The sequence below is a fragment of the Delftia tsuruhatensis NBRC 16741 genome (assembly GCF_001571325.1).
Taxonomy (GTDB): Bacteria; Pseudomonadota; Gammaproteobacteria; order Burkholderiales; family Burkholderiaceae_C; genus Comamonas; species Comamonas tsuruhatensis.
Genome location: NZ_BCTO01000026.1, coordinates 56,788 through 113,460, shown reverse-complemented (window position 1 = coordinate 113,460; position 56,673 = coordinate 56,788). Strand labels below are relative to the sequence as shown.

Genomic DNA, 56,673 nt, shown 5'->3' with positions numbered 1-56,673 from the left:
ATTCGCTCCATCCCGTCATCTGGCAGAAGGCGGCGTTCACGTAGGTGATGCGGCCTTGCAGGTCCAGCGCGCGCATGCCGGTGAGCACCGAGTTCTCCATGGCGCGGCGGAAATTGGTTTCGGCAACCAGGGCTTCCTGCGCGCGCTGGCGGCGTCGCGTGTGGCGCCAGGTGGCCAGCAGCAGCCATGCCGTCATCGCGCTGAGCGTGCCCACCAGCCAGAACAGGCCGCTGCCCACCACGCCCAGCGAGGTGCGGTAGGCCTGTGCGCGCAGCACCAGACTGTTGCCCACGGGGGCGACCGGAGCCTCGTCCTCATTGGCCACCGTGCGCCAGCGCAGCAGGTCTGTGGCATTTTGCTTGCGCGGCGTCAGCGGTGTGCCGGCCAGAACCTGGCCCCGGCTGTCGAGCATGGTCATGGCATAGCGGGCCATGATTTCGGTGGGCGTGCCGTAGCGCAGCAGGCTGTCCACGGAATACTCGCCCAGCAGCTCGCCGATGTAGCGGCCGTCCTGCGCCAGCGGCACATGCAGCTGCAGCAGCGGCGCGGCCTCGCCCTTGTGGGCCAGGCCTTGCACATAGATGGGCTGCTGCATCTCGCGCGCGAGCTGGTAGGCCTCCAGGGCGTCACCGGCGCGCAGTACCTCGCGGGGGATGCGCAACTGGTCGCTGCTCACGGTGGGGGCGGACTGGCTGGCCAGAATGCGGCGTTGGGAGTCGATCCAGGTGATGGACTGCAGTTCGGGATACTGGCTGATGAGCGCTTCGGCGCGGCTGGCGAAATCGGACTCGGCCAGATCGTGGTTGCTGATGTCGCGCGCCATGCGCATCAGTTGCTCCTGGCGCTCCAGCAGGCGCAGGCGCACGCGCTGCTGGGCATATTCCACGTCGCGGTGCAACGCTTCCTTCTCGCGGTCGATCTCCTCCATGCGCAGATACCAGAACGACGCGACGATGGCGGCCATGAACATCAGTACGGCGGCCAGCGGGGCGAGTGCCGCAAAGCGGTCCTGGCGCGTGGGGGAAAAACTGCGCCACCAGCTGCGCCACCAGCGCACTGGCGCGGCCACGCCCGCCATGGGGGCAGGGCTGTGCGTGCCGTGCTCGGAAGGGGAGGATTGCATGCGCCCAGTGTAGGGGAGAGTCTGACTGTTTTTAAGGAGTATTGGAGTCGCCACGCAGGCGCTTCGGCGACGTTCTTTGGGGTCTTCACTGTATGTGCGTTTGCAGCAAAATTTCAAATTATGAAATCAAAAAGCACCATTTGAAATTCGAAAAAAGTATGCGACACTCGCCGAGCATTGAGGCAGTGAATCGGTATCTTCAAGTTCGCCAGACAGGGTCTGTGCCGCGCAAGGCGTGGTGAACTACCCGCCTGCGATGGCGCGCTGCGCCGCTCACTGGTTCGACCCCAAGACGCTACCTTCTGCAAGGAGACATTCCCATGACAGCTCAGACTGACCCGCAAGGCAATGCAGGCGTTCCCGCCGGCCTGGACCAACAAGAATCGCGCGAATGGATGGACGCACTGTCGGCCGTCATCGACCGTGAAGGCGCCGAATATGCGCACAAGCTGATCGAGGACCTGCTCGAACATGCACGCCAGAACAGCGTGGACATGCCCTTCTCGGCCAACACCGGCTACGTGAACACCATCGAGGCCTCGCAGGAAGCGCGCTGTCCCGGCAACCTGGAAATCGAAGGCCGCCTGCGCGCCTACATGCGCTGGAACGCCATGGCCATGGTGGTCAAGGCCAACCGCCTGCACCCACCCGAAGGCGGTGACCTGGGTGGCCACATCGGCTCCTTCGCTTCGCTGGCCAACATGTTTGCGGCCGGCTTCAACCACTTCTGGCACGCCGAAAACGAAAACCACGGTGGCGACTGCCTGTACATCCAGGGCCACGTCTCGCCCGGCATCTATGCCCGCGCCTATCTGGAAGGCCGCATCTCCGAAGAGCAGCTGCTGAACTTCCGCCAGGAAGTGGACGGCAAGGGCCTGTCCAGCTACCCGCACCCCAAGCTGATGCCCGAGTTCTGGCAGTTCCCCACGGTGTCCATGGGCCTGGGCCCGCTGATGGCCATCTACCAGGCGCGCTTCCTCAAGTACCTGCACGCCCGCGGCATTGCCGACACCGAAAACCGCAAGGTCTGGGTCTTCTGCGGCGACGGGGAAATGGACGAGGTCGAGTCGCTGGGCGCGATCTCCCTGGCCGCCCGCGAAAAGCTGGACAACCTGATCTTCGTGATCAACTGCAACCTGCAGCGCCTGGACGGTCCGGTGCGCGGCAACGGCAAGATCATCCAGGAACTCGAGGGCGAGTTCCGCGGCTCCGGCTGGAACGTCATCAAGCTGCTGTGGGGCAAGGGCTGGGACGAGCTGCTGGCCAAGGACAAGGACGGCGTGCTCAAGAAGATCATGGCCGAGTGCAACGACGGTGACTACCAGTCGTTCAAGGCCAATGACGGCGCCTACGTGCGCAAGAACTTCTTCGGCCGCGATCCGCGCGCGCTGAAGATGGTCGAGCACATGAGCGACGACGAGATCTGGAACCTGCGCCGCGGCGGCCACGATTCGCAGAAGGTCTATGCGGCCTTCCATGCGGCCAACTCGCACAAGGGCCAGCCCACCGTGCTGCTGGTCAAGACCGTCAAGGGCTTCGGCATGGGCAAGATCGGTGAAGGCAAGAACACCGTTCACCAGACCAAGAAGCTGGGCGACGAGGACATCAAGGCCTTCCGCGACCGCTTCAACATCCCGATTCCCGACAGCCAGATCGCCGACCTGCCTTTCTACAAGCCGGCTGACGACACGCCGGAAATGCGCTACCTGCACGAGCGCCGCAAGGCCCTGGGCGGCTACCTGCCGCACCGCCGCGTCAAGGCCAGCGAGCAGTTCACGGCGCCTGCGCTGGACACCTTCAAGGCCATCCTCGAAGCCACGCCCGAAGGCCGTGAGATCTCGACCACGCAGGCCTATGTGCGATTCCTGACGCAGCTGCTGCGCGACAAGGAAATCGGCCCGCGCGTCGTGCCCATCCTGGTGGACGAGGCACGTACCTTCGGCATGGAAGGCCTGTTCCGCCAGATCGGCATCTACAACCCCGCTGGACAGCAGTACACCCCGGTCGACAAGGACCAGGTGATGTACTACCGCGAGGACAAGGCCGGCCAGATCCTGCAGGAAGGCATCAACGAAGCCGGCGGCATGAGCAGCTGGATCGCGGCAGCCACGAGCTACAGCACGAGCAACCGGATCATGATCCCGTTCTACGTGTACTACTCGATGTTCGGCTTCCAGCGCATCGGTGACCTGGCCTGGGCGGCCGGCGACATGCAGGCGCGCGGCTTCCTGCTGGGCGGCACCTCGGGCCGCACCACGCTGAACGGCGAAGGCCTGCAGCACGAAGACGGCCACAGCCACATCCTGGCCAACACCATTCCCAACTGCGTGAGCTACGACCCGACCTTCGCCCACGAAGTCGCCGTGATCATGCAGGACGGCCTGCGCCGCATGGTGCAGGAGCAGGAAAACGTCTTCTACTACATCACGCTGCTCAACGAGAACTACGCCATGCCCGGCCTCACGCCCGGCACCGAGCAGCAGATCATCAAGGGCATGTACCTGTGCAAGCCCGGCCAGAAGGTGCCGGAAAGCGGCCTGCGCGTGCAGCTGCTGGGATCGGGCACCATCCTGCGCGAATCCTTCTTCGCCCAGGAACTGCTGCTGGCCGACTGGGGCATTGCCGCCGACGTGTGGAGCTGCCCCAGCTTCAACGAACTCACCCGCGACGGCCAGGAAGCCGACCGCTGGAACCTGCTGCATCCGCTGGAAACGCAGAAGGTGCCATTCGTCACGCAGCAGCTGCAGTCGCACAATGGTCCGGTGATCGCATCCACCGACTACATGAAGGCCTACGCCGAGCAGATCCGCCCCTACATGCCCAAGGGCCGCACCTACAAGGTGCTGGGCACCGACGGCTTCGGCCGTTCGGACTTCCGCCGCAAGCTGCGCGAGCACTTCGAGGTGGACCGCCACTACATCGTGGTCGCCGCACTGCGCGCGCTGGCCGAAGAAGGCAAGATCAACGCCACCACCGTGGCCGAGGCGATCGCCAAGTACGGCATCAAGGCCGACAAGATCAACCCGCTGCACGCCTGAGTAAGAACGGGAGACACCTATGGCATTGGTAGACATTCAAGTTCCGGACATCGGCGATTTCGATGAAGTCGGTGTGATCGAAGTGCTGGTCAAGGCCGGCGACCAGATCAAGGCCGAGCAATCGCTGATCACCGTCGAGTCCGACAAGGCATCGATGGAGATTCCGTCCAGCCACGCCGGCGTGCTCAAGGAGCTGCGCGTGAACCTGGGCGACAAGGTCAGGCAAGGCAGCATCATTGCCGTGATCGAGACCGCAGACGCTGCGGCACCGGCACCGGCAGCTGCTGCCCCGGCTCCCGTGGCTGCGCCTGCATCTGCTGCGCCTGCATCTGCGCCGGCCGCTGCTCCCGCTGCCGCGCCTGCGGCCTCGGGCGCCGCCACGCAGATCGATATCAAGATTCCCGACATCGGCGACTTCAAGGACGTGGCCGTGATCGAGATGCTGGTCAAGGTCGGCGACACCGTGACGGCAGAGCAATCGCTGTTCACTGTCGAATCCGACAAGGCCTCGATGGAGATCCCCTCGCCCGCAGCGGGCACCATCACGGCGCTGACGCTCAAGATCGGCGACACGGTCAATGTGGGCGACGTGGTCGGCCAGATGAGCGTGCAGGGCGCTGCCGCGCCTGCAGCCCAGGCTGCGGCCCCGGCACCTGCTGCTGCAGCCCCTGCACCGGCAACTGCTGCCCCGGCCGCTGCAGCTCCGGTGGCTGCCGCTGCAGCATCGGCTCCTGCCGCTGCACCTGCACACAACCCCACCGTGGCGCCCACCGGCAAGCTGCCCCATGCATCGCCCTCCGTGCGCAAGTTCGCCCGCGAACTGGGTGTGCCGCTGGACGAGGTCAAGGGCTCGGGCAACAAGGGCCGCATCACGGCCGACGACATCCAGGCTTTCACCAAGTCCGTCATGGCCGGTGCCGTGCAGACCAAGGCCCAGGCTGCGGCGGCTCCCAAGGGCGGCTCCGGCGGCGGCGCCGGCCTGGACCTGCTGCCCTGGCCCAAGGTGGACTTCGCCAAGTTCGGCCCGGTCGAGCGCAAGGACCTGTCGCGCATCAAGAAGATCAGCGGCGCCAACCTGTCGCGCAACTGGGTCATGATCCCCCACGTCACCAACAACGACGAGGCCGACATCACCGACCTGGAAGCTTTCCGCGTCTCCACCAACAAGGAGAACGAGAAGAGCGGCGTCAAGGTGACCATGCTGGCCTTCGTGATCAAGGCGGTGGTCGCGGCGCTCAAGAAGTTCCCGGAGTTCAACGCCTCGCTGGACGGCGACACCCTGGTCTACAAGCAGTACTTCCACATCGGCTTCGCGGCAGACACGCCCAATGGCCTGGTGGTGCCCGTGCTGCGCGATGCCGACAAGAAGGGCATCCTGCAGATCAGCCAGGAAATGGGCGAGCTGGCCAAGAAGGCCCGCGACGGCAAGCTCGGCGCTGCCGACATGCAGGGCGGCTGCTTCTCGATCTCGTCGCTGGGCGGCATCGGCGGCACGAACTTCACCCCCATCATCAACGCCCCGGAAGTGGCCATCCTCGGCCTGTCCAAGGGCCAGATGAAGCCCGTGTGGGACGGCAAGCAGTTCGTGCCGCGCCTGACGCTGCCGCTGTCGCTGTCCTATGACCACCGCGTCATCGACGGTGCCTCGGCCGCGCGCTTCAACGCCTACCTGGGTCAGGTGCTGGCGGACTACCGCCGCATCCTGCTGTAAACGGAGGCCCGACACATGGCAATCATCGACATCAAGGTGCCCGACATCGGCGACTTCGCCGAAGTGGGCGTGATCGAACTGCTGGTCCAGCCCGGTGACACCGTCGCCAAGGATCAGTCTCTGATCACCGTGGAGTCCGACAAGGCCTCCATGGAGATTCCTTCCAGCCATGCCGGCGTGGTCAAGGAACTCAAGGTGCAGCTCGGCGACAAGGTCGCCGAGGGCTCCGTGGTCCTGACGCTGGAGGCTGCCGGCGAGGCGGCCACTGCGCCCCAGGCTGCCGCTGCGGCTCCTGCAGCCGCCAGCGCCGCGGCACCTGCCGTGCCGGCTCCAGCGGCCCCGGTCCCCGCTCCTGCGGCAGCCAGCTACGCTGGTGGCGCGGCCGACTATGACTGCGACGTGGTCGTGCTCGGCGGTGGCCCTGGCGGCTACTCTGCCGCCTTCCGCGCAGCCGACCTGGGCCTGAACGTGGTCATCGTCGAGCGCTACAAGACCCTCGGCGGCGTCTGCCTGAACGTGGGCTGCATTCCCTCGAAGGCGCTGCTGCACGTGGCGGCCGTCGTGGACGAGGTCAAGCACCTGGAAGTGGCAGGCGTCAAGTTCGGCGCGCCCGAGGTCAACATCGACCAGTTGCGCGGACACAAGGACAAGGTCATCGGCAAGCTGACCGGCGGCCTGGGCCAGATGGCCAAGATGCGCAAGGTCACCGTGGTGCGCGGCTACGGCAACTTCGTCGGTGCCAATCACCTTGAGGTGGAAGAGACCACGGGCGACGGCCAGGAAAAGACCGGCAGCAAGAAGATCGTGCAGTTCAAGCGCGCCATCATTGCCGCCGGCAGCCAGGCCGTGCACCTGCCCTTCATGCCCAAGGACCCGCGTGTGGTGGACTCCACCGGCGCGCTGGACCTGGCCAGCGTGCCCAAACGCATGCTGATCCTGGGTGGCGGCATCATCGGCCTGGAAATGGGCACCGTCTACTCCACGCTGGGCGCACGCCTGGACGTGGTGGAGATGATGGACGGCCTCATGCAGGGCGCCGACCGCGACCTGGTCAAGGTCTGGCAGAAGATGAACGCGCCGCGCTTCGACAACATCATGGTCAACACCAAGACCGTGGGTGCCGAAGCCACGCCCGAAGGCATCAAGGTCAGCTTCGCGCCCGCCAAGGACGGCATCACCGTGCCCGAGCCTCAGGTCTACGACCTGGTGCTGCAGGCCGTGGGCCGCACGCCCAACGGCAAGAAGATCGCCGCCGAGAAGGCCGGCGTGGCCGTCACGGACCGCGGTTTCATCGAAGTCGACATCCAGATGCGCACCAACGTGCCCCACATCTTCGCCATCGGCGACGTGGTGGGCCAGCCCATGCTGGCGCACAAGGCCGTGCACGAGGCCCATGTGGCCGCCGAAGTCATCGCCGGTGAACTGCAGGGCAACAAGGAGCTGGCCGCCAGCGCCTTCAATGCCCGCGTGATCCCCAGCGTGGCCTACACCGACCCGGAAGTGGCGTGGGTGGGCCTGACCGAGGACCAGGCCAAGGCCCAGGGCATCAAGGTCAAGAAGGGGGTCTTCCCCTGGACGGCATCGGGCCGCGCCATTGCCAATGGCCGCGACGAAGGCGTCACCAAGCTGCTGTTCGACGACAGCCCCGAGGCGCATGGCCATGGCCGCATCCTGGGCGGTGGCATCGTCGGCACGCATGCGGGCGACATGATCGGCGAGATCGCGCTGGCCATTGAAATGGGTGCCGACGCCGTGGACATCGGCAAGACCATCCATCCTCACCCCACGCTGGGCGAGAGCCTGGGCATGGCGGCCGAGGTGGCGCACGGCTCCTGCACGGACCTGCCGCCGCAGCGCAAGTAAGCGCAACGCCCGGCCTTCGGAACGGGCAAGGACACAAAGGCAGCTTCGGCTGCCTTTGTGCTTTGGGGGGTAGTACGGTTCGCAGGCCGGCTCAGGCCTGGGAGCGCAGCCACTGCAGTAACTGCGCGTGCACGCCATTCGGTGCAGGCGGGGCAGGGGACAGCAGGCAATAGCGCGATCCATCCTCCACAAAGCCCATGGGCGCCGCCAGCACGCCGCTGGCAATGTCGTCGCGCACCAGTTGCCAGGGGCCTATGGCCACGCCCATTCCGGCCACGGCAGCCTGGAGCGTGAAATAGAAATGTTCGAACTGCAGCTGCGGTCCCGAGGGCTGGGGCTGGCCGCTGTACTCGGCCCAGGTGGCCCAGGCGCCAGGGCGCGTGCGGCTTTGCAGCAAGGGCGCATCGGCGCGCAGCCTGGGCGTGTGCTCTTGCGCGTGGCGGTCGCACCATTGCGCCAGGCGATCGGGCCGGCAGACCGGGCCTATGCGCTCTGCGAACAGCGTTTCGGCATGGCAGCCTGCGGGAAGGGCGAAATCGTCGCGCCGTATGGCCAGGTCGATCCCGTCCGCAAACGAGAACGGGCCACCGCCGGCCACCAGGTGCAGTTGCAGCTCGGGATGCATTTGCTGGAACTGTGGCCAGCGCGGAATCAGCCAGCGCATCAGCAAGGTGGGTTCGCAGGACAGCACCCAGCGGCGCGCATGCCGCGCGCGTGCGCGCAACTCCTGCGTCGCCTGGCGCATGCGCTCCAGGCCTTCATGCACGGCCTGTGCGAGATGGCGCCCAGCGTCGGTCAGGAAGACGCGGCGGCTGCGGCGGTCAAACAGGGTCACGCCCAGATCGTCTTCCAGCAGGCGCACGGCCCGGCTGATGGCGCCGTGGGTCAGATGCAACTCTTCAGCCGCCTTGCTGAAGTTCTCCCGTCGGGCGGCTGCTTCGAAGCAGCGCAGGGCCTGCAACGACGGCAGCCGCTTGCTGGGAGTCTGTGAATTGAGTTCACTAACTGTGTCAGAAAACATCGTTATGTATTTTCATGGAAGGCCAATACTATCCCGCGTTGCACTGAGTCGAACGGAGAATGCATGACCGAATGGATAGCTGTAGTCACCATTACCTTGCTGGCCGTGATCAGCCCCGGGGCGGATTTCGCCATGGTCACGCGCAACAGCCTGCTGCGCTCGCGCCGCGCGGGCATGCTCACGGCGCTGGGCATAGGCCTGGGCGTGCTGGTCCATGTCGGCTATACCTTGCTTGGTGTGGGGTTGCTGATGCAGCAGTCCACCTGGCTGTTCGATGTGGTCAAGCTGCTGGGTGCAGCCTATCTGATCTATCTGGGCGTGACCATGCTGCGCAGCCGGCCGGACGGAGAAATGGCCAGCCAGCCGGCTGCCGTACTGTCCGACATGGCGGCGCTGCGCACGGGCTTTCTGACGAATGCGCTCAATCCCAAGACCACGGTGTTTGTGGTGAGCCTGTTCCTGCAGATCGTGGGGCAGGACACATCGCTGGCCACGCAACTGGCGTACGGCGGGTTCATCTCGCTGGCCCATGTGGGTTGGTTTTGCATCGTGGCGCTGTGCTTTTCCGCGCAGCGGGTTCGTGCCCGGCTGCTGGCCGTACGGCACTGGATAGACCGGGCCTTTGGCGGCATGTTGGTGGGCTTCGGTGTGTTGCTGGCCAGTGCCAAGCTGAGGCTGTGATGCCATGAAGGCCTGACAGGAATCGGTGGGGGAGGACGGGCGAAAGGCCGCAGCGCATGCGGCCTCTGCCCGGCATGCAAGGCCTGCGAGGTGCCATGGGGTGCCTCGCAGGCCAAGCTGTTTTTGGGGCAGCGGAAATGCCTGGCCGCGCAGCTGGAGCGCCTCACCTGGGCGTTCCAGTGCCATGGGCTATGTCGAATGCGCTGCCGATGCCCGCTGCCGCAAGCCGGTTGGTGGGCAGATGCCAGGGGCGCTGCTTGCGGGCGCCGCTTGGCCTATGCTTTCGATACTTCACACATCACCCACAGGGCGCACGGCATGGGCCCCCAGGAAACCGCATCCAATGGAAACAACAAGGCAGGGGGTGCATCCCTCATGGATCGTCGTGATGGCCGGCGTCAGCGCGGCCCTGCATGTAGGCAAGCTGCCGCCGGCCGTGCCGGTGCTGCAGCAGCAGCTGGGCGTGTCCCTGCTGCAGGCCGGCTTTCTGCTTTCCACCGTGCAGGTGGCCGGCATGCTGCTGGGCCTGGTGGTGGGCCTGGGGGCTGACCGCTGGGGACTGCGGCGCAGCATGCTGGCGGGCCTGCTGTTGATGGCGGGTGCCAGCGCACTGGGCGCCATCGCCACGGGTTTTGCACCGTTGCTGGCCCTGCGCGCCGTGGAAGGACTGGGCTTTCTGCTGGTCGCCATGCCGGGGCCAGGCCTGATTCGCCGCTGCGTGGCGCCGCACGATCTGAGCGCGCGCATGGGCTGGTGGGGCACCTACATGCCGCTGGGCAGTGCCATCGGCTTGCTGCTGGGTCCCTGGGTGATGGCCTGGGCTTCCTGGCCGCTGTGGTGGCTGCTTCTGGGGCTGGTCTCTGCCCTGGCTTGCGCCGCCGTGTGGTACGGCGTGCCGGCAGACGGCCCGAAGGCACCCGTTGGCACGTCGGCGGCTGGCGGGGGGTGGCGTCCGCGCCTGGCGCTGACTTTGCGCAGCCCTGGCCCCTGGTGCGTGGCGCTGGGCTTTGCCGTGTATTCGGGACAGTGGATGGCCGTCATCGGCTTTCTTCCCACGGTCTATGCCGAGGCGGGCCTGGGAGCGGCGTTGTCGGGCACGCTGACGGCCGTGGTGGCGCTGGCCAACATGGTGGGCAATGTGGCATCGGGCCGTCTGCTGCAAGGCGGCTGGAGCGCCTCGCGGGCGCTGCGCCTGGGCTTCGGCTGCATGGCGTTGTGCGCGCTGCTGGCCTATGTGCAATGGCAAGGCCAGCCGTTGGCACCTTTGTGGCTGCGATTTGCTGCGGTAGTTGTGTTCTCGGCAGCGGGGGGACTGATTCCGGGCACGCTGTTTTCCATGGCCGTGCGGCTTGCCCCCGATGAGTCCACTGTTTCGACCACGGTGGGCTTCATGCAGCAATGGTCCAGCGTGGGCCAGTTTGCAGGGCCGCCTCTGGTCGCGGCCGTGGCAGTGCAGGCGGGCGGATGGCAGTGGACCTGGGTGGTGACGGCGGCCATGTGCGCCATCGGCTGGTGGCTGGCCGGCGCCATTGCCCGCATCAGCGCGGCGCCTGCAAGGCAGCGCGAACGCGCTGCCGCCTGATCACGCGTCGCGCGAACCTGTGAGCGCCTTCAGGGCCTCTTCCATCTGTCGTGCGTGGTCCAGCGCGGGCAGCCAGGCCTCAGGCAGCGGCTGGGTGGGCGCCTGGGGGGCCGAGGCGGCCAACCTGCCCAGGGCGTCGTCGGGCTGCAGGGCCACCACGTTGCCATTGGCGGCCAGTTGCCGGCAGGCTTCGATCAGCCATTCACAGTGCAGGACGATGGCGCGCGGCATGAGGCCGCTGTCATGCGACATTCCGCGCACCAGGCTTTCGCCCAGCAGCAGCGCGCTGGCGTACAGGCGCACGGCATGGCGGTCGTAGCGCGCCGTGACGGTCTGCAGTGCCGCGCCACCCAGGCGTCCGCGCACGGACCAGCGGCTGGCGCTTTGCGCCTCCGCCATGGCGGTGCGCAGCGCGCTCAGCGCATCGCTGCTGCGCGTGAGCTGGCCCAGTGCCACGGTGGCGTCGGGTGTGTCGTGGGTGGCGGTGGCACGCAGCGTGGCGTCCAGCCCGTCGGCCAGCTGGCCCAGCAACGCGCTTGCCGAACGTGATACGGCACGCAGCGGATTGGCCGTGAAGATGACCTGGCTGAACATCAGGCCCACGCCTGCGCCGACCAGCACGTCGACCAGCCGGGTTTCGCCCGCCGCGCTGGGCCCCATGCTGAGGACCAGCACCACGGAAACGCCGGCCTGTATCGGAACCACAGGCGGCTGCCCCAGCATGGCGGCCAGCGACAGCGCGACCAACGAGGCCAGGCTCAGCCGCAGCAGGGGAATGGTATCGGGCAGCAGCCAGGCCAGTTCGCCGACGATGATGCCGATGGCGCAGCCCAGCACCAGGCCCCAGGTTTGCTTGAGATGGCTGGGCAGGCCGGGCGCCAGGCAGACCAGGGCGGTGACGGCGGCAAAGACGGGTCTGGGGTGGCCCAGCAGGTAGTGGGACAGTTCCCAGGCCAGCATGGCGCCCAGCGAGGCGGCGATGGCATCGCGCAGCGCCAGCCGCAGGCGGCCTGGCGCCGCGGCCATGCCGCTCTTGAGTGGTCCAGTGGTTGTTTTTGCTTTTGATTTTCGCCAGCGCACGAAGATGGTCCCTCCAGCTTGCGAAATCCAGGTTCGCAAATGCCCAAAAGCATAGCGGCCGATGCAGGGCAGGAGTGCAGGAAAGAGGCTTCTTGCTTGTAAGAAAGCAGCCCGTGCGAGGCGTGTTCAGCCGTGCCTGAGCAGGCCTTCGATGAAGCTCCATTCCTCGGGCGTGACCGGCGTGATCGACAGCCGATTGCCCTTTTGCAGCACACGCATCTGCGCCAGTTCAGGATGCGCGCGCAGCTCGGCAATCTGCAGCGTGCGTGTCTTGCGCAGCGCCTGCACGTCCAGCGTGAGCCAGCGCGGCTTGTCGGGAGAAGACTTGGGGTCGTAGTACGGGCTGGCCGGGTCGAACTGCGAGGCGTCGGTGCGCAGATTGCCGGCAATGCGGGCGATGCCGTAGATACCGGGCTCGGCACAGCTGGAATGCCAGTACAGCACCCCGTCGCCGACCTGCATGGCATCACGCATGAAGTTGCGCGCCTGGTAGTTGCGCACCCCGTCCCAGGCAATGGTGGCCTGCCGCGCGGCCAGCGCATGGTCTATGGAGTATTCGTCGGGCTCGTTCTTCATGAGCCAGAACTGGCGGGCGGAGGGTGTGGGGGCTGCAGTCATGCAACGATTGTGGCAAATCCCCGGACGCCGTGGCGGCGTTCTGCGCGCGGCGGCAGGAGTGTGTCAGGGGCTGGACAATGGCCTTCAGCCGGGCGCCTTTCCCATGCCCGCGAACCACAGGAATCCTGCATGTCCGACCGCTCCACCTATGTCCCGCCCGCCGTATGGCAGCCTGCGCCCTCGGGCGGCACCTTCGCCAACATCAACCGCCCGGTCGCCGGGCCGACCCACGACAAGACACTGCCGGTGGGGCAGCAGCCTCTGCAGCTGTATTCGCTGGCCACGCCCAACGGCGTGAAGGTCACCATCATGCTGGAGGAGCTGCTGGCGCTGGGCCATGGCGGCGCCGAGTACGACGCCTGGCTGATCCGCATCAGCGATGGCGACCAGTTCTCCAGCGGCTTTGTCGAGGTCAACCCCAATTCCAAGATTCCCGCGCTGGTGGACCGCAGCGTGGAGCCGCCGGTGCGCGTGTTCGAGTCGGGCTCCATCCTGCTGTACCTGGCCGAGAAGTTTGGCGCGCTGCTGCCTGCCGAGCCCGCTGCACGCACCGAGACGCTGAACTGGCTGTTCTGGCAGATGGGATCGGCGCCTTACCTGGGCGGCGGCTTCGGTCATTTCTATGCCTATGCTCCCGAAAAATTCGAGTACCCGATCAACCGGTTCACCATGGAAACCAAGCGCCAGCTGGACGTGCTCAATCGCCAGCTGGCCGAGCACGCCTTCATTGCGGGAGAGCACTACAGCATTGCCGACATCGCCATCTGGCCCTGGTATGGCGCACTGGTGCTCAACGAGGTGTACGGCGCGGCCGAGTTCCTGGCGGCCCATGAGTACACGCATGTGATGCGCTGGGCCCGCGAGATTGCCCAACGGCCGGCGGTGGTGCGCGGCCGCCGCGTCAATCGCACCTGGGGAGACGAGGCTACCCAGGTGCCGGAGCGCCACCGCGCCTCGGACCTGGGCTGATCGCCATTTACTGGGAGCGGCCCCAGGGGCCGCGGTCCGGCTGGCGCCAAAAGCGTGGGCGCTTGCCGGATGGCTCGGCCCCGGGCTCGCCCTCGCCCTCGCCTTTGCCTTTGCCGTGCTCATGCAATTGCTTGCCGGCCTGCTCGACCTTGCGGGCCGTGCGTTCCAGCTGCGTGGGCAGATGCGAGGGAATGTCGAGCTCCGCCTGCTCGACCACGCGAATGCAGTCCTGGATGTGGCGCTCTCCCAGGTAGCGCAGCGTGGCGTAGCCCAGGGCGGCCGCTGCAGCCTGGCCGGCGAGCGGCACGTACTTTGCCGCTTGGGTTGCCGTCATGCGCATGCCGGCAGCGCGTGCCAGGCGCACCACCATGTCGCGCGTGATCAGCTTGCCGATCAGTACCGAGCCGACCATGGCCACGGCCTTTTGCACCTGCTCGCGCTTGCCGGGGTCCAGCCTGTCCAGCTGTTCGGGCGTGAGGCCGAACTCACGGTTGATGCGCGGCAGCAGGCGCGCCAGCAGGGCTGCGTCAACCAGCCAGTCCAGCCCCGGGATGGGCAGGCTGCTGGCTGCGGCTCCCACCAGCGCACGCCGGTGCAGCAGCTTGCGCGCGCTCTCTGCGGCCTGCGCCACATCGTGGCGCGGTGGTGGAGGGGGAGGGGTCTTGTCCGATGTGCGAAAGATCATGCGTGCCAGTGGGTCCGGGGCAGATGTCGATCAGGAGAATGCGCCAGCCGGAGGAGGCGGCTGGCGCCGGTGCGGTCAGCGTGCGCTCTTGCTGCGCACCAGGCTGTAGATGAAGAGGATGACGATGGCGCCAACGATGGAGGCGATCCAGCCAGCGGGCTGCCCGGCTTCATACCAGCCCATGGCGACACCGACATAGCTGGCAAGAAACGATCCTGCCACACCAAGCAGGATGGTCATGATCCAGCCAAGGCTGTCGTCGCCGGGTTTGAGTGCGCGCGCCAGCAGGCCAACGACCAGGCCAACGATGAGGGTGCCAATCAAGGACATCATGCTTTTCTCCGAACTGAAGCTTCCATGCCGCGACTCTAGGGCCCGGCGCATGCCGGCCCTGTCGGACAGCGTCTCAACCTGGGACGAAGGCAGTGCAGTGCGCTGAAAAACAAAACGCCTGCATCTGCAGGCGCCAGGACTGGGGGAGGGCAGACAGCCCGCCGTGGTTACTGCAGCTGGCTTGCCTGCATCTGCATGGCCAAGGCAGCCTTGCTGGCGTCCAGGCCCAGGCCGTCGGAGTCCTGCACGCGACGGGCGCCATCGAATCGGCGGGCCCAGTAGGCGCTTTGCATGCTTTCCACGCGCACCTGTGCACCGGTGCGAGGGGCATGAATGAAGTTGCCGTCGCCGACATAGATGCCGACGTGGCTGAAGGCGCGGCGCATGGTGTTGAAGAACACCAGATCGCCGGGCTTGAGTTCGTTCTTGTCGATTTTTTCCGTGGCCTGTGCCTGCTGGTCAGCGCGACGCGGCAGGACCTTGCCCAGGGTCTCGGAGTAGATGGCACGGACAAAGCCGCTGCAGTCGAAGCCGGTCTCGGCACTGTTGCCGCCGCGACGGTAGGGAACGCCGATGAAGCCCATGGCGGTCACGACCAGGTCGGAGGTCTTTTCGGCGACGCTCTGTCGTGCTTCCTTGACGAAGTCGGAAGTGCGCTCCGCCATGTGGTGGCGGGCTTCGCGCAGCTGCGAGATGAGGCTGCGGTTGACCAGCAGCTGGTTCATATCGTCGTCACGCAGCTCGGGCGGAGCCGCGTGTGCAGTGGCGCTGACGAACAGGAGTGCGATAAGCCATCGGGACATGGGGCGCGAGATTACCACGCAAAAACGTAGGACAAATTCGATAAGACCCCCGAAGGCCCGGGTTTTTGAGCCACCTCAGGAATCGCCGGCGCCCGGCGGTGATGGCCCCCAAGCTGCGACAATAGCGGGCTGTCCTGTTTTCCGATAAGAAGGGCGGCCCGCGCCGCCTCGTATTCCAAGAAAGATCCGCCATGCTGCTTGAAGCCTCCGACTCCCAGCTTGTACTCGTCGATTACCAGGAGCGCCTGATGCCGGCCATCTTCGAGGGCCCGGCAGTCCTGGCCAATGCCGTGAAACTGGCTCGTCTGGCGCATCTGGTGGAAGTGCCGGTGTTCGGCACCGAACAGAACCCCTCGCGCCTGGGTGCCAACGATGCCCGACTGCGCGCGCTGTGCGACAGGACACTGTCCAAGATGCATTTCAGCGCCGTGTCCGAAGGACTGGGCGAGTGGCTGCGTCCGCCTGCACGTCCCCAGGGCGGCAATGCGCGCAGCCTGCCCAAGCACCTGCAAAAGCCCCAGCAGCAGGCGCCCGAGCGCAGCATGGTGGTGATTGCCGGCTGCGAAGCCCATGTCTGCCTGCTGCAGACGGCGCTGGAACTGCTGGAGGACGAGTTCGACGTCTGGGTCGTCACCGATGCCTGCAGCTCGCGCACCGAGCGCAACCGCGATGCTGCCTTCGATCGCCTGGCCGGCGCGGGTGCCGAACTGGTGACCACGGAGATGGTGGCCTTCGAGTGGCTGCGCAGCTGCGAGCACCCGGCCTTCAAAGATCTGCTGGCCCTGGTCAAGTAAGCCACTGAAGCGATGGTTTTCGTCGAGGCGCCTGCACGGCGCCTTTTTTTACGCCCGTCGCAAGGCGGGGCCATGAAAGACGAATGGGACGGAGGGGGCCGGCCCGGGTCGCTGTGCAGGATTTGTCAGCTTTGGGCAAGCGCATTATGAATAATTATGAATTCAGAAGCCGCCAATCCATGACAACGACAGGAGACAGACAATGGCCCCGCGTTTCGACGATTTCCACCGCCGCTCCATCCAGGAGCGCGATGCCTTCTGGGCCGAGCAGGCCGGCCGCATCGACTGGCATGTGCCGCCCCAGCGCATCTGCGACTATGACAACCCGCCGTTCGCCAGGTGGTTCGTGGGCGGCCAGACCAATCTTTGCCACAACGCCGTGGACCGGCACCTGGCCGAGCGCGCCGACCAGAATGCGCTGATCGCCATCTCCACCGAGACCGGCACCGAGAAGGTCTATACCTACCGCGAACTGCATGCCGAGGTGCAGCGCATGGCCGCCGCGCTGCAGTCGCTGGGCGTGCAAAAGGGCGACCGCGTCCAGATCTACATGCCCATGATTGCCGAGGCGGCCTTTGCCATGCTGGCCTGTGCGCGGCTGGGTGCCATCCATTCGGTGGTGTTCGGCGGCTTTGCGTCGGCGGCGCTGGCCTCGCGCATCGACGATGCCGAGCCCAAGGTCATCATCAGTGCCGACGCGGGCTCGCGCGGCGGGCGCGTCGTGGCCTACAAGCCTTTGCTGGACGAGGCCCTGCAACTGGCCAGCCACAAGCCAGCGGCCGTGCTCATCGTGGACCGTGGCCTGGCGCCTGCGCCCATGCGCGCCGGCCGCGACCACGACTGGACCAGCCTGCGTGCGCTGCACGCCGACGCCCAGGTCGCCTGCACCTGGGTGGAATCCACCGACCCCAGCTACACGCTCTACACCAGCGGCACCACGGGGCGCCCCAAGGGCGTGCAGCGCGACACGGGCGGCTACACGGTGGCGCTGGCCGCCAGCATGCCGCTGATCTTCGGGGCCGAGGCGGGCCAGACCTTTTTCTGCACCAGCGACATCGGCTGGGTCGTGGGGCACAGCTACATCATCTATGGGCCCCTGATCGCGGGCATGGCCACCGTGCTCTACGAGGGCCTGCCCATACGCCCCGACGCGGGCATCTGGTGGAGCATCGTGGAGAAGTACCGGGTCACCCACATGTTCTCGGCGCCCACGGCCATCCGCGTGCTCAAGAAGCACGATGCCGAGTACCTGCACCGCCACGATATCTCCAGCCTCAAGGCGCTGTGGCTGGCCGGCGAGCCGCTGGACGAGCCCACGGCGCAGTGGATCAGCCAGGCCCTGGGCAAGCCCATCATCGACAACTACTGGCAGACCGAGACCGGCTGGCCCATCCTCACGCTGTGCAACGGCGTGGAGCAGCAGACCACGCGCTTCGGCAGTCCCGGCAAGGCCGTCTATGGCTATGACGTGAAACTGATCGACGAGGCCACGGGCGAGGAGCTGCTCGGCGCCGGGCAAAAGGGCGTGCTGGCCATCGAGGGACCGCTGCCGCCGGGCTGCATGCAGACCGTCTGGCGTGACGATCAGCGCTTCGTCAACACCTACTGGAAGAGCATTCCGGGCCGCATGGTCTACAGCACCTTCGATTGGGGCATTCGCGACGAGGACGGCTACTTCTTCATCCTGGGCCGCACGGACGACGTGATCAACGTGGCCGGCCACCGCCTTGGCACGCGCGAGATCGAGGAATGCATCTCCGCCCACCCCCAGGTGGCCGAAGTCGCCGTGGTCGGCGTGGCCGATACGCTCAAGGGCCAGGTGGCGCTGGCCTTTGCCGTGCCCCGGACGGCGCTGGAGGGCGAGGCCGAGCGCGCGGCTCTGCAGGCCGATGTGATGAAGCTGGTCGATGCGCGGCTGGGCGCCGTGGCCCGGCCCTCGCGCGTGGTCTTCGTCAGTGCGTTGCCCAAGACGCGCAGCGGCAAGCTGCTGCGCCGTGCCATGCAGGCCGTGGCCGAGGGGCGCGACCCGGGCGACCTCAGCACCATGGAAGATCCGGCTGCGCTGGCCCAGGTGCAGCAGCAGCTGTGAGGCAGGGCACGCGCCACAACCGCTTGCAGCCGGGGTGATGTGCGGCGGCGCCCCTGCCTGCCGCGCCTACAAGCCTGCCGCGCCTACAATCGCGCCTTGGGCCGCAGCCGGGCCAGGTCCCCAGGCTGCGGCGCCCTGTTTTCAACCGACGAGAAAGCGTTTTCGACGTGCAGGTCGCATCTTCCATCTTCAAAGCCTATGACATCCGCGGCATCGTGCCGTCCACGCTCAACGAGGAGGTGGCGCTCGGCGTGGGCCGCGCCTTCGGCATGGCGGCCCTGGCGGCCGGCGAGACCGTGGTGGCCGTGGGACGCGATGGCCGCCTGTCGGGACCCTCGCTGTCCGCGGCGCTGATCGCCGGGCTGACCGAGGTCGGCATCGAGGTGATCGACATCGGCCTGGCCACCACGCCCATGCTGTACTACGCAGCCAGCACGCTGGCGCGCTCGGGCATCCAGGTCACGGGCAGCCACAATCCCAAGGACTACAACGGTTTCAAGATGGTGCTGGCCGGCCGCGCCATCTACGGCGAGGAAATCCAGGCGCTGCGCCGCCGCGTCGAAAGCGATGACTGGACAATCACGGGCACCGGCAGCGTGCGCCGCGCCGATGTGCAGGCCGACTACCAGGCGCGCATCGTGGGTGATGTGAAGCTGGCGCGCCCCATCAAGATCGTGGTGGACTGCGGCAACGGCGTGGCCGGGGCCTCGGCGCCCGGCATCTTCCGCGCCCTGGGCTGCGAGGTGATCGAACTGTTCTCCGAAGTGGACGGTGAATTCCCCAACCACCATCCCGATCCCAGCAAGCCCGAGAACCTGCGCGACGTGATCGAGGCGCTGCGCACCTCGGACGCCGAACTGGGCCTGGCCTTCGACGGTGACGGCGACCGCCTGGGCATCGTCACCAAGGAAGGCCAGAACATCTTCCCCGACCGCCAGATGATGCTGTTCGCCAAGGACGTGCTCTCGCGCGTGCCGGGCGGCAGCATCGTCTACGACGTCAAATGCACGCAGCGCCTGGCGCCCGCCATCCGCGAGGCCGGGGGCGAGCCCGTGATGTTCAAGACCGGGCACTCCCTGGTCAAGGCCCGCATGAAGGAGCTGGACGCGCCGCTGGGCGGCGAGATGAGCGGCCACATCTTCTTCAAGGAGCGCTGGTATGGCTTCGATGACGGCACCTACGCGGGCTGCCGCCTGCTGGAGATCGTCAGCCGCGAGGCCGACCCCAGTGCCTTGCTCAACGCGCTGCCCACCAGCTTTTCCACCCCTGAACTGAATGTGGCCTGCGCCGAGGGCGAGCCCCATCGCCTGGCCGCCGAACTGCAGGCCCTGGCCGCCGAGACCTTTGCCGCACCGGCCCAGGTCAGCACCATCGACGGCCTGCGCGTGGACTGGGCCGACGGCTTCGGCCTGATCCGCGCCAGCAACACCACGCCCGTGCTGGTGCTGCGCTTCGAGGGCCAGACCCAGGAGGCGCTGTCGCGCATCGAGACGCAGATGCTGGCGCTGCTGGAGCGCGTCAAGCCCGGCGCGCAGGTTGGCGGTGCCGCGCACTGATTTGCGCGCCAGGCGATGACTTCCCGCTCTCCCACGTCCTGGGCGCGCGCGCTGTACAGCGCCGTGACCTGGGCGGCGCAGCCGCTGCTGCGACGCAAGCTGCTGCGCCGCGCCGAGGCCGAGCCCGTCTATGCCGAGCACATTCCCGAGCGCTTTGGCCGCTACCAGCCGGCCACGCTGGGGCAGGACGGACGCGGCCTGTGGATCTGGATTCATGCCGTATCGCTGGGTGAGACGCGCGCTGCCGCCATCTTGCTGACCGCGCTGCGCGAGCGCCTGCCCGGCATGCGCCTGCTGCTGACCCATGGCACGGCCACAGGCCGCACAGAAGGCCGCCGGCTGCTGCAGTCCGGCGACCTGCAGGTCTGGCAGCCCTGGGATACGCCGGCGGCCGTGCGCCGCTTCGTGCAGCAGTTCAGGCCCGCAGTCGGCGTGCTCATGGAAACCGAGGTCTGGCCCAACCTGGTCGCCATCTGCCGCGAAGAGGGCGTGCCGCTGGCGCTGGCCAATGCGCGGCTCAGCGACAAATCGCTGGGCCAGGCACTGCGCGTGGCGCCGCTGGCGCGGCCCACCTATGCCGCCCTGGCCGCCGCCTGGGCGCAGACCGAGGACGATGCGCAGCGCCTGCGCCTGCTGGGTGCGCCCGTGCGCGGCGTGCTCGGCAACCTGAAATTCGATGCGCGTCCGGACGCGGCGCTGCTGGAGCGCGCCCGGCAATGGAAGTCCGGCCTGTCCCGCCCTGTGGTGCTGCTGGCCAGCAGCCGGGAGGGCGAGGAGGCCATGCTGCTGTCCGCCCTGCGCACGCTGGGGCCGGCAGGCCGGGCCGTGCAATGGCTGGTCGTGCCGCGCCATCCGCAGCGCTTTGACGAAGTGGCGGCGCTGCTGGCTGGCGGCGGCCTGCATGTCTCGCGCCGCAGCCAGTGGGTGGGTGGCCCGCCCTGCGGAGCTGCGGCGGATGACATCGACATCTGGCTGGGTGATTCGCTGGGCGAGATGGCCCTGTACTACGGCCTGGCCGACGCCACGCTCATGGGCGGCAGCTTTGCGCCGCTGGGCGGCCAGAACCTCATCGAGGCCCTGGCCTGCGACTGCCCCGTGGTGCTGGGGCCGCACACCTTCAACTTCAGCGAGGCCTCGGACCTGGCCTGCGAGGCCGGCGCCGCGCTGCGCGCACCCGACCTGGAGCACGGGCTGCGCCTGGCCGTGGACCTGGCCGGGGACCGCCAGTCCCACGCCCATGCCGTGGCCCAGGCGCGCGGCTTTCTGGACCAGCACCGTGGGGCCGCGCAGGCCACGGCGCAGGCGGTGACCGGGCTGGTGCAGTCCCAACCGTTGCGCTGAGCACTAGGTTTTCGGCTGGCGGTATCCGCAGGCCGGATCAGCCGGCGTCCTGCAGCACGGGCAGGCTGACACTCGCCAGCAGCCCTCCATCCTCCGCACTGAGCAGCTCGATGCTGCCGCCGTGCCGCTCGGTCACGGTCCTGGCGATGGCCAGGCCCAGGCCGCTGCCGCTCTGGCTCTGGTCGGGTACGCGGAAGAAGCGGTCGAAGACACGCTGGCGCCAGGCCTCGGCAATGCCCGGGCCACGGTCGCGCACCTGGAGCACGGCCTGGTCGCCCTGGCGCTGCAGGCGCACGCTGATGGTGGCGTGCGCGGGGCTGTATTTGATGGCGTTGTCCACGAGGTTGTCGATCAGCGAGACCAGGCCTTCGCGTTCGCCCATCACGCTCAGTGGCTCGCTGGCTTCCAGGGCCAGTTCCACCGGGCGGCGGCAGGCCAGGGCGTCGAGTGCGGCGAGCCGGTCTTCCAGCAGCAGGTCCAGGCGCAGCGGCTGCATGGCCATGCCGGGCGCTTCGGTCTCGCTGCGCATGAGCTGCAGCAGCTGGGCCACCATGCGGCTGGCGCGCTGGTTGCTGCGCAGCAGGCTGTCCATGAGTTCCTGCTGGCGCGGTTCGCTGCCAAGGCGCAGCAGGGCCTCGACGTTGACGTGCATGGCTGCCAGCGGCGTGCGCAGTTCGTGGGCTGCATCGGCGATGAGGTTGCGCTCGCGCTCGCTGCTGGAGCGTACGCGGGCCAGCAGGGCGTTGATGTCCTGCACCAGCGGCCGCAGCTCGGCATGTGGCGGCGCATAGGTGAGCGCGCTGAGGTCGTCGGGGCCGCGTGTGGCCAGCTCGTCGCCCACACGGCGCAGCGGGCGCAGCGCCGCGCGCACCGACCACCAGGCCGGAAAGGCCAGGAAGGGCAGGCTGATCAGCAGCGGCAGCAGGTAATAGCTGCGGGTGTTGAGGGTGATCAGCAGTTCCTTGAAGGACGGCAGCATCAGCGTGACTTCGGTCTGGCCCGAGGCCGAGCGCAGCGTGCTCATGCGCCAGGTCTGCCCTTCGAAATCTATGTCCTCGACCGTGTCCAGCACGCGGTTGCGCAGGGTGGGTGCCGGCGTGGGCGAGCGGTACAGGAGCTGGCCGCGCTGCCAGACCAGCAGCGTGGGCGTGAAGCGGATGTCGTCGTCTCCATCGCTGTATTCATGGCGCAGGGCCGTGTCCAGCGCGGCCAGGCTGTGCTGCTGGCGGTCCGGAAGGTCGGCCAGGTCCTCGGCCACTGCCATGACAAGTTCGTAGACAGGCTTGCTGACCAGCAATTCATTGTGGAAGTGGGCCATGTAGATGGCTGCCACCAGCAACGCGGTCCAGATCGCGGTGAGTACGCCCATCTGGGCCAGCAGCATCCGCCGGCCCAGTGTGGGCCGCAGCCAGCGGCGCCATCTCGGGCTGGCCTGTTGCCCCTGCACGGTCTGCGATGTCATGGTCAGGACAGGGGAGCCATCGGCTGCGAGTCGATGACATAGCCAATGCCGCGCACCGTGCGTATGAAGCCCGGCCCGATCTTGCGGCGCAGGTTGGAGACATGGACCTCCAGCGCATTGCTGCCGTTGGCGCTGCCTCCCGGGATGACTTCCTCCTCGATGCCGCTGCGCGTGACCACGCGGTCCATGCGCCGCAGCAGCAGGGCCAGCAGGTCGAATTCGCAGCGGGACAGCTCGACGTTCTGGCCTGCAACGCTGACACGGCGCGTGGGCTCGTGCAGCGACAGGCCGCGCAGATGAAGCGTTCCGTCGCCCTGCCCATAGCTGCGGCGCGCCAGGGCGCGCACGCGTGACACCAGTTCGGCCAGGGCAAAGGGCTTGACCAGATAGTCATCGGCGCCGCTGTCCAGGCCGTGCAGCCGGTCATGCAGGCTGTCGCGTGCGCTCAGGATCAGCACGGGCAGGCGGCGCCATTCGCGGCGCAGGCGCGTGAGCAGGCTGATGCCGTCGCCATCGGGCAGGCCCAGGTCCAGCAACACCATCTCGAAGCTTTGCTGCTCCAGCGTGCGCAGCGCATCGGACAGGCGGCGCACCCAGACCACGTCCATGGCGTGATCGCCCAATGCGATGCGCACGCCATTGCCCAGATCCAGATCGTCCTCCACCAGCAGCAGTCTCATCGTGTGTTCCCTGTGCCGCTCCCATGCCGCGGACCGGCGCCTGCGGGAGGGCTGCCGCGAGTATCGGTCAAGGCGGGGACGATGCGCTTCAGCATCCCTTCAGGAAAGCCAGGGCAGGTCTTCAGGCGGGTTTGCCACAGTGGCCCGCTCGACAACTCCGAAGAAGGCGCGCATGCCAAGACTCTCCCGCTGTTCCTTGCTGAGCCGCCTGGCGGCGCTGTGCGCGCTGGCTGCCTGGATGCTGGTCGTGGCGGGTTTACGTGCCTCGGCTTTGCCAGAGCACAGGGCTGCGGCGCCAGGCGCGCGGCCCACGGCGGCCGGGCATCAGCCCGGGGCACTGCCGGCCGTGCGGGCGCTTCAGGGATTCAAGGGGCTGGCGCGCGGAGCGACAGCGCATCGATGGCGCGCAGGTCGTCGTCGCTGAGCGTGCCGGCGGCCTGGCGCAGCTTGAGCTGGCCCAGCAGCACCTGGTAGCGCGCCAGGGCCAGGTCGCGCTGGGTCTGGTAGAGCTGGCTTTGCGCGTTGAGCACGTCGATGTTGATGCGCACGCCGACCTCGTAGCCGAGCTTGTTGGCGTCCAGCGCGCTTTGGCTGGACGCCAGCGCGGCCTCCAGCGCCTTGACCTGGGCCTGGCCCGACTGCACGCCGAAGAAGGCCGTGCGCGTGCTCTGCTCCACGTTGCGCTGGGCGTCGTCCAGCTGTGCGCGCGCCTTGTCTTCCAGCGCCAGGGTTTCCTTGATGCGGTTTTGCACGGCAAAGCCGGCGAACAGCGGCAGGTTCATGACCACGCCCACGCTGGCGGCATTGGTGCGGTAGCTGGTGCCGATCTGCGGGGTGACCGAACCGTTGGGATAGCGGTTGACCACGTAGCCGGCCTGCAGGTCCACGGTGGGCTTGTGGCCGGCCTCGGCTTTCTTCGTTTCCAGCTGGGCGATGTCCAGCGCCAGGCGGGCCTGGCGCAGCTGGGGCTGGCCTTGCAGGGCGGTGTCCACCCAGGCCTGGGCATCGGCGGGCATCAGGGCCGGCAACTGCAGCGGCTGGGCCAGCGGGCGGGGCACGGTGCCCACGGCGCCGACGATCTGGTCCAGCACCAGGCGCTTGACGCGCAGATCGTTCTCGGCGGCGATTTCCTGGGCACCGGCCAGGTCGAACCGGGCCTGGGCTTCGCGCGAGTCGGTGATGGTGGCCGTGCCGACCTCGAAGTTGCGCTTGGCGAATTCCAGCTGCTGTGCAATGGCGGCCTTCTGTGCCTTGACCACGGCCAGGCTGTCCTGGGCACCCAGGACATCGAAGTAGGCCTGGGCCACGCGAACCAGCAGGTTCTGCTCGCCGCTGTCCAACTGGGCGCGCGCCACGTCCACGCCGCGCTGGCCCTGGTCGTAGGCGATCTTGTTGGCCGGGCGGTACAGCGGCTGCTGGGCGCTGAGCTGCAGGTTCTGCTGGGGCGAGCGAAAGCTCCCCGGCAGCACGCTGACTTCCACATGCGATGTGTTGGCGCCCGCCTGCAGGCCCACGCTGGGCAGAAGGCCCGAGCGCGCCTGCTCGGCACGGCTGGCGGCGGCCTGGGCGTCGGCCTGCTGGGCCTGCCACTGGGCGTCGTAGCCGCGTGCCTTGGCGACCAACTCCGACAGGCTCTGGCCCGTGGCCGATGAGGCTGTCACGGCGGGCAAGCCCGAGGCCGGGGCGGCAGGGACGGTGGACTGGGCCAGAGCGGTCCCCATGCCGCAGGCACACAGCAGCAAGGCGATCTGGCGAAGGGGCCAGGCGTGTGGGCGGGGCGGGGCGTAAGCGACAGGGGCAAGGGGCCGAAGCAGGGGCATAGAGGTCCTCGAATCAAAACACAGTCGTCACGAAGCACCGGGGACGGCGGGTTGGCCGTGTCCCGGGCTTCTTTTGCGTCTTGCCGCTCAGTAGCGCGGCACGCCTGGGTCGCGCTCGCGCGACCAGGCATCGATGCCTCCGCTGATATTGGCCACGGTCTCGAAGCCGTTGTTCATCAGGAAGGCAGCGACATGCATGCTGCGTGCGCCGTGATGGCACAGGCAGGCTGTGGGGTGATCCGGATCGAGTTCCTGCAGGCGCGAGGGAATCTCGCCCATGGGGATGCAGCGCAGCTCGAAGCCCTCGGGGCGTACGCTGGCCTGGGCCACTTCCCAGGGCTCGCGCACGTCCAGCACCAGGGGCAGGGCATCGGAGCCGCTGGAGTGCTGGGTCAGCCAATCGTTGAGTTGCGCGGGAGGCACTTGGGGAAGCATCGGAAAGATCCTTGCGGAATGGAATGGGGTTGCGGCAGCGGCCATGGTCCTGCGGGCATCGGCCGCTGCAGCGGGTTTCAGAACGTGAAGCGCGAGGGCTCTTCGAAGTTGGCCAGGCGGGCGGTCACCACGTCCCAGGGCTGGCTCGTCTCGAACTGGTGGCCGTTCTTGCGCACCAGCGTGAAACGCATCATGGGCAGCTGGCCGACGATGGCTGCCAGGCGGCCGCCGTCGTTGAGCTGGGCCAGCAGGGCCTGCGGCACCTGGGCCACCGAGCCGCTGAGCACGATGGCGTCGAACTGGCCCAGGGCAGCCGCTGCCGTGGCGCCATCGGCCAGCTTGACCTCGGCATTGGTGATGCCTGCGCCCAGCAGGTTTTCGCGGGCCATCTCGGCCAGCTCGGGCACGATTTCCAGCGTCACGACTTCCTTGGCCTGGGCGGCCAGCAGGGCGGCCATATAGCCCGAGCCGGCGCCGATTTCCAGCACGCGGTCGGTGGGCTTGATCTTCAGGTCCTGCAGCATGCGCGCCTCGATGCGCGGGGCCAGCATGCACCAGCCCTTGGCGGCGGCTTCCTCGGCCGGGGCGACCAGGGGGATTTCCAGGTCCATGAAGGCCAGGCCGGCATGCTCGGGCGGCACGAAATTCTCGCGGTGCACCTTGCCCAGCAGCGCCAGCACTTCTTCATCAAGCACGTTCCAGGGGCGGATCTGTTGCTCGATCATGTTGTAGCGCGCGTGCGCTTGGGCGCTGTGGTGTTCGGGCAGGCTGTTCAGGGGCAGGCTCATGGGGTATCTCCGGAGAAAGACTTGTCAGGACAAACCTTTGATTCTACGAGTCTCGCGGCAGGGTGGGGGCGCTGGCGGCGCCTTGGCCGGGGGCCGCATCGTGCTGGTTGCCGTTCCACAGACGCCGCAGCCACTGGGAGAAGTCGTCGAGGTAGCAATAGACCACGGGCACGACCACCAGGGTCAGCAGGGAGGAAGTCACCACGCCGCCGATCACCGACTGGCCCATGGGCGCACGCTGCTCGGAGCCCTCGCTGAGCGCGAAGGCCAGGGGCACCATGCCGAAGATCATGGCCAGCGTGGTCATCAGGATGGGGCGCAGCCGCACGCGCGCCGCCAGCAACAGGGCCTGCTCGCGCGGCAGGCCGTCGCGGATCTGGCCGGTGTCCGGGTCGCTGTGCGGCCCGCGCGCACGGATGGCGAAGTCCACCAGCAAGATGGCGTTCTTGGTGACCAGTCCCATGAGCATGACCACGCCGATGATGGAGAACATGGACAGGGCCGAGCCGAACATCATCAGCGCCAGCACCACGCCGATCAGCGTCAGCGGCAGCGAGGTCATCAGCGCCAGCGGCTGCAGGAAGCTCTTGAACTGGCTGGCCAGGATCATGTAGATGAAGATGATGGCCAGCGCCAGGGCGGACACGGCATAGCCGAAGGACTCGTTCATGCTCTTGGTGGCGCCGCTGAACTGCGTGCGGTAGCCGGGCGGCAGGGCGATGTCGGCCAAGGCCTTGCGGATGTCGGCCGAGACCTCGCCGCTGGAGCGCAGGTAGACGTTGCCGCTGAAGGCGACCTCGCGCGTCATGTCGCGGCGGTTGATCTGGCTGGGGCCGGTGCCGGGCGTGACGGTGGCCACCTGGTTCAGCCGCACGATGCGCATGTTGCCGTCGCCGGAGGTGGAGGGCAGGGCGAAGGGCAGGCGCTCCAGGTCCTGGGGCGTGCTGCGCGATTCGGGCGCCAGGCGCACCTTGACGTCATAGGTCTGGTCGTCGCTGGCGCGCCAGTTGCCCACGGTCTGGCCGGCCACCCAGGTGCGCAGCGCGGCGGCCATGGAGCCTACCGACAGGCCCAGGTCGGCGGCCGCATCGCGCCGCACGGTGATGTCGATCACGGGCTTGTCGGGCTTGAGGCTGCTGTCCAGGTCCACCAGTCCGGAAATGCCGCGCAGGCGTTCCATCACCACGCGGTTCAGGCGCTCCAGCTCGCCCAGGTCCGGGCCCTGCAGCGAGAATTCGACCTGTTTTTGCCCGCCCACGGGCTCGCGCTGGCCCACATGGGTGACGGTGATGCCGGGCACGCTTTGCAACTGCTCGCGCAGCACGCCCGACAGTTCGTCACCGCTGCGCTGGCGCAAATGGCGGTCCAGCAGGCGGATGTAGATGCTAGCGTATATCTTGCCCTGGGCCGTGCCGGTGTTGATGGTGGCCAGCGTGTAGCGGACCTCGGGCAGGGCGCGGATGATGGCATCGACCTGGCGTGCCTTGGCCTCGGTGGCCTCGATGGACGAGCCCACGGGCGTGTTGAAGCTCACCGTGGTCTCGGAGAAATCGGCCTTGGGCACGAATTCCGTGCCCAGCAGCGGCACCAGGAAGATGCTGGCCACGAAGATGGCCAGCGCCGCCGCCAGCGTGGCGATCTTGTGGCGCAGCGCCCAGCCCAGCACGTCCTGGTAGAAGTGGGACAGCGAGTCGGTGGCGCGCTCGAACCAAGCCGTGACCCGGCCCAGCGTGCGGTCGTAGAGGCTGCGGCCGCGCTGCTCGCCATGGGCGTGGATGGTCGGGTCGTGCCAGACGCTGGACAGCATGGGGTCCAGCGTGAAGCTCACGAACATGGAGATCATCACGGCCGCCACGATCGTGATGCCGAATTCGTGGAAGAACTTGCCGATGATGCCGCCCATGAAGCCGATGGGCAGGAACACCGCCACGATGGACAGCGTGGTGGCCAGCACGGCCAGGCCGATCTCCTGCGTGCCGTCGAGCGCGGCGGCATGCGCGTCCTTGCCCATCTGCACATGGCGCACGATGTTCTCGCGCACCACGATGGCGTCGTCGATCAGCAGGCCCACGCACAGCGACAGCGCCATCAGCGTGATCATGTTGATCGAGAAGCCGAACCAGTACATGAACAAAAAGGTGCCGATCAGCGCAATGGGCAGCGTCAGCCCCGTGATCACCGTGGAGCGCCAGGAGTTCAGGAACAGGAAGACGATGAGCACCGTCAGTGCCGCGCCCTCGATCAGCGTCTGGCGCACGTTGTTGACGGCCACGCGGATGGGGCGGGCGCTGTCGGCAATCGGCTCCAGCCGCACGCCGGCCGGCACTTCGGCGGCGATCTCGCGCAGCGTGGCGTTCAGGCCGTCCACGACTTCGATGGTGTTCTCGTCCTGGGCCTTCTGCACGGACAGCAGCAGTGTGCGGCTGCTGTTGTACAGGGCCACGGTTTCCAGTTCGCCCGCGCCGTCCTGCACGCGGGCCAGCTGGCCCAGCCGCACGGGAGCGCCGCCGCGCTGGGCGACGATGATGCGCTCGAAGTCCTGCGGGCGCTTCATGCGTGCGTCGATCTGCACCACGCGCTCCTGCTCGCGCGAGCGGATGGCGCCCAGCGGCAGGTCCTGGTTCTCGCTACGCACGGCGTTCACGATCTGGTCGGGCGTGATGGCATAGGCTTCCAGCGCCTCGGGCTGCAGGTAGATGTTGATTTCGCGCGGCGTGGCGCCCACCAGGTTGACGGCGCCCACGCCGCGCACGTTCTCCAGCCGCTTCTTGAGGACCTGGTCGGCCCAGCTGGTCAGCGCGACGGCATCGGGCGCCTTGGCGCCGGCATCGGCCTGGGGCAGCACGGCCACGGACCAGATGGGCGAGCTGGCCGGATCGAAGCGCAGCACGCGCGGCTCCTTGACCTCGTCGCGCAGGGTGGGGCGCACCGAGGCCACCTTCTCGCGCACGTCTTCGGCAGCGCGGCGGCCATCGACATGCAACTGGAATTCGATGATGACGACGCTGGTGCTTTCATAGCTGCGCGAGGTCAGCGCGTTGATGCCGGCAATGGAGTTGACGCCTTCCTCGATCTTCTTGGTGACCTCGGACTCCACGATCTCGGGCGAGGCGCCCGGATAGTCCACCGTGACCACGACCACGGGGAAGTCCACATTCGGGAACTGGTCCACCTTGAGTCGCTGGTAGGAAAACACACCCAGCACCATGAGGGCCAGCATGAGCATGGTGGCGAACACAGGGTTGGCCAGGCTGACGCGCGTGAACCACATGGTCAGCGGGCTCCGGGGGCCGGCGCAGCCTGGGTCTGCGGCGCTTGCATCTGCTGCGACGGCTGCATCTGCACCGCCGTGCCCGCGCGCAGGCCGCCCACACTGCCGGCCAGTACCCTGTCACCGGCCTGCAGGCCGGTGGATACGGCAATCCAGGTGGCCCCATCCTGCGCGCTCTGGCTGCCCAGCGTGACCGGGCGGTGCTGCACGCGCAGCAGGCTCTTGTCCGCTTCGGACTCGTCCGCAGGCTGCAGCAGCTGCACATAGGGTTGGGGCTGGTCGGTGCGCACGGCGGTCAGGGGCACGGCCAGCTGTTCGGTCTGCCCCGTGACAATGCTGCCCTGCAGGTACAGGCCCGGGCGCACGATGGGGATGGATCTGCCGGCGGCGCCTGCGTTGACCGGTGCAGCCTGCACACGCAGATAGACGGCCACGCTGCGCGAACCTGCCTGGGCGCTGGGGTTGATGCGTACCACGCGCGCGGGCACGGCGGCCACATCGTCGCCCGCGCCCTGGACCTGCAACAGGGCCTGCTGGCCGACCTGCACACGCACCGAATCGGCGGGCGCGAGCTGGGCCACCACCTCGAGCTCGGAGGGATCGACGATCTCCAGCACCCGCGTTTCCACGCCCACGCGCTCGCCGTCCTGCACCAGACGCTGGGCGACCTGCCCGTCCATGGGGCTGCGCAGCACGCTGTCGGTCACGCTCTTGCGTGCCACATCGGCGGCTGCCTGGGCGGCGGCCAGGTTGGCGCGGGCGGCGTCAAGATTGGATTGGGACGTGGCCAGTGCCGTGGTCGAGATGAAGCCCTGGGTGACCAGGGCCTGGTTGTTGTCGTGCTGGCGCTGGGCCAGCTGCAGCTGCGCCTGGGCCGCGTCGGCCTGCTGGCGGGCCTGCCGCCAGCGGGCCTCGACCTCGGTGGCGTCCACGCGGGCCAGTTCCTGGCCCTTGCGCACGCTGTCGCCCTCGCGCACCTGCAGGCCGCGCAGCTCGCCGGCCACATAGGCCTTGACCACGGCGCTGCGCACGGCCTGCACCACGCCGCTGACGGGCACGGTCAATTGCAACTGGCGCGGCTGCAGCTGCACCACCTCCTGCGGGCCCACGCGCACCGGCATCTCGCGCGGCTGGGTGGCCGCGGCAATGGCGGCCTGCTTGCTGTGCCGGGTGGATGCGGCGCGCCATGCGCTGGCGCCGATGGCGATCATTAAGGCCAGGCCGATCAGCCAGCCGGTGCGACGCTTCATGGTGTGGGCGGGGAGGAGGGTGGTGAGGTGGCTGCAAGGGGCTGGCACATGCCATGCAGCAGGTAGTCGATCTGGGATTCCAGAAACCGCTCGGGATCGAAGTCGCCGTGCGGCAGGCAGCCGCCCAGTGAATGCTTCCAGATCATCAGGAACATCATCGGGGCGACCACGCAGTGCACGGACAGGTCCAGATCCATGGGCCGGAACTCGCCACGCTCCACGCCGCGCTGCAGGATGCGCCGGATCAGTTCATGGCCTGGAAGAACCACCTCCTGGTGATAGAACTGCGACAGCTCGGGAAAATTGCCCGCCTCGCTGAGCATGAGCTTGGTGATGCCCGACGCCTTGGTGCTGCCGATGCGCTCCCACCAGGACTTGAAGCAGTAGCGCAGCAGATCGGTGGACGGTGCGCAGTAGTTGTCGAGTTCCTCGCTCCACTCGCCGAAGCGGCCCGCGATGCTGTGGCGCACCACGGCCTTGAAAAGCTCCTGCTTGCTCGCGAAATAGAGGAACAGCGTGCCCTTGGAAACCCCGGCCCGGGCGGCGACCTCTTCGACGCGGGTGGCGGCGTAGCCCTTTTCCACGAAGAGGTCGAGCGCGGCTTCCAGCAGCTCGCCCGGACGCTCGTGCTTGCGGCGGCTGCGCTTTCCGGAGGGCTCGGTGGGGGCGGGTGAAGAGGCGGGGGAGTCGGTCACGGAAAATTAATGACTGATGGGTTAGTTATCGTAACCGCAGAACCGTTCGTCGTCACCTGGCTTGTGCATGGGCTAACCTGTAGGCGCAACGGCCTGCATGCATTGCGTGTGGTCATTTTTTCGATTTCTCACAGAAAAGGCGCATATGACGACTGAAACCATTTATCTGGGCGGCGGCTGTTTCTGGTGCACCGAAGCCGTTTTCGACCGCGTGCGCGGCGTGAGCGACGTGCAAAGCGGCTACGCCAACGGCGATCTGGACGATCCCAGCTACGAAGACATCTGCACCGGGCAGACCGGCCATGCCGAGGTCATCCGCGTGCAGTTCGACCCTGCGGTGATTCCGCTGCGCGACCTGTTGACCGTGTTCTTCGGCACGCACGATCCGACCACGCTCAACCGCCAGGGCAACGACGTGGGCACGCAGTACCGCAGCGCGATCTACACCACGAATGACCATCAGGCGGAGGTCGCACGTACGCTGATCTCCGAGCTGGCCCAGGCGGGCGCGTATGACGCTCCCATCGTGACCGAGGTCCAGCCCCTGGCCAGCTACTGGCCCGCAGAGGACTATCACCAGGACTACTTCCTGAACCATCCCAGCCAGGGCTACTGCGCCTTCGTGGTGGGGCCCAAGGTGCAGAAATTCCGGGGTGCCTTTGCGCGCTGGGTCAAGCAATGAGCCCAGGTGGGCGGGTTGTGTAAGCGGTTGTGATTTGCGGGCATAATGCAACCCGGTTGCGATAACGGTGTCCTGTCGCGCTCTGCAGCCCGCTCTTGCATTGCCCATGTCATCGCCGACTCCCTCCCCCTTGCTCTTGCCTTGCGGCATGCGTTCGACCCGCGCCACGCGGGCCGTGCTGGCGCTGTGGGAGGCGCGCGCCGATGCGCTGTTGAGCGAGGCGGATGTGGAAGCCGCCCTGCATGCCCAGGGCGTGCAGGTCAACCGCGTCACCGTCTACCGGCTGCTGGACCGGCTGGCCGCAGCCGGCGTGTTGCGCCGCAGCGTGGATGCGGCACGCGTGGCCCGGTACGGCAGGCCCCTTCAGGGCGCGGCCTGCGAAGGCGACGCCGCTGCGCACTTCGAGTGTGCTGATTGCCACAGCGCCTTTCGTCTGGGCGGCGAGGCAGGCGGGGGCGGTGAGCAACTGCAGGCCGCCTTGCTGCAATTGCGGCAGGCGCTGGCAGCCAGCGGCCTGCAGGGCCAGGCCATCGATGTGTCGGTGACGGGGCGGTGCCAGGTCTGCAGCGGCACCGGGCACTCCCGGAATGATCCGTCCGTGTGAGGTGGCCGTCTTCCCCTTTTTCTCTTGCATAGCCCTTCAGGATCTCGCATGACTTTTTCCCCCTTCCGTTCCGTTTCCCTGATCCTGGCCGCTGTCTTTCTGGCCGCTGCGGCCCAGGCGCACGATCACGGCCAAGACCATGACCATGCCAAGACCCCGGCGGACGCCAAGGCACAGGGTGGCTCGGTGCAACTGGATGCCCATGCCCGTGCCGACATGGAGCGCCACCGCTCGATGGCCAAGGCCCACGAGGCCGCCGCACAGTGTCTGGCGGCAGGGCGTGACCATGCGCAATGCCACAAGCAGCTGCAGGCCGACTGCAAGGGCCTGGCGCTGGGCAAGTTCTGCGGCATGCGCCATGCGCATTGAGCGCGGCATTGCCCGCCGTGCACTGCTGTGAGCAGTCGCCCGTCTTTGTGACGGGATGCTGGAACCTGCCCCGCCAATTGGCGCATACACTCTGCGCTGCCTGACCCGCTCCTGATTCATCCATGCCCTTCAAACTCCCGAGTCGCCACTCGCCTGCGCCCGCCTCACGGCTTGCGTTGCGCGGTGCCGTGCCGAATCGGGGTTGGCTTTTGGCCTGGTTGCTGGTCTGGTCCATCGCACTGGCGCCGTTGCTGGGCCAGATGCACCGTGTGGTGCATGCTGGCGGCCTGGCCTCGGCCACGGCCCATGGCCCGGTCGAGGTGGTGGCCACCTCCTGCGCTGCACCCGTCGACTGGGTGCATGCGCTGTTCTCGGGCCACGGCCCGGCGGACTGCCAACTGCTGGACCAGTTGCACGAAGGCATGGCGGGGCCACCGCCCGCCGTGGCGCTGCCGCCTTTCTGGGGCGAACAGGCCGAGCCCGCCCAGCCGCCCATCGTGCGCGATGGCCGCGTGCTGGCGGCTTTCTTCGATGCGCGTGGTCCCCCGCATCCCATCACTGCCCGCCTGGCGGCTTGAACCTTGGGCGGCGGCGCTGCATGCGCCCGCCCATTGAAGCTGTTTGCGCGCGCCTTCCTGCATTGCACGCAAGAGGCGCTGTGCCCAGGTTGGACAGATCCTGAATGCATATCCGATCGGATGGCTGCGTGCGCCTGCATGGCGCACCCCGGTTGTCCGTTTCCGACGCCATTTTTTGCAGCGCCCGCATTCCCACGTCCCCGGGCCGTGGCCGGCCGCTGCCGGGAAGACCAGTGATGAGAGTGACAACAAAGCAATACCACCAGGACGCCAAGGTGCAGGGGGAGAGGATGAAGCTGCGCCCGCTGCTGCAGCAACTGCTGCTGGCGGGCGTGCTCGGCCCCGCGATGGCAGGGCTGGCCATGGCAGCAGAGCCTGCGGAGGCTGGAGTCGCCGCCGCGCCCGGAACTGCCACCGGCGCCCAGGCGGATGCCCCGCGCAGCGACACGCCTGTGCTCAATGAGGTGACGGTCAAGGCCAGCGGCCTGGGCCTGACCTCGGCCGATATGTCCACGCCAGCCACGGTGCTGGAAGGCGATGTGCTGACGCTGCGCCAGGCCGCCACGCTGGGCGAGACGCTGGACGGCGAGCCCGGCATCCACGCCAGCCATTTCGGTGCGGGCGCAAGCCGCCCCATCATCCGCGGCATGGACGGCCCGCGCGTGCAGATCCTCAGCGATGGCTCGGAGCTGCATGACGCCTCCACCATCAGCCCCGACCATGCCGTGGCCAGCGAGCCCATGCTGGCCACGCAGATCGAAGTGCTGCGCGGCCCTTCGGCGCTGATCTACGGCGGCGGCGGTGCCATGGGCGGCGTGGTCAACATCCTGGACGACAAGATCCCCACGTCCATTCCCAAGAACGGCATCACGGGCTCGGCCCAGCTGCGCGGCAGCACGGGCGCGGGCGAGACGGCCGGCGCGTTCTCGCTGACGGGCGGCGCGGGCCAGTTGGCCATCCATGCCGAGGGCATGGCGCGCGATGCCGGCGACTACCGCGTGGGCAGCGGCTGGGCGCCCAACGGCCAGTCGCAGGGGCGCGTGGGCGGCAGCTTCAACCGCACGGATACGGGCAGCCTGGGCCTGTCCTGGATCGGCACGCAAGGCTACCTGGGCCTGGCCTACACGCGCCAGACCGCGCGCTATGGCCTGCCGGGCCACAACCACAGCTTCGAGGGCTGCCACACCCATGGCGACCATCTGCACTGCGGCGGCCATGACCACGGCGACGAGGACGGACATGACCATGGCGACGAAGAACACGATCACGACCATGGCAGCGTGCCGGTGGTCGACCTCAACAGCGAGCGCTGGGATCTGCGCGGCGAATGGCGCAATCCGACGGCAGGCATTGCGGCGTTGCGCGTGCGCGGCGGCTGGACCGACTACCGCCATGACGAGATCGAGGACGGCCAGGTCTCGACCACCTTCAAGAACCGCGCCCATGACCTGCGCGTGGAGGCCGAGCTGGAGCCCATCGCCGGCTGGCGCGGCGTCATCGGCCTGCAGACCGTGCAGCGCAAGTTCAGCGCCGAGGGGGAGGAGGCCTATGTGCAGCCCACCGAAACCCGCCGCAACAGCATCTACCTGCTGGAGGAATACCGCTGGCAGGACTGGCGCTGGCAGGCTGCGCTGCGCCATGAGCGCCAGACCGTGGATGCCCAGCAAAGCGGCATCTCGCGCAGCCACAGCGGCACATCGTTCTCGCTGGGCTCGGTGTGGAAGTTCACCCCGGGCTACAGCCTGTCGGCCTCGCTGACGCAGGGCAACCGCCTGCCCACGGCCGAGGAGCTGTACGCCAACGGCCTGCATATGGCGACTTCCACCTACGAGCGCGGCAATGCCGACCTCAAGCGCGAACGCTCGCAGGCGCTGGACATAGGCCTGCGCAAGACCTCGGGGGATACCACGTTCAGCGTCAATGCCTTCCACCATCGCGTCAAGGGCTACATCTACGGCGCCACGCTGGACGAGCATGACGGCCTGCAACTGCTGCAATACACCCAGGCCGACGCACGCTTCACCGGCGTGGAGGGCCAGGTGCGCCAGAAGCTGTCGCGCCAGTGGGGCGTGACCCTGTTCGGTGACGCCGTGCGTGCGCGGCTGGAAGACGGCTCCGCCTTGCCGCGCATTCCCGCGGCGCGCGTAGGCCTGCGCGTGGACACCTTCTACAAGGGCTGGGATGCCCAGGCCGAGTGGGTGCAGGTGCTGCGCCAGAACCGCGTCACCGCCTACGAGACCGAGACGGACGGCTACGGCATGCTCAACCTCTCGGCCAGTTACACGCTGCGCACCTCGGGTGGCACGCCCTGGCAGTTCTTCATCAAGGGCAACAACCTGACCAACCGCCTGGCCTTCGCCCACACATCGTTCATCAAGAACGCTGCGCCGCTGATGGGGCGCAATATCACCGTGGGCGTCAAGGTGTCGTTCTAAGGCGGGTTGCCCGCGCTGCGCTCCCGCGCCGTCTGCTACAGGTAATGCTGCAGATGGCGCAGGGCGCGTGCGCTGTCGACGCCTATCCACTGCACCACTTCGGTCTCGGCACGGCCCGCGCGCAACCACTGCACGATGGCCGTGTTGCGCAGCACCTGCGGCCCGACCCGGTGCAGCGGCGCCTTCTGGGCAGAAGCGGGTTGGGCCGCATGGGCACGCTGTATCAGCTGCGAGGCCACATGGAACAGCACGCGCACCGACAGCGGCTGCCCCTCGCGCGAGTAAAAGACCGGGGCGTCGGGCTGAACGGCCTCGGGTCCGCGCTGGCCGGCGCTGAAGCCTTTCCAGTCCTGCAGCGCCTTCACCACCGTTTCCGACAGATCCAGCGTGCGCTGCTGCGCGGCGCGTGCGCCATCGATATGCAATTGACAGGGGAGGCCATCGCCTGGTCCTGCGCATTGCACATCGCGCCAGCACAGGCCGCGCACCTCCTCGGGCGCCAGCGCCAGTTCGTACAGCAGCAGCAAGATGGCGCGGTCGCGCGCCGACTGAAAGCCGTCGGCCATCGGTATGTGGCGGGGCAGGGCATTCCACAGCGGCGCGGGAAGGCAATGGCCCTGGCCGTCTTCGGCAGGGGGGCGCTCCTGCGGCGCCAGCCCTGCGGCGGGATTGGCGCTGACCCAGCCGTGGTCCAGCGCATGGTCGTAGATGCGTTCCAGCAGGCGCCAGTAGCGCCTGCGTGTGACCTCGCTGATGCGGCGGCCGGGCTGGTGGCCCGACAACTGGCCTTCGCGCGGGCGCAGGAAATTCTGGACATCCACGGCGGTGGCCTGCTGCCAGGCGCGGGCCTTTGCGTTGACTTTGCCTTTCGGCGTGGTGGGGGAGAGGGAACTTTCTCTGGCGGGCATGCCCGCATCGCCCAGGCTGCGCAGCCAGGCACGCCATACCTTTTCGTAGCCGCTGTCGGGCGCCGTGTCCAGGGCATCCCAGCCCTTGGCGCCCTCGGTTTCCAGCCAATGCCGGAACAGGGCCAGTCCGTCGGGGACAGTGGACGGCGGCTTGCCGGCAGCGGGTGCCTGGGATGGTGATGAAGTCATGGACGTCTAGAGCAAAACGAATCAACCAATAGGGATGATCAATGTAACTTACATGAAGTTGAGTGGCAACCTTGTTATCGGCTGATGAATGTCAGTGGCGACAAGTCGCCAGAAAAGGGGGCTGTTCGGCATGAATCTGAGCCTTGGCACGTCCGTGGAGGCTGGCCGGGCCTTCGAGGCCCGGGACGACGCCTGAACGAGGCAGGGCCGGGTCTGCGGCGCATAATCTGCGCGCGCCGCAAGCCTGCGCAGGCGCAGCTTCCCGGTCCTGCTTCAGTGAACTCTCCCGTCTTTGCCTCCCTCATCCCTGTCATTCTTTGCATAGGCGCAGGCTTTCTTGCCGCCCGGCTGGCCTGGGTGCGTGCCACCGCCATCAAGGATTTGTCCAACCTTGTGTTTCTGGTGCTTACGCCGGCGCTGTTGTTTCGCACCATGGGTGCGGTGCGGGTACAGGAGCTGGACTTTCAGCCCGTGGCCCTGTATTTCCTGGCGACTGCTCTGATCTTCGTGGTGTCCATGGTGCTGGGCGGCTTTTCCACGCGCTCGGCCGCGCGGGGGCTGGCCAATATGTTCAGCAACACCGTCATGATCGGCGTGCCGCTGGTGGGGCTGGTCTACGGGGAGGAAGGGCTGTCACGTTGTTCACCCTGGTCTCGCTGCATGCGCTGATCCTGCTGACCGCAGCCACCATCGTGTTCGAGCTGGCCGAGGCCCACGAACGCCAGCGCTGCGGCCAAAGCGCACCGCGCCCCATGTGGCGCACGGTGCTGCAGGCCGTGCGCAACGGCATCGTGCATCCTGTGCCGCTGCCCATACTCGCTGGCTTGCTGTTCGCTCAGACTGGGCTGGTGCTGCCCGAAGCGGTGGACCGGTCCCTGCAGGTCCTGGGCCAGGCGCTGGGCCCCATGGCGCTGCTGTTGGTCGGCGTGACACTGGCCTACACCAGGGTGGGCCAGAACTTGCGAGAGGCTGCTGGCATCGCGCTGGTCAAGAACCTGGTGCATCCGCTGCTGCTGCTTGCGCTGGCCTGGGCCTTCGGTCTGGGCGGCCTGCCGGTGGTCGTGATGTTCACGGCGGCTGCATTGCCCGTGGGGGCCAACGTGTTCCTGTTCACGCAGCGCTATGGCGTGATGCAGGAGGAGGTGTCCGCCAGCATCGCGGTGTCCACTGCGCTGGCCTTGCTTACCGTGCCGCTGATGCTGTGGCTGGCCCAGCGCCTGCCGGGCTGATGGGTTTCAGCAGCGCCAGCAATCGAGGGGATCAGGGCGCCAGGCGCTGGCGCAGCCAGGTTCCAGCTTCAAGCTGGTAGCAAAGGCGGTCGTGCAGCCGGCTCTTGCGGCCTTGCCAGAATTCCCAGCGCTCGGGCACCAGCCTGAATCCGCCCCAATGTGGCGGGCGTGGCGGGTTCAGCAGGAACTGCGCGCCGTACTTGGCTGCATTGGCCACCAGCACGCTGCGCCCGCTGATGACCTGGCTTTGCGGGCTGGCCCAGGCGCCAATGCGAGAGTCCAGCGGGCGGCTGTTGAAGTAGGCGTCGCTTTCGGCCTCGCTGACCTTTTCCACCCGACCTTCGATGCGCACCACGCGCTCCAGCTCCACCCAGTGGAACTGCAGCGCGGCAAAGGGGTTGCCCGCCAGTTGCTGGCCCTTGCGGCTGTCGTAGTTCGTGTACCAGACTAGGCCGCGCTCGTCATAGCCCTTGATGAGCACGATGCGCGTGCTGGGCCGCAGGTCGCCGCCCACGGTGGCCAGCGTCATGGCATTGGGCTCGGGCACCTGGGCGCTCAGGGCTTCCTGCAGCCATTGGTCAAACTGCTGCAGCGGATCGGCCAGGGAGGCCGATTCGCTCAGTTCCGCGCGCTCGTAGCTTTTGCGCAGATCGGCGATCGAGGTGGAAATGCTGCTCATGGCCTGCATTGTGCCTGCGCCCGACCTCCCATTTGCTGCGCTAGAGTTGCGCATGCTCAGAGACTTCAAAGGCCGCCCCTGCGTGATCATCCTCGCCTCGGGCCGTGGCGAGCGTTTCCGCGCGTCGGGCGGCGCCATGCACAAGCTCGCCGCGCCGCTGGGCGGCAGCACCGTGCTGGAACACACACTGGCCGCCGTCCGCGCCAGCGGCCTGCCCTGGCATCTGGAAGATGCGGGCCACCCCGGAATGGGCGATTCGCTGTCTGCGGCCGTGCGTGCCACAGCCGATGCGCCAGGCTGGCTGGTCTTGCCGGCCGATCTGCCGCTGGTGAGTCCACAGACCTTGCTGAAAGTGGCCGATGCATTGCATGCGGGGGCCCGAGCCGCCCAGCCTGTCCATCAAGGCGCGCGTGGACATCCCGTGGGTTTCGGCGCCGCATGCGGCGCGGCGCTCATGGCGTTGAGCGGAGAGAAGGGCGGGGCGCCTGTGCTGAAGGCGCTGCGCGAAGCCGGACATGTGGTTCAGGTCGATGTGGACGATGCTGGTGTGCTCACCGACATCGATACGCTGGACGATCTGGCGCGCGCTGAGGTGTTGCTGCAGAACCGGCCTGAAGTGGGCTGAATTCAGGCTTCGCCGTCTGCCGTAGCGGGGCCGCCTTCGGTCGCTGGGTCGGCTTGGCTGCCTTGGCAATAACCGCGCAGTTTGAGCAAGGCCCGATACATCACCTCCCGTTCCTCCTGCGTCAGCGCTAGCAGAGCAGCGGCCTGGTGTTGTCGGGCCACGGGCATCACCTCGTCATGCAACTGCCGGCCCGCAGGCGTGATGGAGCACAGGATCTTCTTGCGTGGAGTGGAGCCTTGCGCCAGCAGGGCCACCAGGCCGCGTTCCTCGAGCAGCCGCAGCGCCCGGCTCACCAGGGCCTTGTCCGAAGTGGATTGCACCACCAGCGCGCTGAACGGCAACTCGCCTGCATGCGCGACAAGGGCCAACAGCCGCCACTCCGAAACCGTCAAGCCCGCCGTATCGGCATAGGGCACGGTGATGGTGCGCCGCAGCGCATTGCCCACCTGGCTCATCAGCGTGGTCAGAAAGGCATCGACGGTCAGGCTGCTGCCTGCCTCGTCAAGGTGGGTCCAGGGATTGCCTGCGGGCGTGCTGGGCACAGGGAGAGGAGAAGGTGGGATGGACATGTTCCCATCAATTGTTTCACAGGCTGCCTGACGTTTGTCTTGTGGAATTTCTTTGGAGAAATCAATAGAGGTCAATCAGTGTTTTCAGTAAGTTGATTCATCAACTTGCCGGAGAAAATCGTCATTGATTCTTTTGAGGATCAATGTTTCATGGATGAATCGTATGAATTCATCCCATAGCCAGCCCCAGCTGCCATGCCCGTATCTGACCGATGCATGTCCGCGCTTTCAAAGGAGCCAGTGATGACCCCCCATCGTCGGCAAGGCCTGACCATTGCAGCATTGGCTTTTGCCACCGCTGTCTGTGGTCCGGCATTTGCACAGGACTACCCCGCCAGGCCGATCACCGTGGTGGTCGCCTATCCCGCAGGTGGTGACACGGACGCCATGGCGCGCCTGTTCGCCGAAAAGCTCACGGTGCGTCTGCGCCAGCCCGTGGTGGTGGACAACCGGCCCGGGGCGGGCGGCACCGTGGGCAACAACCTGGTTGCGCGGGCCGTGCCCGATGGCTACACGCTACTGTTCACGCCCAACCCCTTCACCATCGCCCCCATGGTGATGAGGCTCCCTACTGCCGCGACCTATGACCCCTTGAAAGGTTTCACCCCCGTGGTGCAGACCGCCAGCCAGGCCGTGCTGCTCGTGGCCCATCCCTCCACGGGATTCAAAAGCGTGGCCGACATGGTGGCTGCGGCCAAGGCCGGCAAGACGCTCAGCTACGCCAGTCCCGGCGCAGGCTCGCCCATGCACATAGGTGCCGAGTGGCTGAACCGCGCTGCCGGAGTGAGCATTCAGCATGTGCCCTATCGCGGCGTGGCACCGGCCGTCAACGATGTGGCAGCGGGTCATGTGGGGCTGGCCTACGTCACGCTGGGGCCGGTGGCCCAGTACATCCAGGCGGGCAAGCTGCGCGCGCTGGCCGTGACCGACCCGAAGCGTTCGCCCCTGCTGCCCGATGTGCCTTCGCTGGCGGAACTGGGCTACAGGGACATAGCCGCAGGTGCCTGGAATGGCTTCTTCGCGCCCAAGGGCACGCCGACCCCCGTGGTGCAGACCTTGAACACCCATCTCAACGAGATCCTCAGGATGCCGGAGGTGGCGGCAAAGATGGCCACCTTCGGTGCCGTGCCCGTGGGCGGGTCGCCGCAGGTGCTGGCCGATGTCAACGCTGCCGACTACGAGCGCCTGGGCAAGGTGATCCGCGAACTCGGCATCACCGCTGAATGACATGAATACCTCGAATTCCACGCTGGGCCGCGAGACGGCCCAGGTCACGGCGCTGTCCAAGGTACTAGGTCGTGCCCAGTACGCGGGCGACCTCAAGCTGCCGGGCATGCTGCATGCCAAGCTGTTGCGCAGCCCCTATCCGCATGCGCGCATCGTGCGCATCGACATTGCTGCAGCGCGTGCGCTGCCCGGTGTGAAAGCCGTGCTGACCGGGGCAGATGCACCGCGCACGCCCTGGGGCGTGAGCCACAAGGAGCGGCGCATCCTGGCCGACGGCCTGGTGCGCTTTGCGGGGGAAGAGGTGGCAGCCGTGGCTGCCGCCACAGAAGAGATCGCCCGCGATGCGCTGGACCTGATCGAGGTCGAGTACGAAGAACTGCCCGCCATCCTGTCGCCCGAGGAAGCCCTGGATGAAGAAGCGCCCGGCGTTCATCCGGGCCGGGGCAACATCGCCCACGAGATCCGCTTCGAGCGCGGCGATGCCGATGCCGGATTCGCCGCAGCTGATCTGGTTCACGAAGCCACGTACACCACGCATGCGCAGTACCCGGGCTACCTGGAACCCATGGCCACCCTGGCCTCCATCGACGCCGATGGCCGCCTGTTGGTACAGACCTCCACGCAGTCGGTTTTCCTGGCGCGTGCCCGGCTGGCGGCGGCGCTGGAGCTGCCGGTGTCCGCCATCCGCGTGGTGCAGGCCACCACGGGCGGCGGCTTTGGCGGCAAGATCGTCGAGGACGACAACCAGCTCGTGGCGGGCCTGCTGGCCCTGCGCACCGGGCGGCCCGTGCGCCTGGTCAACAACCGGCTGGAGGACTTCCTGGCCTGCTGCTCCAGCGTCCCCGAGCGCATCACGCTCAAGCTGGGCATGGCGCGTGATGGCCGCATCCTCGCCAAGCAGGTGCACATCGTTGCCGAGTGCGGTGCCTATGCGGGTCTGTCGGCCGAGGTCATGCACGTCAGTGCCATGCGCAGCGACAACATGCACAGGCAGGGCAACGTCCGATCGCACGCCACCCTGGTCTATACCAACAACCCGCCGCACGGCGCGTTCCGCGGCTTTGGCGGTACGCAGATGCTGTTCGCGCTCAACAGCCACATCCACATCATGGCCGAGCAGCTGGGGCTGGATCCGGCCGAAGTCCACAAGCTCAATGCAGTGCAAGCCGGCGACGTGACAGTGCATGGCTGGAAGATCGGCAGCGCCGGCCTCAAGGAGTGCATAGACCAGGCCACCGATGCCATCGACTGGCGCGGCAAGCGCGCCCGCCCCCGCCAGGCCCTTGGCGCCCGCCGCAGGGGCGTGGGCATGGCTGCGGCCATGCATGTCAGCGGCAACCGCACCATGGGCAACTGGGACGGCTCCACCGTGGTGGTGCGCATCCATGAGGATGGCCAGGTGCTTGTGCTCAGTGGCGAGTGCGACATGGGCCAGGGCGCGGCCACCATGCTCAGCCAGATCGTCGCCCATGAACTCACGCTGCCGTTGTCGCAGGTCCGCGTGGCCGCACCCGACACGGACAGCACGCCCTTCGCCATAGGCTCGCTGGCCTCGCGCGTGACCATGGCTGCAGGCAATGCCGCCATAGGTGCCGCGCAGGCGGCCCGCAGCAAGCTGCTGGCCCTGGCCGCCGTCGTGCTGGAGGCGCAGGTCGACGACCTGGAGCTGGCCGATGGTCAGGTGCGCGTGCGCGGCACCGACCGTGCGGCAGGCATGGCCGAGCTCGCACGCCAGCACATCTGGCGCCATGGCGGCGAGGGCATACAGGTCAGCCACACCTGGGATGCCCAGACGCAGATGCACGACGCCCAGCTGCACGGCAACATCGCGCCGGCCTATTCCTTCGCGGCCCAGGCAGTGGAGGTCGAGGTCGATACGGAAACCGGCCAGGTCCTGGTGCTTGACAGCTATGTGGCCGACGACTGCGGCAAGGCGCTGAACCCCGTCGCCATCCATGGGCAGACCAACGGGGCCACCGTCCAGGCCATGGGCTGGGCCCTTTACGAGCAACTGCACCTGGAAGGCGGGCGCCTGGCCAACGGCAACTTCGCCGACTACACCATGCCAACGGCCGACGCCGTGCCCTTGCTGCGCGGCGGCTTTGTCGAGTCCAACGACCCCAACGGCCCCTATGGCGCCAAAGGGGCCAGCGAAACCGCCATCCTGCCGGGAGCGCCTGCCATCGCCAACGCCGTGTACGACGCCATCGGCGTGCGCATATGCGATCTGCCGATCACGCCCGAAAAAATCCTGGCGGCGCTGCGCGCACGCGCCGAGGAGGGCCGTCATGCATGACTTCGACTTCCTGGAGCCCACCTCGGTGGCGGAGGCCAGCCGGTTGCTGGCCGAACTGGGCGAGGACTGCCGCGTGATCGCCGGCGGCACGGCCTTGATGCTGGGCATGCGCCAGCGCATGCTCGCGCCCACGCACCTGGTCTCGCTGGCTGGCATCGATGCGTTGCGCGGCCTGGACTTCGACCCGGTGCGTGGCCTGCGTATCGGCGCCCTGGTGCGCCATGCCGAACTGGCGGCCTCGCCGCTGGTGTCGCATCACTACCCTGTCCTGGCCGGCATGGCGCAGCACATGGCCAACCCGCAGGTGCGCAATCAGGGCACGGTGGGCGGCAATCTCTGCTATGCCGACCCCTCCACCGACCCGCCCGGCTGCCTGATGGCATTGGGCGCCCAGATCGTGCTGGCCAGCGCAAGAGGCGAGCGCCTGTTGGACATCGAGGACTTCCTGGTCGACTACTACGCCACGGCGCTGGAAGGCGACGAGATCGTCAGCGAGATCCGCGTGCCGCCCATGGGGCAAGGAGACGACCGGCGCAGCGGTGTGTACACGCGCTTTCTGCGCACAGCGGCCGAACACCGGCCGCTGGCCAGCGTGGCCCTGGTGGCGCACACCGCCGGGGGCATCTGCCGCGACGCGCGTCTCGTCGTGGGCGCCTCTACGCCCATACCCGTGCGCCAGCGGCGCGCCGAGGGCTTTCTTGAAGGCCGTGCCCTCACCTGGGCCTTGGCGGCCGAGGCGGGTGACATCGTCGCGGCCGACATCACACCGGTTTCGGACCTGCGCGGCTCGGCGGATTTCCGCCGAGAAATGGTGCGCGTCAACGTGCGGCGCACCGTGGCCGAACTGTTTGGCCTGGACCTGGCACTGGAACAAGGAGAGCTGGCATGAGCCGACATCGCATCGAATGCACCGTCAACGGCGAGCCCTGCAGCGTGGACGTGCCTGCGCGCCGGCTGCTGTCGGATTTTCTGCGTGATGACCTGCACCTGACGGGCACCAAGCGCGGCTGCGAGACGGGCGTGTGCGGCGCCTGCTCGGTGCTGCTGGATGGCGAAGTGGTGAAGTCCTGCCTGCTGCTGGCCGTGCAGGTCCAGGGCCGCGCGCTCACCACCATCGAAGGCCTGGCCGACCGTATTGCTGGGGGTGCGGGCGCAGACCCGTCACAACGCCTGCACCCGCTGCAGCAAAGCTTCATGCAATGCGGCGGCCTGCAGTGCGGCTACTGCACACCGGGCTTCATCATGGCCGCCTGCGATCTGCTGGGGCGCAACCCCCTTCCCGGCGCGGACGAAGTTCGCCATGGCCTCAACGGCAACCTGTGCCGTTGCACGGGCTACACCCAGATCGTGGAATCGGTCCTTGTGGCCGCGGAGAAAATGCATGGAAATTGAGAAAACCCTGACTGTTTCGGCCTCGCGAGAGCGGGTATGGGCCTTGTTGCTCGATCCCCAGGTCATGGGAGGTGCCGTGCCGGGCATGCAGTCCATCGAAGTGGTCAGCCCCACCGAATACGTGGCGGTGATGCACCAGAAGATCTCCTTCATCAGCGCCAGATTCAAGCTGCGCACACGCATCGTCGAGCAACGCGCTCCCGAGTATCTGCGCGTGGAAGGAACGGGAGAAGACACCTCGGTGGCCAGCTCGCTCAAGCAGCGCAGTGAAATCTTCCTGAGCGCCACGCCGGATGGAGGCACCGAACTGCGCATCAAGATCGACGTGGACCTGCTGGGCCGTCTGGGCGCCTTCGGCCTGAGCGTGATGAAGACCAAGGCCGACCGAATATGGGAGGAGTTCGGTAACAATCTGGCCGCGCGGCTCGAAGGCGGGGGAGGGGAGCCCGCTGCGGGCAAGGCGACCATGCAGGCGCCTGCACCTGTCGCGCCCGCGCCGGCCTCCGAGCCAGCCAGGGAAACGGTGGTGCAAGCCCGGAATTCGCCAGCACCAGCGCCAGCTTCGGAGCTCTCCTCCACGGCCCAAGACCTGCGGGGCCGTGGCTGGTGGGGGCGGCTAATCGGCAGCTTGAGCGGTGAGGGCAGCGCGGGCGCTGCCGACACCATTCATGTCGAGCTGCGCCGTGGCGATACCACGGTCAGCGTCCAATGGCCGGGCGCGCGCGCCGAGCAGTGCGCGGCGTGGCTGCGCGACTGCCTGCGCTGAACGCAGACCCGGCCGAGCACATCATCCGCGCGTGATCACCGCACAGGCCAGGCGCGCCCCGGAATTGCCGGTGGGCTGCGTGGTGTAGTCGTCAGGGTCCTTGTGCACGATCAGGCCGCGGCCCACCACGCTGTTGGGACTCTGATCCAGTGCCAGGCCGCGCGAAACGAAATCTATGCTGGCCATGCCTTGCGCGTCGGACCGCAGGCTGGGCAGATCCCCTGCGTGGTGGACAGCGGATTCGAACCGGCCATGGGCGTGGCCGGTGGGGTTGAAATGGCCGCCCGCGCTCAGGCCATCAGGGCTGGAGCAATCGCCTTTCTCATGGACATGAAAGCCATGCTCGCTGTTGGGCGCCAGCCCCTGAACCGAGCCCTGAACGCGCACGCTGCCATCGGCCTGGGCAGTGAACTGCAGGCTGCCGCTGACCTTGCTGCCTTGCGTGGGCTGCAGCTGGGCCATGGCCACGTTGCGGGCGGCAGGGGCTGCGGTGACGGCTGCCGGGGTGGACGCTGCGGCTGTGGCAGGAGGCTTGGCCTGGCTGCCGCAGGCCCCAAGGGCCAGCACCATGCCGGCTGCCATCAGCAGCTTCACGGCGGTGGACGGGGTGGAGGGGGAAGCGTTCAAACGCATGGTGGCAATCTCCTGGTTGATATCCGTGCTGGAAAAGTTGTGAGGCGCATTGCGCGCAGCCGCCATCTTGCAGCGTGCAATACGGTGGATATGTCGGAGAGAGCAGCGTTATGCGCCTGCGCGCATCAGCGTATCAATCGCATCAAAGCGTCAGCGCGCGGCTTGCGCACCCGCTTCAGGCTGGCCCGCGTAGCTGAGCAGGCGCTGCAAGGCACGGTCCCGGATGCCGAGGCGCTTGAGCTCATCGAAGGTTGCGCGCGCATAGTCATGCGTGCTGCCATAGATGCCCTTGGCCTCGCTGAAGATGCGGCGATAGTCTTCGGGCGCCAGCTCGCCCGTGTGATTGGGGCTTTGACGGGACAGCGTGAACGCCAGCGCCTGCACCGTGCCCTGGCCGGTGCGGCAGGGCAGCCAGCGGGGGTCATAGACGGCATTGGCCATCTCGCGCTGCCACAGCTTTCTCATGACGTCATGGCCGTGGTGCCGGGGAATGCGGAACACCATGCCCTGGCAGCTGCCACCGGACAGCATGCCAAAGACCAGACCAGGGTTCTGGGGGGTGCCGCGGTTGATGGTGCTCCACATCTTCAGCGCCCGGTGCCAGCCAAAGACACGGGCCGTGCGGCGTTCGCAGAAATCGAAATCCGGCCGCCAGATCAGCGAGCCGTAGCCAAAGATCCAGAGGTCATCGCTTCCGCCCCATCGGTGCAGCGCCTCGTCCAGCATGGGCTGGGACTCTCGGCGGACAAATGAGAATTCTGGCAGGGAGGACATGGGCGCTGTGGCGTGAAGGAACAATGACGTTTTAACGCCTGTCGGCCCAAACGGTGCACAAGCGCCTGCGTTGCCCTTGCACGGCCGGTCTTTTGTCTCTGCGGCGCCACAGTTCGTGCCGGGTGGCATCACGGGGCTTGGGCGGTGCGCAGGGCCGTTGGCGGCGGCCCTCTACAATCGGCCGGTTTTTCGCAGTCTTTCTGGTTTCCTTCAACAGTTCATTCACGGAGAGTGCTTCATGTCCTTCAGTCAATCCGACGACGACAGCCAACAACGTTTTGCCCTGGGCTTTTTGTTTGCGCTGATTGCGCTCGTCGTCTCCACGGTCGTGGGTGTCGTGGTCTACCAGCGCGGTATTGCGCATGGTCCTGCAAAGACGACAACCGGCGCCACACCTGTGCCGGCGATGGCGCCTGTGGTCCTGGAGGAAGACGTGGCGCGTGTCGTTGTCGAAAACGGCGTGGTCAAGTTCTACTTCGCATCGGCCAAGGCCGAGCTGGCGGCTGGCGCCAATGAAGCGCTGGCCGATGTGGTGGCTGGTGTGCAGGGCGGCAAGCGCGCCGTGATCTCTGGATACCACGACGCCACCGGCAGCGCCGAACTCAACGCCGAACTGGCCAAGAAGCGCGCCCTGGCAGTCCAGGCTGCCCTGTCGGCACTGGGCGTGGCCGAGGAAAAGGTCGAACTCAAGAAGCCCGAACAACTGCAGGCCGATGGCAGCAATGCCCAGGCCCGCCGGGTGGAAGTGATCCTGGTGAATTGAACCGGATCAGCAGTGCGGCTGGCAGCAGCCGCAGCTAAAAACAAAGGCCCGGAGCGATGAACGCTCCGGGCCTTTGTTTTTGGGGCTGCGTGGATCAGGAATTGCGCAGGGGATCGAACTTCTCGCCGCCAGCTGGCTGCATGCCGGCATGGGCGCGTGAGTTCTCCTGTATGAGTTCTATCTTGTAGCCGTCCGGATCCGTCACAAAGGCAATCACCGTGGTGCCGCCCTTGACGGGGCCGGCCTCGCGCGTCACGTTGCCGCCGGACGCCTTGATCTTCTCGCAGGCGGCATAGGCATCAGGCACGCCAATGGCGATATGGCCGTAGGCCGTGCCCATGTCGTAGGACTCCGTACCCCAGTTGTAGGTCAGCTCGATCTCGGCCTGGCCAGGGTTGCCGCCCTCGAAGCCCAGGAAGGCCAGCGAGTACTTGTACTCGGGGTTCTCTGAGGTTCGCAGCAGCTGCATGCCAAGAACCTGTGTGTAGAAATCGATGGAACGCTGGAAATTGCCAACGCGCAGCATGGTGTGAAGGATTCGCATCCACGGATTGTGCCGGGATTTGGCGGTCTCTTCACGCGCTCGGCCATGGGGTGAGGTCGCTTCAGCCCCACCGCGGCATCGGTCGCGGGCTCCTGCCCGGGCGCGTGCATCTCATCCACAGACTCCCGCGTGGTCCGGATGCTTGGCCTGCAACGCATTCAACCACCGATTCAACTATCTGTTGAATTCTAGGAGTGCTACCTAGGACTGACGCCCGAATTCGCAGCAATTGGACCAAAAAATCAGACAAATCTTAGATTTTGAAGTGGAAAAATCAGATTAATCCAATTAAATCCTAGTGCGCCACTGCCTAGAATAGGAATGTTCTTCTTGCTAATTTTTTGAGTCATGAAAAATTTCGTCTTGCGGATACTGATTGCCGATGACCATCCGGCGGTTCTGGCAGGCATAGAAAGTGTTTTGGAGGAAAAAAATGAGATAGAGATTGTGGGTCGAGCGAAAAACTCCACGGAAATCATCAATTTTCTCAGGCAGAACGAATGCGATGTGCTGGTGACTGATTATTCAATGCCCGGCGGAACCTATGGCGACGGCCTGGTCATGCTGAATGTCATCCGGCGACGATTTCCCGGCGTCAAGATCGTGATGCTGACAATGATTGAGAATATTGGGATCATCAAGTCGCTTGCCAATCAGGGGATCTACAGGATAGTCCATAAAACAGATTCTTTGGGGAGCCTGGTGCCGGCGATCTATGCGGCATACACAGATGGTCAATTCATTTCGCCGAGCGCAAGCAAACTGCTTGGCGGCGAATGGCTCGGGGCGGTACGAACATCGATAGAACTGTCAAAGCGTGAAGAGGAAGTTCTGCTGCTTTTCATTTCTGGAATGACAGTGTCTGAAATAGCGAAAAAACTCTATCGCAGCATCAAGACGGTCAGTACGCACAAGGTGGCGGTCATGAATAAACTGGGCATCCGCAAGGACATTGACCTCATTCGCTATGGAATAGAGATGGGATGGATTGATGCCAGAAAATAGTCCCGGTCATGGCAAAAGAATGCTCGTTGCCACAAATGATCCGATGGCCCCATATTGGATACAGCAATGTTGCAAACAGCAAGGAATTTTTCACGGCATTCAATGGATCAGCAATCCGGATGAGCTTCTGGCGGAACTGAAGAAATTCAATGCGGATGCGGCCTTTGTGGATATGGATTTCATCGGCGAAAAGCTGATGAAGTTGCTTAATGATCTGGCACTGTCGAAAGTGGATGTTCCCATCATCCTTGTCAGCAGCTGCGAACCAAGAATATTCCATGCGGTCGCTGACTATGCCCGGAGCCTGGCACTCAACATCGTCTGTGCAATATCTCGCTCCAGAATGGCAAGAGAGGTGCCGGTCAACGGGGATTTCCTGCTGCGTATCCTGGGGCGGACCAAGACGGATGGCCAGCCCAGGACGATCTTGCCGATTCCGAGGGCAAGGTTGACGAACGCTTTGCACAGCGGCGAAATCGTTGCCCATTTTCAACCCTTGCATCATGCAGGCTCGGGCAGGATCATCGGGGCGGAAGCCTTGGCCCGGTGGCCTATTTCGGCCACGGAACTGTTGCCACCTGCTGCGTTCATGAAGGCCATCGGAGACCATGGATTGATGCATGAGCTCACTCTCCAAATGCTCCTGCAGTCCATCTCTTTCATCAAATCGGCAGCACCTTCAGGGCAGTTCATCTGCAGCATCAATGTATCCGCCTCCCTGGCGGCATCCTGGGAGTGGATGGATTCGGCATTGCGCGTGATCAGGGATGCAGGTGTCTCCCCTGAAAATATCGGTTTTGAGGTGACGGAAGATGGGGCGGATGATCTCGAAAAGTCTCTGGGCGGTGTCATTGCGAATTTACGAATGAGTGGCTTTCAGTGCGCAATGGATGACTTTGGCGTGGGCGGCTCGACCCTAGGGCGCCTGCTTAGCGTTCCTTTCAACCAGATCAAGATTGACAAGGCTTTGCTGCATGCTGCAAGAAACCAGGCCCATGCAAAGAGAGTGCTGAGCAAAGCGGTGTCGCTTGCGAAAGATGTTCGGGCACAGGTGGTTGTTGAGGGAGTGGAGGACGTTGATGATCTGGGAATGATCAGGAGTATGGATGCCGATGTCGGCCAGGGATTCTTGTATTCCAGAGCACTTTCCTGCAAAGATTTTATCGACTACATGAGGCGATCATTGGCCTGAGCAATGGCTGTATATCGATGTCCAGATGGAAATCCATAAAAAAGAAATTGCAGAAAAGGAAGATCTTCTGCTTCTGGCCAGATATAACAAGAGACTGCTTTTTGGTGGGGGGCTGATCTTTTCTTTCCTTGTGATCATTGTCGCGTTATTTGCGGCATCGTTCGAGTTCAATGATTTCATGGAGGAAAGAAGGTCAATTTTTCAGAACAAGAGAACTAGAATTCTGGTGGAAATAGAAACAAAGCAGGTCATCATGATGCGTGGAATAATCGCATCAGAATTGCTTTGGGGGCAAGCGCATATATCGCAACCGGCGGGAGTTGGCAGGCCGGGCGCTATGATCACGGGTGTGAGTCCGGTGGTTCTGCTCGAGGATAAGGGCGACAAGCCTGCATGCAGGCGATACAGGGATATGCTGGAGGAGCTTGCATACCTGGCAAACTCGAGTTTTCTTCAGGATGGAAGAGCCATATCTGTATATGCCTTCAGTCCGGATGGCGGGTTCATCGGTGCTCTCCTGCCTCAGATTCCAGATGAGCCTGAGCGGGAACGGATGCTCTTGGAGCTTCAGCAACAGATTGCCGGGCTGCCGAAAGACAAAGGCGTTCCACTTCATTCCGGACAAGTGCGCCACCCCATTTGGCTTCCCCCGACCAAAAGTATTCTGACGGGTGAAATGTCGTTCCAGGTTGTTGTTTCTGCATTCCACAGGGGTAAGCCATTTCTCACCGTGGTGAGTGACATGCCTACCCAGCATATTGAGAATCTGATGCAGCAAGGTGAGGATAGAAGTTCCTTTCTGATCATGGACTCCCAGGGAAGCGTTGCCCTGGGTGTTGAACCCGAGGGCTACAGCAAAGCGGATTTCTTTGATATTGAATCATCGAAATTCCAAGGCAACCTGGTGAGTCGCTATCTTCTGTTCAAGTATGGTGCTGTATACAAGGATGGTTTTTTTCATTACTACTCGAGGATATCGAATACAAACATGATTCTGCTCCACGTGTTTTCGTGGAAGGATGCGGTTTTTCTAAAGGGAAAATCGTTCGTATATTTGATTCTTTCGTTGATATTCATTGTCTTGTTCTGGTGCTTTTTGATATATTTCTACGAAAAGGTATTTATTCCAATCTATGAAAAGGCAAAGAATGTTTTCGATACCGAGCAGCTGAGTCGAACCATCATTGCCATGGCTCCTTACGGACTTGGTCTTCTTGATTTCAAGGAGAAAAAGATGCTGTTGGAGAACAGCATGATGTTCAAATACAAGGAGAGTGCAGTACTGCGTGGCCCGGTCCCTGGCGAGCTATTGATCGGCTATTTCCACAGAGTTTATGTGGAGAAATATCTTGGTGGCGGGAAAAGTGACTATGTGCCCGTGTCCAGCGAGGTGGTGATTTCCAACGATGGAACCATTGCAGAGCTCTCCATGATCATGGTGAAGGCAAAATACCAAGGTCGGAACGTGCTGTTGTGCGGGTTTGCCGATATCACGGCTCACAAGCAGGTCCAAAGAAGCCTGGAGGATGCAAAGAAGGCTGCGGAAGAGGCAAACCATGAAAAATCATCTTTTCTCGCCGTAATGAGCCACGAGATACGCACTCCACTCAATGCGATACTGGGGAATCTGGAAATACTGGGAAGAAGCATTCTGTCCATGGAGCAGAAAACACGGCTGGACATCATTTCGAATTCCTCACATTCTCTTTTGTCTCTGTTGAATGATGTCCTCGATTTCTCGAAGGTCGAGTCTGGTCAGATGAGTGTCGAGATGGCCGGATTCGATCTCAAGTCCGTGATCAGGCAGGTGGCATCCATCTATAAACCCTTGGTGACAGAGGCAAAAATTGAATTTTCCCTGACCATCGATGATTCGCTGAAGTCTGGTTATCTTGGCGATGCTGAGCGCATCAAGCAAATACTCAACAATCTACTCAGCAATGCCTTGAAGTTCACCAAGAGTGGAAAAATAGAGGTATATGCATCCGACAGATCCGGCGAGCTGAACATCAAGGTATCCGATACTGGAATAGGTATTCATCATTCGCAGCATGCGTTCATCTTCGATGCGTTCAAGCAGGCCGGCTCGGAAATCGCCACGAAGTTTGGAGGAACCGGACTTGGGCTGACGCTGTGCCAGCGGATGGCCCACCTCATGGGAGGGGAGATCCGGTTTTCAAGTGTCCTTGGAAAAGGCAGCATTTTCGAGCTGGTGCTGCCCGCATACCATGCGCAGCCCGCATCATCCGCTGTCGCTTGGGAGGATGGCGATGTCCTGCTTTCGGAGGACGAACGAGAGGATTTCTCGGCAAGGATTCTGGTGGTGGATGACCACCCTGTTAACAGAATGCTGTTGCTGGATCAGCTGAGGATCATTGGGTATGAGGCCGATTCTGCAGAAGGAGGGGAATCTGCCTTGAGCATGCTGGCACAGCTGGCCTATGACCTGGTTCTAACCGACCTGCAGATGCCCGGCATGAACGGTTATGTGCTTGCACAGCACATCCGTAAGGATTACCCCGGGATTAGAGTGGGGGCAATAACGGCAAACGCAGGCAAGCATGAAAGGGATAAATGTGCCAAATTCGGCATATCTGACATCATCGTCAAACCAGCCTCCCTGAAAAGCATCAAGGAATTCATTGATAGAAATATCGGCAAGTCCGGGGTTTGCCAAGTGGATGCATTGCCGGCAAGAACAAGCAAGATTTCTGGCTACCGTGACATTCTTGTCTCAACAACACAAGCATCCTTGATCTCCTTGAAGAAATCCTTGGAAAAAAGAGATCTCGTGGCTGTGCATAGGGAAATTCATGCCATGAAGGGGGCATTTGCAGTGGCAGGGTTCAATGACATAGTCCAGGCGCTTGATAGGATTTCTTCTCTTGTCAATGCGCGAGATTTTCGAGCGGTCGATGTGGAGCTCGTGAATTTCATGGACGTTCTGAAAGATTTGTGAGAAAGGTTGAAAGCCGGCTGGTGTCAGGTTATTCATATTTACGCGCCATGGACTATAAAAAACACCTGAAAATATCCGTATTGTTGGCGGACGATCATCCTGGGATAATATCAGGTGTCAGGCATGAATTGTCTGGTGAGTCAGAAATTGCATTGAATGGGAGTGTTTCAAATTCAACCGATCTGATTAAAAAGCTGGAAGAGGGAGGTTTTGATGTGCTTGTATCCGATTACTCCATGCCGACCGGGCAATATGGAGATGGACTGCATCTATTCGGATATATATCGAGAAGATTCCCAAAATTGGGTCTGGTGGTCCTGACCATGCTGGATAACTCGGCAATACTGCAGGCTCTGGGTCGTGTCTCGAACATCAGTATTGTCAGCAAGGCCGATCCGGTGCTGCATCTTGTTCCCGCGATCCACGCGGCATTCACTGGCGGAGTTTATTTTTCGCCAGCCATCGCCGAGCGGCTGGAAAGAGGTGGTGCGGGCGGGTTGGGCGGAGTGCAGGGGGAGAGAAGAGTGCCTGCCGAGCTGAGCCCCAAGGAGTCCGAGGTAGTCCGGTTGTACGCTGCTGGCCTGCGCATTGATGAAATTGCAGCCAAGCTCAACAGGAGCAAGAAGACCATCAGCACGCAAAAAGTCAAGGCCATGCAAAAGCTCGGCATAGAGCGAGACATAGACCTTATGAAATATGCCTTGGAATGTGGGTGGGTGACATCATCGAGATCTCAATGATGCATGTTCATTCCACCTTCAGTGCCTGTATGTCCTGGATGACTGCTTCAAGCTGGAGCTCCAGCAGCGAGAGCGAATGTCTGTGATATGCCAGCCCATCATGGCCCATGCGGCTTTCCAGGTCGGCGCACCGTATTGACAACTCGACCAGATCAAAGAATCTCAGTGAGCCAGACAGGTTGTGAAGCTCTCTTTGCACATCTTCGCAGTTTGGGCTGGATTTGATGGTTGCCAGAGAAGAGCGCGCAGATTCCAGGAAGGCATTTCTGATGGTTGGCGCAATTTTCTCGAAATGAACGACTTCGTCAGTCGGCAGGAGGCTGTCGGGGTTGGCATGCGTTGAATGGATCGCCATCGTCAGCGCATCAAGAATCCCCTGCGGTGAATGCCAGGATACCGCGATGATGCGGGCATTGATCACTCTGGGCTGCATGGGATGGCTGGCTTCACATTCGATGATGCGTGCCGCTCCTGCCACCAGGCGGTTTTCGTCCTTGGCATTCCATAAAGTCTTCGGCCCGCACAGCACGACAACGTGGAACTTCTGTAGCCGATCCTGGCGAATCGCGGTGGGATGGCGGCATGCCGTGGTCACCAAACCCCACTCCTTGAGCAAAGGGAGCAGATGGGCGTGCTGATCGTCGCATGACGAGATGAACAGAATCTGCTGTCCTGAAAATGGCAGATGGGGCCGCAAGAGTGCATCTGCGACAGGTGTCGTTCCAAAGGCGGTCGGTAGCTTGTCAGGACGGCGTGCGGTGGGGGCACTGTCCAGGGCGGAGATCTGTTTTGTCATGGAAGGCCGAACGTCGGGGGCCGGTCTCTACAGCGAGAAATTTCAAGATGCAGATCAGGCCGACTGATTGAACCACGGCATCCATCCACAGTGCATGTCTAAGGGCATGTGCGCGTGCTTGCCGCGATTGCACGGGGCCAGGCCTGGGCAATGCCGCCCTGCAGAAGTGCAGGCACGCCAATTCAGGTGCACGTTCCAGGTGGGGCCAGAATGAAAAAAGCCTGCAAGTGACTGCAGGCTGTTTTCATGGAGGCGTTTATCCAGGGCTTCAGATGGCGAACTGGGCGCGATCCTTGTCCTTGATCCAGGCGGGCGGCTTGCCGCGTCCGGTCCAGGTGTCACCTGTCTCTGGATTGCGGAACTTGGGGGCCACGGTGGAGGAGGCGCGGCGTGCCGTGAAAATGTCGTCGGCTGTCAGGCCGTAATCCTGAACCAGACCGCGAATCTTGGCGATCACATCACTGACTTCTTGCTTGCGTGCTGTCTGGATCTGGGCCTCAAGTGCTTCGCGCTGCGCCAGAAGTTCTTTGTATGTGTTGCTCACGGTAGTTTGCCTTTCATGGATTGAAGCGCGAATATTAACTGTTTTTTAAGAACCGGTTTGCATGCTTTCGATTATTTCCCCCTATGACCACCATTGCCCGTCCCGAATGCGTTCAAACTGCCAGGTAAACCTTGGGTAAAGAGCCGTTGCGCAGTATGGCGCTGTATGTTCTGCGGGTTTTCAAAATCCTGTGCACCCTCGCTTTCGGGCTGAGCGGAACTGGATAAGCCGTGACTCCGGGTTCATGGCCGGCGGTGCTGGGATTGAGTGATGCAAGGGCCGCGCTTTACCCAAACTCCGGTGCGGATTCGGAATCCTTCAAGTCCAGTCTGTACGCTGCTTGCCAGATGAGATGCGAACAAGTCAGAGGGTGTGGCCGTCCCGTCGACGTGCCTTGTGCAAGCGTCTGGATTTTTCCGTGCAATGCTGTTTATTTGTACAGTATGATGCAGTCATGAGCATCGATCAGATCGCCTTCGCACTCCCC

At 65.0% G+C, this 56,673-nt stretch carries 50 protein-coding genes and 1 pseudogene (2 of these 51 cut by a window edge); 28 read left to right on the top strand and 23 right to left on the bottom strand.

The genetic code is table 11. The features are described 5' to 3' along the window. Positions 1–1,123, bottom strand: partial view of a PAS domain-containing sensor histidine kinase gene (locus DTS01S_RS14230; RefSeq protein ID WP_061287927.1) — the 5' portion only. 1,451 nt of this gene lie to the left of the window's left edge; only the first 1,123 of its 2,574 coding nucleotides appear in the window; its start codon is at positions 1,121–1,123; the stop codon falls past the left edge of the window. A gap of 320 nt (positions 1,124–1,443) precedes the next feature. Here DTS01S_RS14230 and aceE point away from each other — a divergent pair, with 320 nt between their 5' ends. From aceE to lpdA, 3 genes are read left to right on the top strand one after another with little or no spacing between them, the layout of a single operon-like run. Beyond that, positions 1,444–4,161, top strand: coding sequence for a pyruvate dehydrogenase (acetyl-transferring), homodimeric type (gene aceE / locus DTS01S_RS14225; RefSeq protein ID WP_016447107.1), 2,718 nt, complete (start codon positions 1,444–1,446; stop codon positions 4,159–4,161). A gap of 19 nt (positions 4,162–4,180) precedes the next feature. After that, on the top strand, positions 4,181–5,872 hold the full coding sequence (aceF, locus tag DTS01S_RS14220) for a dihydrolipoyllysine-residue acetyltransferase (RefSeq protein ID WP_061287926.1): 1,692 nt from the start codon (positions 4,181–4,183) through the stop codon (positions 5,870–5,872). A gap of 15 nt (positions 5,873–5,887) precedes the next feature. After that, complete coding sequence (gene lpdA / locus DTS01S_RS14215; RefSeq protein ID WP_016447105.1) at positions 5,888–7,735, top strand: dihydrolipoyl dehydrogenase; 1,848 nt, start codon at positions 5,888–5,890, stop codon at positions 7,733–7,735. Positions 7,736–7,826: 91 nt separating this feature from the next. Here the strand turns inward: lpdA and DTS01S_RS14210 are convergent, their stop codons facing one another. Further along, on the bottom strand, positions 7,827–8,756 hold the full coding sequence (locus DTS01S_RS14210) for a LysR family transcriptional regulator (RefSeq protein ID WP_026062505.1): 930 nt from the start codon (positions 8,754–8,756) through the stop codon (positions 7,827–7,829). A 63-nt stretch (positions 8,757–8,819) separates the two neighbouring features. On the opposite strand from DTS01S_RS14210, the gene DTS01S_RS14205 reads away from it, so the two are divergent. Both DTS01S_RS14205 and DTS01S_RS14200 read left to right on the top strand, forming a co-directional pair. Continuing rightward, a complete protein-coding gene (locus DTS01S_RS14205) occupies positions 8,820–9,437 on the top strand; it encodes a LysE family translocator (RefSeq protein WP_026062506.1) in 618 nt (205 codons plus the stop codon). 343 nt (positions 9,438–9,780) lie between these two features. After that, complete coding sequence (locus DTS01S_RS14200) at positions 9,781–11,019, top strand: MFS transporter (protein ID WP_016447102.1); 1,239 nt, start codon at positions 9,781–9,783, stop codon at positions 11,017–11,019. Here DTS01S_RS14200 and DTS01S_RS14195 read toward each other — a convergent pair whose 3' ends face one another. Together DTS01S_RS14195 and DTS01S_RS14190 are read right to left on the bottom strand one after the other, a co-directional pair. Next, positions 11,020–12,045, bottom strand: coding sequence for an FUSC family protein (locus DTS01S_RS14195; protein ID WP_017405853.1), 1,026 nt, complete (start codon positions 12,043–12,045; stop codon positions 11,020–11,022). It lies immediately after the preceding gene. 180 nt (positions 12,046–12,225) lie between these two features. Then, positions 12,226–12,717: an EVE domain-containing protein gene (locus DTS01S_RS14190; protein ID WP_017405854.1), complete on the bottom strand. Its 492-nt coding sequence runs from the start codon at positions 12,715–12,717 to the stop codon at positions 12,226–12,228. A gap of 129 nt (positions 12,718–12,846) precedes the next feature. On the opposite strand from DTS01S_RS14190, the gene yghU reads away from it, so the two are divergent. Beyond that, on the top strand, positions 12,847–13,686 hold the full coding sequence (yghU, locus tag DTS01S_RS14185) for a glutathione-dependent disulfide-bond oxidoreductase (RefSeq protein ID WP_016447099.1): 840 nt from the start codon (positions 12,847–12,849) through the stop codon (positions 13,684–13,686). Positions 13,687–13,693: 7 nt separating this feature from the next. Here the strand turns inward: yghU and DTS01S_RS14180 are convergent, their stop codons facing one another. From DTS01S_RS14180 to DTS01S_RS14170, 3 genes are all read right to left on the bottom strand, one after another. Next, on the bottom strand, positions 13,694–14,371 hold the full coding sequence (locus DTS01S_RS14180) for a hypothetical protein (RefSeq protein WP_061287925.1): 678 nt from the start codon (positions 14,369–14,371) through the stop codon (positions 13,694–13,696). Positions 14,372–14,446: 75 nt separating this feature from the next. Continuing rightward, the gene (locus tag DTS01S_RS14175) at positions 14,447–14,704 is read right to left on the bottom strand and encodes a GlsB/YeaQ/YmgE family stress response membrane protein (RefSeq protein ID WP_012205794.1); all 258 of its coding nucleotides are present in this window, start codon (positions 14,702–14,704) and stop codon (positions 14,447–14,449) included. Positions 14,705–14,871: 167 nt separating this feature from the next. Further along, a complete protein-coding gene (locus tag DTS01S_RS14170; protein ID WP_016447097.1) occupies positions 14,872–15,507 on the bottom strand; it encodes a C40 family peptidase in 636 nt (211 codons plus the stop codon). A gap of 191 nt (positions 15,508–15,698) precedes the next feature. Between DTS01S_RS14170 and DTS01S_RS14165 the strand changes: the two genes are divergently transcribed. From DTS01S_RS14165 to DTS01S_RS14150, 4 genes are all read left to right on the top strand, one after another. Then, the gene (locus DTS01S_RS14165) at positions 15,699–16,301 is read left to right on the top strand and encodes an isochorismatase family protein (RefSeq protein WP_061287924.1); all 603 of its coding nucleotides are present in this window, start codon (positions 15,699–15,701) and stop codon (positions 16,299–16,301) included. A 202-nt stretch (positions 16,302–16,503) separates the two neighbouring features. Beyond that, positions 16,504–18,390, top strand: coding sequence for a propionate--CoA ligase (locus tag DTS01S_RS14160; protein ID WP_061287923.1), 1,887 nt, complete (start codon positions 16,504–16,506; stop codon positions 18,388–18,390). A gap of 167 nt (positions 18,391–18,557) precedes the next feature. Beyond that, positions 18,558–19,946, top strand: a complete 1,389-nt coding sequence (locus tag DTS01S_RS14155; protein WP_061287922.1) for a phosphomannomutase/phosphoglucomutase — start codon at positions 18,558–18,560, stop codon at positions 19,944–19,946. A gap of 15 nt (positions 19,947–19,961) precedes the next feature. Continuing rightward, positions 19,962–21,287 (top strand): 3-deoxy-D-manno-octulosonic acid transferase, encoded by a 1,326-nt coding sequence (locus DTS01S_RS14150; protein ID WP_061287921.1) that lies wholly within the window; start codon positions 19,962–19,964, stop codon positions 21,285–21,287. 37 nt (positions 21,288–21,324) lie between these two features. On the opposite strand, the gene DTS01S_RS14145 is transcribed toward DTS01S_RS14150, so the two are convergent. The 8 genes from DTS01S_RS14145 to DTS01S_RS14110 form a co-directional block, all read right to left on the bottom strand. Further along, complete coding sequence (locus DTS01S_RS14145; protein ID WP_016447092.1) at positions 21,325–22,749, bottom strand: sensor histidine kinase; 1,425 nt, start codon at positions 22,747–22,749, stop codon at positions 21,325–21,327. A 2-nt stretch (positions 22,750–22,751) separates the two neighbouring features. After that, a complete protein-coding gene (locus DTS01S_RS14140) occupies positions 22,752–23,429 on the bottom strand; it encodes a response regulator (protein WP_013802240.1) in 678 nt (225 codons plus the stop codon). Between the two features lie 365 nt (positions 23,430–23,794). Next, positions 23,795–25,249, bottom strand: a complete 1,455-nt coding sequence (locus tag DTS01S_RS14135) for a TolC family outer membrane protein (RefSeq protein WP_016451715.1) — start codon at positions 25,247–25,249, stop codon at positions 23,795–23,797. Between the two features lie 87 nt (positions 25,250–25,336). After that, entirely contained in the window at positions 25,337–25,684 is a 348-nt protein-coding gene (locus DTS01S_RS14130; protein ID WP_016447089.1) for a rhodanese-like domain-containing protein, read from the bottom strand. 77 nt (positions 25,685–25,761) lie between these two features. After that, complete coding sequence (locus tag DTS01S_RS14125) at positions 25,762–26,472, bottom strand: protein-L-isoaspartate O-methyltransferase family protein (RefSeq protein ID WP_016447088.1); 711 nt, start codon at positions 26,470–26,472, stop codon at positions 25,762–25,764. A gap of 43 nt (positions 26,473–26,515) precedes the next feature. Beyond that, a complete protein-coding gene (locus DTS01S_RS14120; RefSeq protein WP_061287920.1) occupies positions 26,516–29,743 on the bottom strand; it encodes an efflux RND transporter permease subunit in 3,228 nt (1,075 codons plus the stop codon). 2 nt (positions 29,744–29,745) lie between these two features. After that, entirely contained in the window at positions 29,746–30,993 is a 1,248-nt protein-coding gene (locus DTS01S_RS14115; RefSeq protein WP_061287919.1) for an efflux RND transporter periplasmic adaptor subunit, read from the bottom strand. After that, positions 30,990–31,688 carry a TetR/AcrR family transcriptional regulator gene (locus DTS01S_RS14110; RefSeq protein ID WP_061287918.1) on the bottom strand — a complete coding sequence of 233 codons (699 nt, stop codon included), beginning with the start codon at positions 31,686–31,688 and terminating at the stop codon, positions 30,990–30,992. Before DTS01S_RS14110 ends, DTS01S_RS14115 begins: the two co-directional genes overlap by 4 nt. 145 nt (positions 31,689–31,833) lie before the next feature. Here DTS01S_RS14110 and msrA point away from each other — a divergent pair, with 145 nt between their 5' ends. The 5 genes from msrA (at position 31,834) to DTS01S_RS14085 (ending at position 36,356) form a co-directional block, all read left to right on the top strand. Next, positions 31,834–32,370 (top strand): peptide-methionine (S)-S-oxide reductase MsrA, encoded by a 537-nt coding sequence (msrA, locus tag DTS01S_RS14105; RefSeq protein ID WP_016447084.1) that lies wholly within the window; start codon positions 31,834–31,836, stop codon positions 32,368–32,370. A gap of 148 nt (positions 32,371–32,518) precedes the next feature. Further along, positions 32,519–32,974 (top strand): transcriptional repressor, encoded by a 456-nt coding sequence (locus tag DTS01S_RS14100; protein WP_016447083.1) that lies wholly within the window; start codon positions 32,519–32,521, stop codon positions 32,972–32,974. Positions 32,975–33,022: 48 nt separating this feature from the next. Beyond that, positions 33,023–33,343, top strand: a complete 321-nt coding sequence (locus DTS01S_RS14095) for a hypothetical protein (RefSeq protein ID WP_046987381.1) — start codon at positions 33,023–33,025, stop codon at positions 33,341–33,343. Between the two features lie 209 nt (positions 33,344–33,552). Continuing rightward, the gene (locus tag DTS01S_RS14090) at positions 33,553–33,921 is read left to right on the top strand and encodes a hypothetical protein (protein ID WP_223275282.1); all 369 of its coding nucleotides are present in this window, start codon (positions 33,553–33,555) and stop codon (positions 33,919–33,921) included. 236 nt (positions 33,922–34,157) lie between these two features. Next, the gene (locus tag DTS01S_RS14085; protein WP_016451719.1) at positions 34,158–36,356 is read left to right on the top strand and encodes a TonB-dependent receptor domain-containing protein; all 2,199 of its coding nucleotides are present in this window, start codon (positions 34,158–34,160) and stop codon (positions 36,354–36,356) included. 35 nt (positions 36,357–36,391) lie between these two features. Here the strand turns inward: DTS01S_RS14085 and DTS01S_RS14080 are convergent, their stop codons facing one another. After that, a complete protein-coding gene (locus tag DTS01S_RS14080) occupies positions 36,392–37,453 on the bottom strand; it encodes a site-specific integrase (protein WP_061287917.1) in 1,062 nt (353 codons plus the stop codon). A gap of 276 nt (positions 37,454–37,729) precedes the next feature. Between DTS01S_RS14080 and DTS01S_RS14075 the strand changes: the two are divergent. After that, positions 37,730–38,682 (top strand): annotated as a pseudogene (locus tag DTS01S_RS14075) (AEC family transporter). 31 nt (positions 38,683–38,713) lie between these two features. On the opposite strand, the gene pdxH reads toward DTS01S_RS14075, so the two are convergent. Beyond that, positions 38,714–39,361, bottom strand: coding sequence for a pyridoxamine 5'-phosphate oxidase (pdxH, locus tag DTS01S_RS14070; RefSeq protein ID WP_017405177.1), 648 nt, complete (start codon positions 39,359–39,361; stop codon positions 38,714–38,716). Positions 39,362–39,413: 52 nt separating this feature from the next. Here pdxH and DTS01S_RS14065 point away from each other — a divergent pair, with 52 nt between their 5' ends. Then, positions 39,414–39,986 (top strand): nucleotidyltransferase family protein, encoded by a 573-nt coding sequence (locus tag DTS01S_RS14065; protein ID WP_061287937.1) that lies wholly within the window; start codon positions 39,414–39,416, stop codon positions 39,984–39,986. 2 nt (positions 39,987–39,988) lie between these two features. Here the strand turns inward: DTS01S_RS14065 and DTS01S_RS14060 are convergent, their stop codons facing one another. Beyond that, positions 39,989–40,555: a MarR family winged helix-turn-helix transcriptional regulator gene (locus DTS01S_RS14060; RefSeq protein WP_013802266.1), complete on the bottom strand. Its 567-nt coding sequence runs from the start codon at positions 40,553–40,555 to the stop codon at positions 39,989–39,991. 243 nt (positions 40,556–40,798) lie between these two features. Here DTS01S_RS14060 and DTS01S_RS14055 point away from each other — a divergent pair, with 243 nt between their 5' ends. From DTS01S_RS14055 to DTS01S_RS14035, 5 genes are read left to right on the top strand one after another with little or no spacing between them, the layout of a single operon-like run. Further along, a complete protein-coding gene (locus tag DTS01S_RS14055) occupies positions 40,799–41,782 on the top strand; it encodes a Bug family tripartite tricarboxylate transporter substrate binding protein (protein WP_061287916.1) in 984 nt (327 codons plus the stop codon). A 1-nt stretch (position 41,783) separates the two neighbouring features. Continuing rightward, positions 41,784–44,078 carry a xanthine dehydrogenase family protein molybdopterin-binding subunit gene (locus DTS01S_RS14050; protein WP_016451724.1) on the top strand — a complete coding sequence of 765 codons (2,295 nt, stop codon included), beginning with the start codon at positions 41,784–41,786 and terminating at the stop codon, positions 44,076–44,078. Then, a complete protein-coding gene (locus tag DTS01S_RS14045) occupies positions 44,071–44,967 on the top strand; it encodes an FAD binding domain-containing protein (protein WP_061287915.1) in 897 nt (298 codons plus the stop codon). The genes DTS01S_RS14050 and DTS01S_RS14045 overlap by 8 nt, the downstream gene beginning before the upstream one ends. Beyond that, complete coding sequence (locus tag DTS01S_RS14040; RefSeq protein WP_016447071.1) at positions 44,964–45,470, top strand: (2Fe-2S)-binding protein; 507 nt, start codon at positions 44,964–44,966, stop codon at positions 45,468–45,470. Before DTS01S_RS14045 ends, DTS01S_RS14040 begins: the two co-directional genes overlap by 4 nt. Then, a complete protein-coding gene (locus DTS01S_RS14035; protein WP_026062333.1) occupies positions 45,460–46,236 on the top strand; it encodes a CoxG family protein in 777 nt (258 codons plus the stop codon). Before DTS01S_RS14040 ends, DTS01S_RS14035 begins: the two co-directional genes overlap by 11 nt. 21 nt (positions 46,237–46,257) lie before the next feature. Here the strand turns inward: DTS01S_RS14035 and DTS01S_RS14030 are convergent, their stop codons facing one another. Both DTS01S_RS14030 and DTS01S_RS14025 read right to left on the bottom strand, forming a co-directional pair. Further along, positions 46,258–46,869, bottom strand: coding sequence for a superoxide dismutase family protein (locus tag DTS01S_RS14030; RefSeq protein WP_061287936.1), 612 nt, complete (start codon positions 46,867–46,869; stop codon positions 46,258–46,260). A 150-nt stretch (positions 46,870–47,019) separates the two neighbouring features. Then, entirely contained in the window at positions 47,020–47,643 is a 624-nt protein-coding gene (locus tag DTS01S_RS14025) for a gamma-glutamylcyclotransferase (protein ID WP_174538896.1), read from the bottom strand. Between the two features lie 238 nt (positions 47,644–47,881). Here DTS01S_RS14025 and DTS01S_RS14020 point away from each other — a divergent pair, with 238 nt between their 5' ends. Continuing rightward, positions 47,882–48,406 (top strand): OmpA family protein, encoded by a 525-nt coding sequence (locus tag DTS01S_RS14020; RefSeq protein WP_034369134.1) that lies wholly within the window; start codon positions 47,882–47,884, stop codon positions 48,404–48,406. A 94-nt stretch (positions 48,407–48,500) separates the two neighbouring features. Here the strand turns inward: DTS01S_RS14020 and gloA are convergent, their stop codons facing one another. Continuing rightward, positions 48,501–48,950 carry a lactoylglutathione lyase gene (gloA, locus tag DTS01S_RS14015; protein ID WP_061287914.1) on the bottom strand — a complete coding sequence of 150 codons (450 nt, stop codon included), beginning with the start codon at positions 48,948–48,950 and terminating at the stop codon, positions 48,501–48,503. A gap of 348 nt (positions 48,951–49,298) precedes the next feature. Between gloA and DTS01S_RS14010 the strand changes: the two genes are divergently transcribed. The 4 genes from DTS01S_RS14010 to DTS01S_RS13995 are packed head-to-tail and all read left to right on the top strand — an operon-like array spanning position 49,299 to position 54,846. Beyond that, positions 49,299–49,955, top strand: coding sequence for a response regulator transcription factor (locus tag DTS01S_RS14010; RefSeq protein ID WP_016447065.1), 657 nt, complete (start codon positions 49,299–49,301; stop codon positions 49,953–49,955). Positions 49,956–49,974: 19 nt separating this feature from the next. Beyond that, complete coding sequence (locus tag DTS01S_RS14005; protein WP_061287913.1) at positions 49,975–51,147, top strand: EAL domain-containing response regulator; 1,173 nt, start codon at positions 49,975–49,977, stop codon at positions 51,145–51,147. A 25-nt stretch (positions 51,148–51,172) separates the two neighbouring features. Then, positions 51,173–54,106, top strand: a complete 2,934-nt coding sequence (locus DTS01S_RS14000; RefSeq protein ID WP_017405167.1) for a hybrid sensor histidine kinase/response regulator — start codon at positions 51,173–51,175, stop codon at positions 54,104–54,106. A gap of 47 nt (positions 54,107–54,153) precedes the next feature. Further along, complete coding sequence (locus DTS01S_RS13995) at positions 54,154–54,846, top strand: response regulator (RefSeq protein ID WP_061287912.1); 693 nt, start codon at positions 54,154–54,156, stop codon at positions 54,844–54,846. A 7-nt stretch (positions 54,847–54,853) separates the two neighbouring features. Here the strand turns inward: DTS01S_RS13995 and DTS01S_RS13990 are convergent, their stop codons facing one another. Together DTS01S_RS13990 and DTS01S_RS13985 are read right to left on the bottom strand one after the other, a co-directional pair. After that, a complete protein-coding gene (locus DTS01S_RS13990; RefSeq protein WP_254787954.1) occupies positions 54,854–55,642 on the bottom strand; it encodes an Hpt domain-containing protein in 789 nt (262 codons plus the stop codon). Positions 55,643–55,910: 268 nt separating this feature from the next. After that, positions 55,911–56,186, bottom strand: coding sequence for an H-NS histone family protein (locus tag DTS01S_RS13985; protein WP_016447060.1), 276 nt, complete (start codon positions 56,184–56,186; stop codon positions 55,911–55,913). Positions 56,187–56,640: 454 nt separating this feature from the next. On the opposite strand from DTS01S_RS13985, the gene DTS01S_RS13980 reads away from it, so the two are divergent. Further along, positions 56,641–56,673 carry the 5' portion of a hypothetical protein gene (locus DTS01S_RS13980; RefSeq protein WP_061287911.1) on the top strand. It continues 255 nt past the right edge of the window, so the window shows 33 of its 288 coding nt (coding positions 1–33); its start codon is at positions 56,641–56,643; the stop codon falls past the right edge of the window.

Coding starts and splice junctions, on each gene's coding strand:
- aceE (WP_016447107.1), top strand. CDS start 1,444: ATGACAGCTCAGACTGACCCGCAAGGCAATGCAGGCGTTCCCGCCGGC.
- aceF (WP_061287926.1), top strand. CDS start 4,181: ATGGCATTGGTAGACATTCAAGTTCCGGACATCGGCGATTTCGATGAA.
- lpdA (WP_016447105.1), top strand. CDS start 5,888: ATGGCAATCATCGACATCAAGGTGCCCGACATCGGCGACTTCGCCGAA.
- DTS01S_RS14210 (WP_026062505.1), bottom strand. CDS start 8,756: ATGTTTTCTGACACAGTTAGTGAACTCAATTCACAGACTCCCAGCAAG.
- DTS01S_RS14205 (WP_026062506.1), top strand. CDS start 8,820: ATGACCGAATGGATAGCTGTAGTCACCATTACCTTGCTGGCCGTGATC.
- DTS01S_RS14200 (WP_016447102.1), top strand. CDS start 9,781: ATGGAAACAACAAGGCAGGGGGTGCATCCCTCATGGATCGTCGTGATG.
- DTS01S_RS14195 (WP_017405853.1), bottom strand. CDS start 12,045: ATGGCCGCGGCGCCAGGCCGCCTGCGGCTGGCGCTGCGCGATGCCATC.
- DTS01S_RS14190 (WP_017405854.1), bottom strand. CDS start 12,717: ATGACTGCAGCCCCCACACCCTCCGCCCGCCAGTTCTGGCTCATGAAG.
- yghU (WP_016447099.1), top strand. CDS start 12,847: ATGTCCGACCGCTCCACCTATGTCCCGCCCGCCGTATGGCAGCCTGCG.
- DTS01S_RS14180 (WP_061287925.1), bottom strand. CDS start 14,371: ATGATCTTTCGCACATCGGACAAGACCCCTCCCCCTCCACCACCGCGC.
- DTS01S_RS14175 (WP_012205794.1), bottom strand. CDS start 14,704: ATGATGTCCTTGATTGGCACCCTCATCGTTGGCCTGGTCGTTGGCCTG.
- DTS01S_RS14170 (WP_016447097.1), bottom strand. CDS start 15,507: ATGTCCCGATGGCTTATCGCACTCCTGTTCGTCAGCGCCACTGCACAC.
- DTS01S_RS14165 (WP_061287924.1), top strand. CDS start 15,699: ATGCTGCTTGAAGCCTCCGACTCCCAGCTTGTACTCGTCGATTACCAG.
- DTS01S_RS14160 (WP_061287923.1), top strand. CDS start 16,504: ATGGCCCCGCGTTTCGACGATTTCCACCGCCGCTCCATCCAGGAGCGC.
- DTS01S_RS14150 (WP_061287921.1), top strand. CDS start 19,962: ATGACTTCCCGCTCTCCCACGTCCTGGGCGCGCGCGCTGTACAGCGCC.
- DTS01S_RS14145 (WP_016447092.1), bottom strand. CDS start 22,749: ATGACATCGCAGACCGTGCAGGGGCAACAGGCCAGCCCGAGATGGCGC.
- DTS01S_RS14140 (WP_013802240.1), bottom strand. CDS start 23,429: ATGAGACTGCTGCTGGTGGAGGACGATCTGGATCTGGGCAATGGCGTG.
- DTS01S_RS14135 (WP_016451715.1), bottom strand. CDS start 25,249: ATGCCCCTGCTTCGGCCCCTTGCCCCTGTCGCTTACGCCCCGCCCCGC.
- DTS01S_RS14130 (WP_016447089.1), bottom strand. CDS start 25,684: ATGCTTCCCCAAGTGCCTCCCGCGCAACTCAACGATTGGCTGACCCAG.
- DTS01S_RS14125 (WP_016447088.1), bottom strand. CDS start 26,472: ATGAGCCTGCCCCTGAACAGCCTGCCCGAACACCACAGCGCCCAAGCG.
- DTS01S_RS14120 (WP_061287920.1), bottom strand. CDS start 29,743: ATGTGGTTCACGCGCGTCAGCCTGGCCAACCCTGTGTTCGCCACCATG.
- DTS01S_RS14115 (WP_061287919.1), bottom strand. CDS start 30,993: ATGAAGCGTCGCACCGGCTGGCTGATCGGCCTGGCCTTAATGATCGCC.
- msrA (WP_016447084.1), top strand. CDS start 31,834: ATGACGACTGAAACCATTTATCTGGGCGGCGGCTGTTTCTGGTGCACC.
- DTS01S_RS14100 (WP_016447083.1), top strand. CDS start 32,519: ATGCGTTCGACCCGCGCCACGCGGGCCGTGCTGGCGCTGTGGGAGGCG.
- DTS01S_RS14095 (WP_046987381.1), top strand. CDS start 33,023: ATGACTTTTTCCCCCTTCCGTTCCGTTTCCCTGATCCTGGCCGCTGTC.
- DTS01S_RS14085 (WP_016451719.1), top strand. CDS start 34,158: ATGAGAGTGACAACAAAGCAATACCACCAGGACGCCAAGGTGCAGGGG.
- DTS01S_RS14080 (WP_061287917.1), bottom strand. CDS start 37,453: ATGACTTCATCACCATCCCAGGCACCCGCTGCCGGCAAGCCGCCGTCC.
- pdxH (WP_017405177.1), bottom strand. CDS start 39,361: ATGAGCAGCATTTCCACCTCGATCGCCGATCTGCGCAAAAGCTACGAG.
- DTS01S_RS14065 (WP_061287937.1), top strand. CDS start 39,414: ATGCTCAGAGACTTCAAAGGCCGCCCCTGCGTGATCATCCTCGCCTCG.
- DTS01S_RS14060 (WP_013802266.1), bottom strand. CDS start 40,555: ATGTCCATCCCACCTTCTCCTCTCCCTGTGCCCAGCACGCCCGCAGGC.
- DTS01S_RS14055 (WP_061287916.1), top strand. CDS start 40,799: ATGACCCCCCATCGTCGGCAAGGCCTGACCATTGCAGCATTGGCTTTT.
- DTS01S_RS14050 (WP_016451724.1), top strand. CDS start 41,784: ATGAATACCTCGAATTCCACGCTGGGCCGCGAGACGGCCCAGGTCACG.
- DTS01S_RS14045 (WP_061287915.1), top strand. CDS start 44,071: ATGCATGACTTCGACTTCCTGGAGCCCACCTCGGTGGCGGAGGCCAGC.
- DTS01S_RS14040 (WP_016447071.1), top strand. CDS start 44,964: ATGAGCCGACATCGCATCGAATGCACCGTCAACGGCGAGCCCTGCAGC.
- DTS01S_RS14035 (WP_026062333.1), top strand. CDS start 45,460: ATGGAAATTGAGAAAACCCTGACTGTTTCGGCCTCGCGAGAGCGGGTA.
- DTS01S_RS14030 (WP_061287936.1), bottom strand. CDS start 46,869: ATGCGTTTGAACGCTTCCCCCTCCACCCCGTCCACCGCCGTGAAGCTG.
- DTS01S_RS14025 (WP_174538896.1), bottom strand. CDS start 47,643: ATGTCCTCCCTGCCAGAATTCTCATTTGTCCGCCGAGAGTCCCAGCCC.
- DTS01S_RS14020 (WP_034369134.1), top strand. CDS start 47,882: ATGTCCTTCAGTCAATCCGACGACGACAGCCAACAACGTTTTGCCCTG.
- gloA (WP_061287914.1), bottom strand. CDS start 48,950: ATGCGAATCCTTCACACCATGCTGCGCGTTGGCAATTTCCAGCGTTCC.
- DTS01S_RS14010 (WP_016447065.1), top strand. CDS start 49,299: ATGAAAAATTTCGTCTTGCGGATACTGATTGCCGATGACCATCCGGCG.
- DTS01S_RS14005 (WP_061287913.1), top strand. CDS start 49,975: ATGCTCGTTGCCACAAATGATCCGATGGCCCCATATTGGATACAGCAA.
- DTS01S_RS14000 (WP_017405167.1), top strand. CDS start 51,173: ATGGAAATCCATAAAAAAGAAATTGCAGAAAAGGAAGATCTTCTGCTT.
- DTS01S_RS13995 (WP_061287912.1), top strand. CDS start 54,154: ATGGACTATAAAAAACACCTGAAAATATCCGTATTGTTGGCGGACGAT.
- DTS01S_RS13990 (WP_254787954.1), bottom strand. CDS start 55,642: ATGACAAAACAGATCTCCGCCCTGGACAGTGCCCCCACCGCACGCCGT.